The sequence below is a fragment of the Altericista sp. CCNU0014 genome (assembly GCF_044923475.1).
Classification (GTDB): Bacteria; Cyanobacteriota; Cyanobacteriia; order Thermosynechococcales; family Thermosynechococcaceae; genus JAAURS01.
Map to the genome: position 1 here is coordinate 2159612 of NZ_CP137338.1, position 57671 is coordinate 2217282.

Consider the following 57671-nt stretch of genomic DNA (forward strand, 5'->3'; position numbering starts at 1 on the left):
CGCCCTAACAGTCGTTTTTAAACGGAATCCGATCGGCTTCAAGAATAACAACCTTTCCATCTTGCCAAACTGCAATCTCTTCCCCCAGCTTGCGATGACGTGCGATTGCCTGAGCTACTGCAATCTTTCCCCCCTCAGCAATCTTTTGATGTAATGTCTTAATCTCCTCATTTGTCATAGCTTTACCCTATAAATTTGATTCCAAATAGTTTGGTCATAAATCATGAATTGTCGATCGGCGATACATTCAGAAACAAGACGAAATTCTTTACCTGAATTGTCAAAAATCATCCAATTATCCGCCATCAGTAGATAAAGTTCAACCAAATTTTTGAGTCCGCGCTCATAACGTCTGCGAACGACCTCCACTGGGATATCATGCCCTCCACTTGCAACCCGTCTTGCCACTCGTTCAACTGCTAAATCAGCACTTGGGAGCCACAGATAAATCAAGTTTATCCTGTAGCCCCTAATTTTACAGCGATTCATAAATGGGACAAACGTCCGAGCCGCCAAAGTCGTTTCAAAAGCAAAATCAACCCCTGCATCTGCCAGTGTTTGCAATCGTTCCAGCATCAACCGCCCAGATTGCATCGCCATCGACTCTGGATTCAGCGGGGATAATCCTGCTGCGATCGCATCCGCATTCACATATTCAAAAATCTGTAAAAAGCGAGGCAACACCGTCAGCGCTACAGTCGTTTTGCCTGACCCATTTGCACCACCGATGACATAAAGATTAGGCATTAGATTACGTAAAAACCTGTCTCATGAGTTAACTTTCGGCGTCCAGTAGATGTAATGATCGTGATTGACCGACACATCCTTGAACACTTTGTCAGATCGCTTGGGGGACAGCAATGGGAGGAAAGCAATGTTTACTATTGTGATAATCCTGCATTGCGCAGACGAGTGAGAAGTCCGGGACGATTACTATATTGTTCTTTCAGTTTTCGAAGGCGATTGCGAAAGGCATCCGCAGTTCCTTGCATGACTGCAACATCTCGTAAATCTTTGAGATGGGCGACGGCTCGATCGTAGGGGCCAGCTTGCTTCAGTTCGACCAATTGAGCAATTTCTTGCCATAGGGTTTCCGCCTTGGGGGCGATCGCCTCTAGTCGTTTTCGTTCCGCCTTTTCCGCAGCTTGACGTTCCTTCTGTTCTCTCACTTTCTGTTTATTTCGAGCAATCTCAATCAACTCTGCTAGCGTTCGCCGAGCGTCCGTGCCAGTCGGAGTCTTTTTCTGGGCGTAGCGCGATCGTAAATGCAGCAGTAATTCGGCACCGATATGGGTTTCGCCGTTAATTGCTCTGAGCAGATAGTGGTTTCGCTCCGCGTCCGAGAGCGCTGCCAGCCATTCTTCAACAGGCTCGCTGGTTGCTTGAGCGCTGGTGCTTTCTGTCGCTGCTGCGGCAATGAGGTCTTCATCGACCAGAAAAAAGTCTGCCAATTCCTTGAGGGCGGGAGACAGCTTTTTGAGATTGGGCGGGATGGGCGGTTCAACCATCTCTTCCGGATCGGCAGCGGTATCTTCAGAAAAACCGGAGCGGAGCCAAGCCAAATATAACGCCCGAAAGTCGCCCTGCAATAAGTCTTCGCGCAATGCAACTAACCCACCCAGAGGTACCCCTTCATCGGCAATCCAGGTATAGTAGTCTTCCGCATTCATTGTGATATCCAGAATGACGGATTTTTCAGTGGTTGAAACGGAAATGCAATGCTCGACGCAGTAGGGTTTGAATATCTCCGGCTTGACCAGCTTTTTGGGAAATCGAAACATTAATTGCCTCGTACCAAAGTTAGCAATGTAAAGCATCATGTCAAAGCAACGATCCAGCACTTTCTCTGGGTCGCCGCGAAAGTCGCTGTAGTTGTAGCCAAAGCTGGCGCGTGTTGCGCTCACAGAGGCCCGACTGGATAATCCCCTGAGATAGGTTTGGTCAGCGCTGCTTAATGGCCGATCTACCGCTTGAAATTCGTAGTACTGGTATTCGCTCATAAGATTGTTGCTGATGCGATGGTGCAAACTACATCTGTCTCATGTTAACTTGCCTGAGTGGGGCGATCGCCATTGACTTCATAGGGAATCGCGTTTGCTTCCAACCAATCAATCGCAATTTGCTCTAGCGATTCTTGCCGATGGCGATACCAATCCTCTGTGATGTTATAGCGATGGATAGCATGTTTGAACCGTTGAAATGCACCTGAACCTTTGATTTGAAACAGCAATTCGTTGCTTAATTCAGCATCTTCAACTTCCTCGCAAAATCGCTGCATAATCGAGTATTCGTGAATATCGAACTTAGTGGGGAGCGGTAAATAGTCATCGGAATCCAAAACCTGCCTTGTTTTTTGGATCAATTCCTTTTGCCAATCCGCATAATCTGCCAGATCGTGCGCTTCTTCAACAGCACTAATCTCCTCATCACCAATGGTCACCAACTCGCCAGTCTGTCTGTTGAGATAAGCGTGACACTTATCGCTCACTGTATCCATTTCATCAATAACATCTTGAACCCTAACAACGAACGTCATTTTGACTCACCTCCAAATTCAGTGCAATGGCGCTCGCTTGAATGAGTTTAGTTCTAACGACCGTCTCTATAGCCCATATTGTAAGCAGATGACAACGGCGATCGCAAAACCCAAACCGAGCCAAAACCCAAGAGAGCTTGACTCTATGTTCCCATTTAGGGAATTTATTGTTATATTAGATTTTGGGAGCGGTGTGTTAAGGTGTGCGGCGTGTATGAGATAGAACGGCAGCATGAGAGCGATCGCACGAAGTACGCTGCGTGAGTTTTGGGAATGTCCTGAGTATGCCGACTCGCAGGGTCAGCTAGAGGCGTGGTATCGGGAGGCAAAGCAGGCGAAATGGTCAGGCCCGATGGAGGTTAAGGCTCAGTATGGAACGGCCAGTATTCTGAAAGGGGGGCGGGTTGTGTTCAATATCGCCGGGAATAAATATCGATTGGTGGTGGGGATTAACTATCCAACGCAGACCGTTGTTATCAAATTTATTGGCACGCACAAGCAGTACGACCAAATTGATGCAGAGACAATATGAACAGCACTGCCATTAGACCGATCCGAACTAGAGCAGATTATGAAGCGGCCTTGCTACGAATTGATTCGCTCATGGATGCAGAAGCAGGGACGCCAGAGGCGGATGAGCTGGAGGTGTTGGCGACGCTGGTGGAACTTTATGAGAAGAAGCATTTCCCGATTGGCTGGCCAGATCCTATTGAAGCGATTCGGTTTCGCATGGAGCAGGCGGGGTTGTCGGCGCGGGATTTGATTCCGTTGTTGGGCAGTCGGGCGAAGGTGTCTGAGGTGTTGTCGGGGAAGCGGTCTTTGACGTTACAGATGATCCGAGCGCTCCACGAGCATTTAGGGATTCCGGCGGAGGTGTTGCTGCGGCAACCGGGGGCATCGTTGCCAGAAATGCCGCTGGATTTGGACTGGTCGCGGTTTCCGTTGACGGCGATGGCGAAGTTGGGTTGGATTGAACCGGGGCGAAATCTAAAGGAGCGGGCTGAAGAGATTATCCGGGATTTGATACAACGTGCGGGTGGGCCAGAGGCGTTACCTGAGGGGCTGTATCGCAAGAATGATGGTGCCCGTCAGAATGCCAAGATGGATGCTTATGCGCTGAAGGCTTGGTGTTATCAGTTGCTGGCTGAGGCAAAGGCGACTGTACTACCGAGTGCTTATCGGCAAGGCTCGATTACGCAAGAGTTTGGCCGGAATTTGGTGCGTTTGAGTTCGTTGCGGGAGGGGCCAAGGCTAGCGAAGGAGTTTTTGGCGAACTATGGAATTCATCTGATTTATTTACCTCATCTACCACGTACTCATTTGGATGGCGCGGCGCTGAAGCTATCGGATGGAACGCCTGCGATCGGGTTGACGCTGCGGTATGACCGTTTGGATAATTTCTGGTTTTGTCTGTGTCATGAGTTAGCCCACGTTGCGTTACACATGCAGAAGGGGATGGATGAGGCGTTTTTTGACGATCTAAGCCTTGGGGATGTGGAGGGGATTGAAACCGATGTTAAGGAGGCTGAAGCAGACCAATGGGCACAGGATGTGTTGATTCCGGCTGAGGTTTGGGCGGCAAGTATGGTGAAGGAGAATGCAACCCCGGCGGCGGTGGTTGAGTTAGCTCATGAGTTGGGGATTCATCCTGCGATCGTGGCTGGGCGTGTGAGGAAGGAGTTACATAATTATCGGTTATTGACGCATTATGTAGGAAATGGCGAGGTTAGAAAGTTTTTTGCCTAGGAATGAATTTATCTATGCCTGAACATGAAAGTTTTAACCTATTCTGTAGTAGCCACTTTTTGCGTTTTCATGGAAAAACTATTGGAGTAGAACAATTAAAGATGATTCAATTGTCTAAGAAATTCATTAAAATTGGGAGAAGTATGCAGTGCATTTTAATTGCAAGCCACAAACAATTTACCAAGATTTAAAAGAGCAAGAATACAAAAGAAAATTGTATTTGTGTCTCATTATTCAAGGCGAATTGATGCTGAGAATACTGTTTCCTAACATCTGTTGATCTTTGTCCAATTTTCGAATTTCAAGAAAATGCCCATTATTGATTTATACTCAAAACGAAAAAAATGTATCGAAAAAGGTGATCAACCTGAGATATATCAATATGATGATTTGCCAATAGCATTCCGAAGACAGATTGTTCACATTTGGGATAGTGCTATAGGTGTTTATCTAGCTAGCAGTTTTGGCGCAAAGATATGGTGTCAAGTTCATAATCTTTTGACTAGGGAACTTGGATTGTTTGAACTAAGTTCTGGCTTTCAAGTGGATCCTTTTGAGCAATGCAAAGAATTTTTACTTCATAAAGGTACTTCAGTTGAAAACCAGCTCGATTTGATTGAGCTGACATTTAAATTTATTAATGTAGTTATTCGCCAAAAGCTAGAGAAACCAATTGACTGGGATGAAATAGATTTTAAGAGAAAATTGTCACAACAACCAGATGAAGCCATCAGTGAGCTGAATTATCGCTTCCGTGAGCATGGAATTGGGTATCAGTTTGAGGGTGGTCAAATCATTCGTGTTGACTCAAAATTTATTCATGCTGAAGTTGTTGTACCTGCGCTTGGCCTTCTGTCTAACTCGAATTTTATTGGCCCTGAGCAAGAATTCCGCAGCGCTCATGAACACTATCGCCGTCAGGAGTATAAGGATGCAATTGTCGATGCCTTAAATTCTTTTGAGAGCACTATCAAGTCAATATGTGATGTGCGTGGATGGGAATACTCAAAAACAGCGACTGCACAAAAACTGATTGAAGTCATATTTGCAAAAGAGCTAATACCAAAATATTTACAAGATTATTTCTCAGGATTAAGAAACGTGCTTGTATCAGGCGTTCCTACCGTACGTAATAAAACATCTGGCCACGGTCAGGGTGCTATACCAGTTGAAGTTCCTGAGCATTTAGCTGCATATGTGCTGCATCTTACCGCTGCAAATATTGTGATGCTTATTGAAGCACATAAGGCCCAACCATAAACTGATAATAAAGATGGAGGTATGGACAAATGGCTGTTACGACGCGGTACAAAAGACCTGAATATGACCATTCCCTCATAGGGTTGTGGCATATCTACGAAATGGAAATGTGGGATGAAGACTACTTCAACGAAGAAACCCAAGCCTACATTGAAATTGCTCCTGAAAATAATGGCGAGTTCCAGTTCGGATTAGTCACAGGTTCAGTCGATGGCTATCTAGAAGATAATAATGGCAAAGAGCGTTTCGTTTTTACCTGGGATGGGGCTGACGAAATGGATGAAGCGAGCGGGAGCGGATGGCTTCAGATCAGCAGCAAAGATGAAGTGGAGGGACTTATCAAATTTCATGGTGGCGATCGCTCTACCTTCAAAGCCCGAAAAGCCGATTGACGATGGGTTATTGGTGAAGAGAAAAAGCGATCGCGCGTTCTTTCTAGGGCAACAACGAATGCAGATATAATAACCCATGAGCTTAACAAAAGAGGCACTATCAGAGGGTAGCCAGAGCAATGCATTTGCAACCTCAGAAGGTTGACCGACTCGCCCCATCGGGTGAAGTATTGCCATGTATGCCTTAGCTTCATCCTGCCACCTGTCGCTTTTTTAAACATGTCTGTGGCGATCGCACCTGGCCCCACCGCATTGATGTGGATTCCTGATTTGGTATATTCGCTGCCGCTTTCGTTAAGCCCATCACGGCATATTTACTCGCCGTGTAGAGCGGGATGCTAGGCATGGCAATCGCTTCTCGCATACTGTTTGACTGTTTGGCGTAACCAGCAGTTAGCACCATCGCGGTCGGCCAATTTGCTCCACATCATTGAGACTGTCCAAGATGTCATCTCCAGCGGTAGCTCAAATACTTCGATCGCGTCTAGTGCAGAAAAATAACTAGCAGCACGAGAAGCGATCGTGGCAACTAAATCGCTGGAAGCAACGATCGACGGAACAACTAATAGATGAGGAATAGTTAGCGCAATCCGGCGTTGCAAATTGCGATCCGCCAGGACTCGATCCACTTCCCCAGTTGTATCTCCGCGAATAGTCACTAGCACGTGCGATAAGCTAGCAAACTTTTCGATCGAGAGTGGCTTTTGCAGTAACGCCGGATGATTTTTACGGGCAATCCCGACAAAGCGTTCCTGAAATAAGGGTAAACAATGGGTTTGTCGAGAGGGCTTTGGAAAAACGCCCAATGCTAGATCGATCGCGCCTTGTTCCAATAGTTCGCCCACCCGATCTTTTTCAAATTCAATCATCCTAAAGTTCAGATGAGGCGAGACTGCTTGGCAATGGTCAAGGAGCTTAGGCATCACGACAAAACTTGTATAGTCTGCGCTCCCAATCGCAAAGTCCCGTCGATCGGAGGCTGGGTTAAAATCTTGACTCGCTTGAATCGTTTGTCGCACTTGATGCAGCGCCGCAAAAATTCCTGGTGCGATCGCAGTTGCTTTGCGGGTCGGCTGCATTTCTCTGCCAACCCGAATAAATAACTCATCTCCAAATAACGTTCTCAAGCGCCCCAATGCAGCGCTCATAGCAGGTTGTCCTAGGTAGAGTCGTGCCGCCGCCATGGTGACACTCCGTTCCTCAAAGATGGCTTCAAAGGCAACCAACAAGTTTAAGTCAATCTGCCCTAGCTCAATTGATTTCATTGATTTTATTTATCAAAACAATCGATTTGATTAATTTATTATGCCTTGATACTCTAAGTTGGGTAGCGAGTGCTAGCGATCGTTCAAGTGGGTAACGATAGAGAAGACTTAGGAGGTAATGATGACAATTTTGGTCGCAGGGGCCACTGGAAATATCGGGGGGGAAGTGATTCGGCAACTTTCCCAGAAAGATATACCCGTCCGAGCGCTCGTGCGCGATCGCGCTAAAGCGAGCCATCTCGCCGCCCAAGGAATCGAATTAGCCATCGGCGATCTCTCCCAACCAGACACCCTCGATGCAGCATTGCAGGGGACAGACGCTGCATTTTTAGTACTACCCAACTTGCCCAATCAAGTTGAATTGGAGTGCGGCTTTATTGATGCAGCAAAACGGGCAGGCGTTCGACGTCTTGTCAAACTATCGGTCATGGGAGCTGGAGAATTGCCGAGTACCCTCCAACGGTGGCACGGTCAAATCGAACAACATTTAGAACAATCGGGAATGACGTGGACGCAGCTTCGTCCCAATATGTTCATGCAAAATATCCGCTGGTTTACTCAGACCATTGCCCAGACGGGAGTCATTTATAACACCATTGGGGATACGCCCATTTCCCATGTCGATGTGCGAGATGTTGCTGCCGTTGCTGCAATCTGTCTCGCAGAGCCCGGTCACGAACACCAACGCTATGTTCTGACGGGGCCGGAAGCGATTACCTTTGCCGCGATTGCCGAGCAATTCAGCCAAGTTTTGGATCGACCGATCGCCGCCGTCCAGATTCCTGCCGCAGATCTCAAGGCCGCACGACTGGCAGGCGGAGAACCGGAATGGTACTTAGATGCCGAACTAGAACTGTTCGACTGCTGGCAAAAAGGAGCCGGATCGACTGTAACCGATTGCATTCAGACTCTCACTGGCAAGCCAGCAAACTCCTATGCTAATTTTGCGCGGGATTATGCTCAAGCCCACCATCAAGATTTTTTGGTTAAACCAGCGGTTTCTTAAGCGGAGACAACCATGATTACCGAATATATTCGCTACAACTTACCCACTGGATTGAATCCTCAATTTGAGGCCGATTACGTCAAAGCCGCAGACTATTTGCAGGCATCCGCTGTCTGTATGGGCTGCGATCTAACCCATTGCGAAGAAGAACCGCAGCGCTATATTTTACGAATTCTTTGGACTTCTACAGCCGATCATCTCCAGATTTTCCGCAGTAGCGAAGAATTCAAGGGCTTTTTTACCTTGGTTCAGCCCTATATTCCCCACATTGAAGAGATGCAGCACTATCAATTTACAGCCGTGCAGTTTAGTAAGTAATTTAAATAGCGAAATAGCTACCTTTTTTTAGATCGTCGTCATAACCTTAGTAAATAAAACCCTCGCAATGATGAAACCGCTTTGTATTATTGTTGGATTTGGCTCAGGCGTTGGATTGGGAATTGCCCGTGCCTTTGGTAATGCGGGTTTTCAGCTTGGATTGATTGCTCGAAACCCATCGAAATATGCCGATGCGATCGCATCTCTGACAGAAGCTGGCATTAATGCAACGAGCGTAGCAGCCGACGTCAGCGACGAGCGAGCATTGGAGCGGGCGATCGCTAATATCCAGCAGCAAGGAACGGTAGAAGTTTTGATCTATAACGCTGTTTCGTCTACCTTCGGCAAACCCACAACCTTAACCGCAACCCAACTTGCCCAAGACTTTGCCGTGAACGCGATCGGTGCGTTAGTCGCAGCAAAAGCCGTCTTACCAGCCATGCGATCGCAAGGACGAGGAAGCCTACTATTGACGGGTGGGGGCTGGGCGCACTATCCCTGGGATGAAGCCTCATCCATTAGTATTGGGAAAGCTGGATTGCGAAGTCTTACCCTCACGCTGGCTCAAGAATTAGCAGGTACGGGAGTTCGGGTTGGTATGCTCAGTATTATGGGTCAAGTCGCGCCCAATACTCCCTTTGCTCCCGATAAAATTGGAGCAGCATTTTTGGATCTCTATCAACAACCGACCGATGAATTTCAGCCAGAAACTTTGTTTCATGGCGTAAGCTGACGTGCGAATGTTGGATAGGATCGTACTATTCCCGATTATCAGAGGCTGTTTGAGAAGTCCCATTCAACCCTGCATTCGCCCCCCTGCCCCCTAACTAAAGCCCTTCGGGCTATAAGAAAGGGGGGTTCTGAGCCTCAAAGTTCCCCAGAATTGGGGGATTTAGGGGGCTAGTGCAATGTCTTTGCAACCTTTCAAACTGCCTCTCAGACTGAGGGCTACGCATTCGGGAGCGGAATCCGCTCGGTTTCTCCGGGCACCGGATCGAAACGACCCGCTTGCCAGTCGCGTTTGGCTTGCTCGATCCGCTCTGGACGGCTGGAGATAAAATTCCACCACTTGTGCCGCTGTCCTACCGATTCTCCACCAACTACAACACAGCGGGCATCGCGATCGGCAGAGATGTGAATGGGTGCTCCTGCGGGCAATATCGCTAGATGATGTTGCTCCAGGGATAGGTCATCTAGCTGCAAGCCTGACGTCACGCTATAAACAGCCCGTTCGCTATATTCTGCGGGGAGGTCGATGCAGGTGCCGACTGGCAAGACTAAATCCAGATAGAGCATTGGCGAGAAGGTTTGAACGGGGGATGTGCGTCCGTAGGCAACCCCGGCAATTAAGGTGAGCGTTGCGCCATTGTCTTGCCACCGGGGGAGGCTATCGGCAGGATGGTGATGGAACGCGGGTTCGGTTTCTTCGCGATCGTCCGGGAGGGCAACCCAAGTTTGGATGGCATGAAGGGTAGAGGCGGTTTCTCGCTCGGGTTGCGGCGATCGCTCGGAATGCACGATCCCGCGTCCCGCTGTCATCCAGTTGACGGCTCCGGGTCGAATTTCCTGAACCGTGCCCAGGCTATCGCGATGCATGAGCGCCCCTTCGAATAAGTAGGTGACGGTAGCGAGGTTGATATGGGGGTGAGGGCGAACATCGACGCCTTGATGGGGCGGGAAGGTGGCAGGGCCAAGGTGATCGAAAAAAATAAATGGCCCTACCATAGGGCGATCGCCATGGGGAAGCAGCCGCCGAGCTGTGAATCCGCCCAGATCTTGCAAATGAGGCGCGAGCTGCTGAATCGTTTTGATAGACATGGTGCGTCCGGCGTAAAGGTCATGGGTGCGCGGCTTCTTGAGCTTGGGATTGCCGCTGCGATCGTTCTACCTCCTCGGATTATATGCCAGGATTTTGCAAGCTTATGTTCCGTCATAGGCTCGCATCAGCATCGTTGCCGCTTGGCACAAATTCACCCGATGGGTTTGATACAACCGCCGCTGCACGAAGGCCCCATCGACCAAAAGCATCAACCCCGCGCTCAGTGCCTCCGCTTGGGCGATGCCGCTGGCCTTGGTGAGTGCTGCGAGGCGATCGCGCAGTTGCGTTTTATGGGCGATCGCTCTTGGGATAAAAGCTGTCTTGCAGCCAACGTTCCGTACCGCAGCCAACCCGATACTATTAGGAGAGCAGCTTGCCCTTTTGTTGCATCGGAGAACAGCGTAGATGACGATTCAAACGGTTGCGTCCCGTCCGTTTCTGGACCAAAAGCCCGGTACTTCTGGCTTGCGCAAACAAGTTTCAGTGTTTAAGCAGCCGCATTATCTCGAAAATTTCGTCCAGTCCATTTTTGATAGTATTGGCCCCCTTTCCGGTCAGACGCTGGTTCTGGGTGGCGATGGACGCTACTTCAATCGCCAAGCCATTCAAATTATCCTCAAAATGGCAGCAGCCAATGGCGTAGGCCGTATCAAAGTCGGCAAGAGCGGCATTCTCTCCACCCCGGCGGTTTCCTGCGTTATTCGCAAATACAATGCCTTAGGCGGCATCGTGCTCTCTGCCAGCCACAACCCCGGCGGGCCGAACGGCGACTTCGGCATTAAATACAACATCAGTAACGGCGGTCCCGCGCCCGAAAAAATCACGGATGCGATTTTTGCCCGCACTCAGGTCATCGACCGCTACTCGATTTTGTCTGCCTTGGATGTGGACCTAGACCGTCTGGGCGAAACCCAACTGGGCGGCATGACCGTTGAGGTGATCGACGCAGTGGCAGATTACCAGGCGCTGATGGAGTCTCTATTCGACTTCGACCGGATTCATACTTTGCTCGCCAGCGGTTCGTTTCGGATGTGTATGGACTCGATGCACGCCGTCACGGGGCCTTACGCCCACGGCATTTTTGAAACGCGCCTGGGGGCAGGGTTGGGCACGGTCCAAAACGGTCAACCCCTGGAAGATTTTGGAGGCGGGCACCCCGACCCCAACTTAGTGTACGCCCACGATCTCGTGGAGCGCATGTTTGGCATTGACCCCCTTGATTTTGGAGCCGCTTCCGACGGGGATGGCGATCGCAATATGATTTTGGGCAGCCGCTTTTTTGTGACGCCCAGCGATAGTTTGGCGGTATTGGCCGCCAATGCCACCCTTGCTCCAGGCTACAAAGACGGCATTGCAGGCATTGCGCGCTCTATGCCCACCAGCGAAGCGCCCGATCGCGTGGCGGCCAAGTTGGGGATTGACTGCTACGAAACCCCCACGGGTTGGAAGTTCTTTGGCAACCTCATGGATGCGGGGAAAGTCACCCTCTGCGGCGAAGAAAGCTTTGGGACGGGGTCCAACCACATCCGCGAAAAAGACGGCCTTTGGGCTGTTCTGTTTTGGCTCAATATTCTGGCCGTCAAACAGCAGTCCGTCGAGCAAATCATGCGGGCGCACTGGCAAACCTACGGGCGCAACTACTACTCCCGCCACGACTATGAAGGCGTAGAGAGCGATCGCGCTAACACCCTCATTACCCAACTTCGAGGGGCCACGTCCAGCCTCAAGGGCAAAAAATTTGGCAGTCGCGAAGTCGCCTACAGCGATGATTTCAGCTACACCGACCCCATTGACGGCAGCGTGAGTACAAAACAGGGCGTCCGCATCGGCTTTACCGACGGGGCGCGGATTGTCTACCGACTCTCCGGCACGGGAACCCAAGGTGCAACCCTGCGGCTGTATGTGGAATCCTACGAAGCCGATGTTGCAAAGCACGCTCAGGACCCGCAGGATGCGCTGGGGGATTTAATTGCGATCGCCGATGAGGTTGCCAAGATTCACGCCCTCACGCAGATGGAAAAACCAACAGTTATTACCTAAGCTAATTGCAGACTGGGAGTGGGACTGGCAGGTAAGCTGAGCGCCATCGTACAAAAGCTTGCCTGCCAGTTCTAATTTTTTATTTGGAAAAATTTTGGCATTCTGCATCCAGACAATGGCGTTAATCTGCTCGCGATCTTCCGCAAACGGTTGGATGAAACGATGATGAATATGTCTAGCGCGATTCGAATGGGGCAATAAAAAGAAGAGTGAACTACTCCCGACGCTGATGCTACGCATACAGCGCGGGCTTCTCTAGACCTTTCGGCTTTCGAGCTTTTTTGAGTGAGGCGAGTCCCAACCCCACTTTTTTAATCAGAATGGCAGCATTGATATCTCTATCCATTTCATTTTGACAATGAGAACAGGAATGCCAGCGCTCCGAGAGTCCTTTTGAAACTTTATTGAGACAGACACTGCAATGCTGAGAGGTTCCGTAGGGGTCAACCTTGATAACTCTCTGACCAGCTTTTTCAGCTTTGAAAGTGAGGATATCAATGAATTGGCTCCATCCTGCATCAACAATGCTTTTATTCAGTCCAGACTTAGCCGATTGACCATTCGGAAGAAACTTGCCTGTCTCGTCTTGTTTAGACTTGACTCGTCTGGACATATTTTTGACCTTGAGATCTTCGACAAACACCACATTAGCTTTGTCCAAAACCTTGCCAGCCGTTTCAAAGTGAAACTGTTTGCGTTGGCGCGCAATCTTTTGATGTAGTCTAGCAACCTTGCGAACCAACAACTTACGGGCAAGGCTCCCCTTTTGGGATGCTGACACCTTCCGCTGTAAACGAGCAAGCCTCTCTTCCGATTTTCGGAAATGCTGAGGAATTGGCTCAAAGCTGCCATCTGAATCAGAAGCAAACTTTTCCAATCCAACATCAATCCCAATCGAGTTTTCCCAAGCTGGCTCTACCTGTGAGGTCAACTCAGGAACCTGTGCATCCTCCAGGGTGAGGGTGAGGTACCATCCATCAGCCTTTTTACTGATAATGGCGGTTTTCACAATAAATCCATCCGGCAAAGAACGATGCCATATTACCTTCACCGCCCCAAGCTTCGGCAATTCGATTTTGTTGCCGTCAATCCAGAAGAGCGAAGCTTGAGGGTAGGTAAATGAATGATATCTGCCTTGACCTTTGAACCGGGGCTTACCACTGCGCCTACCATTGCTGTCACCCATCAAGTAACGGTCAAATGAGAGTTTGACTCGCTTGACCATGTCTTGAAGCACCTGAGAATGAATCTCTTTGTACCAAGGTCTATCTTGCTTGAGCAAAACCAAATCGCGTTTCTGACTGTAGTAGTCAGGCTGATCCTTGAGTTCGGGGAGATGACAAACTATAGGGCAGGCATTAACCGGACTCCGGTTCTCTTCCCACCACCCAAAGCGCTCTGACAGCATCCAGTTATACTGACACCGCAACATTTCAAGCCACCGATTCAGATCGGCAGATTGTTGGGCGGTAGGCAGTAGTCGATACTGGTAGGCAATTCTCATGTCTCTATTATAATTGCTGTACCTTAAAATAGGCACACTGACAAAAGTAATCATTGTAAACTGTTGATGAAAGACGATTTTGTATCCAGTGGTAGATCCGTGTCCGACATGAAAGCTCATTTGGTGCTGACGACCAAGTATCGCCGCAAGGTGCTCACAGGCGAGATGATTCAACGACTAGGTGAAGTGATGAGCGATTTATGTCAGAAATGGAACTGCAAAATCGTCGAGTTTAATGGCGAAGACAATCACGTTCATTTGCTGTTTCAGTATTTGCCGCAGATGGAATTACCCAAATTCATCGGAAACTTGAAGTCTGTCTCCAGTCGAAGGCTCAGGGAGGAGTTTCCGGCTGAAGTCGATAAAGTTTACTGGAAAAAGGTTCTGTGGAACGAGTCTTACTTCATCGCCTCCTGTGGTGGGGTCACAATCTCGGTTTTGAAGAAATACATTGAGGAGCAAAACACCCCTGAGTAGTCGCATAGATAATTTGTTCATTTCGGCACTGTTGCCTTCCCTATTGCTTCGCAAGGCGGTCAGGTAACGTACCTCAACTCACGCACCTTTCATCCCGGCGCTCATCCGAAACGGATAGAGCGCGGGGCTTCCCGTCTAAAAGCTAAACAGGAGAACTCATATGTCGTTCGAGACCCTTCTTGTCGCTGGTGCAAGCCGTGGCATCGGACTGGCCGTTGCCGAACATTTGGCACCCCAGTGCGATCGATTGCTAGCGGTTTCTCGCACCAAGGCTCCGGTTGGGGACTGGATTCAGGCAGATTTGTCCGAGCTAGCAGGGGTGGAAACGGTGGCAAACGTAATTGGAGGCGATCGCTTAGATGCTTTGCTCTACATGGGAGGAACTTGGGAAACCCATGCGTTTACTAGCCAGTATCGTTTTGAAGATTGCTCCGATGCAGACATTTCTCAAGTGATTGCGGTAAATTTAGTGGCTCCGATTCGGTTGGTTAAAGCCTTACTGCCTGCCTTACGGCGATCGGATAATCCAAAAATCATTTTTATGGGTGCCCTCTCTGGTCGGGATAATTTTTCTGGACGCGAAGTTGCCAATAGTGCATCTAAGTTTGGATTGCGAGGAGTTGTCCATTCATTGCGCGAAGAATTGGTTAGTGTCCCTAGTTTTTCGCCACAGATTTGAGACGGTCATGCTTGGTATGGTCACGCTGTAAGACCAAGAAGAAAATGGTCAAACAACTGTCTTCATTGGGGAACGCACCAATTTCATCGGACTTGTTCCTAAACTCTCGAAACAATCGTTCGAGCGCATTAGTGGTTCGGACGAGTGGATATAAGGATGGGTTCAAATCATAGAAATTAAAGGTCAAAACAATATCTCTCAAAAAGGAGCGGATGGCATTAGGTTCAACAGACTGCCAAGTCTCGACAAAGACCACCAATCGCTCAATGGCTTCCATCCAATCATCGGTTTTATAGATGTCATAGGCGTCAGTCTTAATCTGGGTATAGCGAAGCTTCTTTGCTTCTGGAAGGTCTAGGGTCTGACCTTGCGCATCTTGGATGGATAAATTCTCATAGCCCAGATGACGCAGCATTGCCCTGATTTTATGAGTGATGCACAGTTGATGCTGGGCCTGAGGTACCCAGGCTTTGAGCACAGCGGGCAATCCATTGGTCCCATCACTGACGACAACCTCAACCCCATCAAGCTTCAATCCACGCTCCTGTAAACCCTTGAAAAAAGACTCCCAGGCGAATTGAGATTCACTCTCGGCAATCTCATAGTGCAAGATTTCACGAGTGCCATCTGGATAAATGGCCATTGCCACTAAAACAACCCGTTCTTCGGCTTGACGCAAGGCGCGCACATGTCCAGCTTGGTCTTCAAAGGTTTCCCCGCTTGCATATTGAATTCTCACCCAAACACCATCGACAAGCAAAATGGGTACAGCAGTGGTAATTTTTGCCGTGCGCCGTTGATTCATCTGCTGTTGAGCGGCTTCTGTGATTCGGTTGATGGCATTGACCGATAATACAGCCCCGAGTAATGGATAGAGCGCTTCTTGCAAGTCTCGCAAGGACAGGCCCATGACATACAGACTTAGACAAAAGTTTAATAGACTGCCAAGGCCCCGTTGATAGCGCCCCAAGATTTGCCAGTCTCGGTCTCTGTTCCCATGGCGCAGCTTGGGTACCGACAAGGATTCGATGCGCCCGTATTCGCTATCAAGGACTCGCTTGAAGTAGCCAGACCGACGAGGTCGTTCTCCCGCAAGCTGATTGAGATGCTCTTGTAATTCTTCGCACAGAGCTGCTTCTAAGACGCTTTGCGTAACCCCCAGAACCTCTGTATTCAGTTTTTCCTGTAGGACTTCGTTCAACTCTGGATATGGATTTTGGGTTTGAACCCGCAGTATTTGGGCTTTGCGTGTGACGATATCCATTCTCTGTTGGCCTGAATCTCTTATCCTCAGACCTTTTCACGCTTTGGCCTCTATGGCGAAAAACTCAGGACACTAACAAGAATTGAGATCCCAGCAAATTGGCGTAACGGTGATTAACCCTGGTAACGTGGGCACACCCGAAGTTTTAGCGGATCTTGCCGCAAATCATCTATCCGGCGGCGAGGCCATTCCTCTAACGGATCTTCTCAGGATTATTGATTGCATTCTCTCATTGTCGCGAGCTACCTGTATTAAAGAGATCGATGTGCCTGCCATGCTGGGTGAGGGGGCTTAATGCGGCTTGCCACCTATGCTTTTTCCTGACTGGGTTTATTTGTATTTTGCCAAGGGGGCATCATTAGGGGGCATCATTTTAGCCAACACGTTGAGGCTGACTGCGGGGAAGCCTATTTGCTGCTATTCGTTCCGCTCGATCGTTGGTCGCTCTGCCGAATATGCTCGATCGCAACAATTAGCGCATCCAGCATGACTTCATAGCTTCGATCGGTCGAACGGCTTAGGGTCATCAGTTCTAGCCGTTCTCTGGCAATAAAACCGTAAATGGCGGCATTGACCATCCGCATCACATCAATCAAAGCATCATTGCTCAATTCGTATAGTTGCAGCGATCGCTGGAAAAACTGAAGCGCGGTTTGGATGATTTCAGCTTCTTCCGGATCGGTAGGTCGCATTTGATATTGCATCATCACGGCATAGCGGGCAGGATGCCGTCGAGCAAAGTTTCGGGTTATCTGTGCGCCGAGCCGAAGTAGAGCATGGGGTTCTGTAAGGTCAATCGTTTGGTTTTGGCAGTCCGTTAAATAGCTGCGCCAAATTTCCAGCGCTACAGCGCGTCGTAGCCCTGAATTGCCGTCCAGATGCTTGTAAATGGCAGGCGGTTTGATCCCTAATTCTCTGGCGACCCGATTCACGCCCAGCGCAGCCTCTCCTTCTTTGTCGAGACAGGCAATCGCCGCATTGACCACATCCTGCGGGGTTAGCGAGTTTTCTTTCAGTGGACGGCCCATAGATAAATTAGTTAACTAAATTAACTAAAAGTGAATATAATTAACTTTATCAAACCCTAGCGATGAAATGCCCATGACTGACCTCACGTTTGTCCCTGCGCATCAGCTTGCGCGGATGATTCGCGATCGCCAAGTTTCGGCGGCGGAAGCGCTGGATGCGTATCTGACTCAAATCGCCAAGCACAACGCGAAGATCAATGCGATCTGTACCCTGGATGCCGAAAATGCCCGTGCCAGAGCCAAGCAAGCGGATGAAGCGCTAGCAAGCGGAGAAAACTGGGGCGCTTTACATGGGGTGCCCGTCACCATCAAGGATATTTTTGAAACAGCAGGACTCCGCACGACAGCAGGGTATATTCCCCTTAAAGATTACATTCCTCAGCAGGATGCCACGGCAGTTGCCAGACTGCGCTCAGCCGGAGCCGTCATTCTGGGGAAAACAAACGTGCCGGAACTGGCTGGAGATTTTCAAAGCGCAAATTCTTTGTTTCCTCGGGTGAATAATCCTTGGAACTTAGGCTATACGCCGGGCGGCAGTTCCGGCGGCAGTGCGGCGGCGATCGCATCTGGGCTATCAGCGCTGGATATTGGCAATGATTTTGGGGGGGCTGTGCGTCAACCTGCCCATTTTTGCGGGGTATATGGCCTGAAACCCACCGATCGGCGGATTTCTACAGCGGGCATGATTCCTGAAGTGCCGGGATATCCCTACTGTTTGCGGCAAATGATGACGGTCGGCTGCTTGGCGCGATCGCTTGAGGATATTCGCCTTTGTTTTTCTCTGATTGCTGGAGCCGATCCGCGTCGGCCCGATGTTCCTCCAATTCCTTTAGATACGCCCTCGCAGAAGAGATTGACCGATCTGAAAATTGCCTGGATGGATGAATGGCCAACGGTACCCGTTGAGCCTGAAATTCGATCTACCTTGCGAACAGTTATCCAAAAACTCGTTGACACAGGGGTGCGAGTCGAACAATGGCTGCCTCAAAATTTTGATCTATCGCAGATCTGGACGTTGTATGGTCGGATGGCTGCCTACGTAAACATTTATGCCCAACCCAAAGATCGCTACACGATCCAACGGAGTTTGACTCTCCTCTTTCGGACTGCAACACAAGGGGATAAGGCGCTGCGAGAACTCGGTAATCTTAGCCGCTTTTTACCCGAATTTTTGCGTCCCACCTTAAAAGGATATTTCCAAACCCTGACTGAGCGCGATCGCTTTACGGCTCAGATGGATGAAGCTCTAGAGCCTTGGGATGTCTGGCTTTTGCCTGTTGCCGCAACGCCTGCTTTTACCCATCGTCCATCTTGGAGTGCAGTGGAGGTTGCAGGTCAGTCTTACCCGCATGGGGTTGCAAATGGGACGTACACGCTGCCGTTTAATTTAAGCGGACATCCTGCGATCGTCATTCCGATTGGGCAAACTCAGGCAGGGCTACCGATTGGCATGCAGATTGTGGGTAAGCGGTGGCGGGAAATGGAATTGCTGGCGATCGCGCAAGAACTTGACAAAGTGGTTGGCAATTTCCGAAAACCACTAGGCTATTGAATCTTTACGACCTTGTGGAAGTTAATGATGTTAAATGATTCAGTATAATTGGTAGCTACGCTTTACAACTCGTTCATCTAAAAACGAATGGAAAATCAGAAGATCGCAGCACTCAAAAATATCTTCAGTTCCAGGCTCGATACGTTGAGCCATCTCTTAGATATAGCAGAGAGTCATTTTGCGGAAGATGTAGAATCTCTATTGCAAAGTCGCATAGCGTCCGATATGCTGCCGTTCAGCACGCAAATAGCATTTGCATGCAACCAGCCCCGTAACTTCGCATTGTGGTGCTCGGGGCAGTCGGCAAACAACTTGAACCCCGATGTAGCATCTCTAGTTGAGGCGCGCGGTCATATTTCATCGACTCAGGAGTTATTGGCCAGTATCAATGTTGCCGATTCTAAACTTTTAGAACTCAATCGGATCGAGTTTGGGCAAGGGCTATACGTCGAATTATCTGGACTTGCATATGTCGATGATTTTTTGATGCCAAACTTTTATTTCCATATCGCAACGGCTTACAATATCCTGCGTATGGCAGGAGCACCAATCGGTAAGCGCGATTTTATGATGCATCTAGTACCTTCTATAAAGCATCAAAGCGATGCATAGCCCTACAAGGTCACTTCCATTGGTGATTTTTGGGAGCTTTTTGTTGAAAAGCGGGGTGCGACTGCTGCGATCGCCTCATCACCAAACAGCCTGTAGCATTGACGCAGAAAGTCGTCCCGTCAGACTATCTGATTGTTCCGGGCACGCTGTCGTAATTTGAGCTCTCGCGCCGCAAAGGCATAGCCCCCACCAGCCCCATCAACCAAATGTAGATGGCGGTTCCGTCGGTCCAGAATGAGACAGGTCAAAAGGGCGCGATCCGAAATATGAATGCCATAGACAAGATGGCCAGCTTGAAAACGACTTTCTAGGTATTGGGTCAGTTGCTCCGTTTGCTCGGGCGTTCCGGCAAGAACCATGCGGAGAGCATCATCAATTTTTTGGCAATCAGAAGCGGCTCGAAGTTCGCGCTTGTAACGCCCCCAATCCACGCCCCCTAAGCGCAGGTCGAACTGTATTGCAATCAGTCCAATCCCGTTTTCCAGCAAGACTTGGAGCAGGTATCGAGCGCGACTGCAAAGCCGAGTAGAGCTAGCTCTCGCTTTAACTTCAGCGCTGAGTTTGACGGGATTAAACGTAAGCTTTAGCGCGGCAAGGTCGATGGGGTGATAGTTTTCGATCGTTCCATAGATCTGCTCAACGGCCTCTAGGATGTCCTGGTAAATCCTGTCGTTAACCGTTTTATCGCGAGGCGTTGCAGCAACAATTAGACTTAGAGTATGAGTAAATCGGCTCGGTACTTCCTGCCAGCGGCACTCCATTCCAGTGAGGTCTGCGGTTACAGGCTGCTGGACTCCCTCAAGTCGGTAGATTGCCTTAGTTTTAATTAAATCCGTGGCGTAGGTCATGCCGCCGCCTATAAAGCTGGCCTGACAGTAATGAGATGTCAACCGACATTTGGCCACTTTCAACGGGTATTTCAGGTTCACTGTGGCGACAGGGACAATCCCCACTCGTAGCTCCATCGCAAAGGAGGTGCGCGCTAGTTGGCGGACGCCTATAAGCGCATCGCGGGCGAGAGACAGACAGGCGGGGGGGATCGATAAAGAGGCCCCATCTCCGCCAAAAACAAAGGGAATCTCTACTGGTCGAATGGCATTCAACACGGCAATAATAGAGCTGGCACCCAGTAAGTTGACTTCTTTGTAATAGCCTTGCGCGATTTTTTGGGTAGACCCTACAACATCGGTTATGAGAATATACCAGTCATCCGGGACTTCTGCGTAGCGCTCTGGATTGGCAAGGTCTAGAAAACAAGTTAGTTCGGGTAAGGTGGCATAGAAATCTTGAGTAGACATAATCGAACTTTAAAGATAATTACTTAACTGAGGTAAATTGACAAAAGAGGCAAAAGGGTTCAAAGTGATGGGATGAAAGGCCTTCCTGACCTAAAGTAACATCTGGGCAAGAAGCCGTTGTACAACCCCTCTAACCTGGAATTAGCGGAATCGCTAGGGCTGGTAGAAACCCTGCCCATTGGTGCAGTTCTCAATACGCAATGGCTGCAAGGGTGTTTGATATTGGATGAAAAGGGCTTTATTTGTACGGGCATTGGGTTAATTGATAGTGAAAGCTGGCCGCTACAGTGACATCCGATGCTTTTAGAGACGAGCGTTCCGGGGAGCTTTGCGGCTCTGGCGACGTGTGATCGGGGTCTGTGAAATGGGTAGCTTCGGCAGGGGGTGAGAGGAGCCATCATTATCAGTCAGGTGCATCAGTTTTTGAGCGAGCAGACCGCATAAATCGTTTTGAGAAGAAGGTCAACCCGCCTTCTCAGTGCTGGATATCAGTATCATTCTGATGGATCAATCTCTGGATTTCGCGATCGATGTCTTTCACTGTCGTTTACTTGAATGTCATCCTTACGGTAGAGTCCTTCAGTTCAGCCCGCAAGTTATTTTTGTGTCTGTTGCTACTTGCTCCCGCCGATCGAAAGAGAAGCGCGCAGAATACTAGTCCTGACAATTATTAAGCTCCCGAATAGTTACTTTACCAATCGCTAAAAAACTATGACTGATTATACACAGCAAGAATTAGAAAAGATTTCTGAGGCACCCATGTCCGTTGGGATGGCCGTTGCGTTAGTTGACATGGGAATTATCTCTACGGCTATTGAGGCCGTTGCATTATCTAAACAATTAACAACTGTAGCCAAGAAATATCCCGGCAACTCTATCATTCAATCTGTCTTTTCGGAAGAGGTTCTAAAGAGCGGACAAATCAAACTACAAAAACCAAATTTTAAGCCAGAAGATGTAGAGTCTGGTGCCATTGTCGATCGGGCGATCGTCTCCGCCCAAAATGCTTTAAGTGTAGTGGAGGGCAAAGCTACCCCTGAAGAAATTAGCCAATATAAAGAATTTCTTTACGATTGCGCCGATGCAGTCGCGAATGCTGCTGGCAGCGGATTATTTGGTACGGGTAGCAACAAGGTAAGCGATAAGGAGGCCGTCGCTCTAGCTAAAATCAAAGCTGAATTGATGGTTTGATACCCTTGTCTCAAGCTTTCACAACCAGCAGTTCATCCCACGCCGTCGTCCGCTGCTGCGATCTCCTCTCCTGCTTCATGCTCTACAACTGATTTGGAAAAACAAATGGTTTTGCGAGCTAATCGCTTAATCTGAGTGCGGAAGGTTAAATGTTTGCGCTCAATCCTTTGGATATTGCGCTTACCTACCGTATGCTCGGCAGGGTGTAGCAAGCGTTCGTAGGCTCCCCAGTCATCCGTATAAAACTGAGTAATACCAAAGGGTTCTAATAAGCCTTTGAGCCTCGCAAACGCCTTATCTTGATGAGTGTCCAGGACATAGGCCAAGACTTCTGCTGAGTGATGGTCAATGGCGTGCCATAACCATCGTTGTTGTGCTTTATCTCCGACAAAGCTCCACATTTAATCGGCTTCTGCTTCTATGTCCTCCCATTGACAGAGGTTCGAGATGGTTTGATGGGGTTCCAGCTCAGACAGTCGGGCTTCATTGACTGCCTTTAGGTCTGACCCTTTTTTTAACTCCTCAATCACCGTGGATGGACTAATCTTAAGCACGCGCGCTGTATCCCGTATGCCACTGCCGTTAAGAGCCATCTCGGCGATCTGTTGTTTGACTTCAGGCAAGCGACCTTGGTAAGAGTAGTTCAAGATGAAGGTGTTGCGCTGACAATCTGGGTTCAGGCATCTATAGCGAGACTTTCCTTCGGCGGACTTTCCCTGTCTGAACACATGAATACTTTGGCAAGTTGGACAGAGCAGAGGTTCTGAACATGACCGGAATTGCTGAGGCTGTAGCAGTTGGTGCAACTGAGGAGTGAGCAAGATCGCGATCCAATTCATATAAGAATCACAGACCAAATTAGACGAGTCAGCGAGGATAAATCTATCGATACAGAGCACCCCAATATGAAAAGCATACGATTATTCTCATTGATTCCTTTATGCCTTGGTGGAATGAGCCTTAGCATGATGGCAATCCCGCAGAGTGCCAGTGCCGGAGGAGCCTATGGACCTGATACTTGTCGTCAAGGCTATGTTTGGCGAGAAGCTAATGCAGATGACCATGTTTGTGTAAGACCCAGTGTCCGTTCTCAGACTGCTCGGGATAATCAACAGGCCCGCTATCGAGTTGAACCTTACGGAGGAGCCTACGGACCCAATACCTGTCGTCAAGGTTATGTGTGGCGTGAAGCATTCTCAGGTGATGTCGTCTGTGTCACCCCAGAGACTCGTTCTCAGGCAGCATACGACAATCAGCAGGCTCCCTATCGCTATCAACCTTGAAAATTCTTAAGGAAAGCCTTAGGAAGAGGCAACCCTAGATTTAATGATGTGCTAGGGGATGCGATCGCTCCTCACCGCTGTACTGCATAAACTTTTAGACCCAACTCTCATCATCGTGCGCAAAACGCGTTACGCTATCGGGCACGCTTAATGCATGCAAAGCCTCTGCTAAAACTAGTGAACGACCCATACTTTCTCCACTATCTCACGCAAAACCTGGGCTTATCTGAAGCAGCCCTTGCTATAGCGACTCGCCAACAGCAGCCCACCGCCACCGAGCTGCCGATAGTGCTTTGGAACTATGGGCTGATTACTCTGGAGCAGTTGGAGGAAATCTTTGATTGGAGATCGAAGGCTTCTCCTATTGAATGACTAAACAAAAATATGAGAGACAATGAAGAGTACGATCCATATCTACCCCCTAAGAGATCGGATAAAGATCGATTTATTGTTGAAATTCCTCTAGAGTCAAAAACACCAAACCCAGACAGGCTGCCCTCTGGATTTGACCTTATTCAGTCAATCGGCTTGGAGGGTAGAGCTTTTAGAGGCATAGCCGGAGGAAGAATCCCGTGGTGGATCTTAATTACGGGGTGGGTAATCTTTGGAGGCTTTGCTTTATTAACTTTAAGTCTATCTATTACATCAGGAGTCCTTTCAAGCCTTCCATTCCTTTTGATAAACGGTATTCCAATAGTCATTCTATGGCGAGGGACTGCTGCAAAATTTACAGTCGATCGCCACAAAAGCAAGAGAAAGTAGTCACACCGCCAAAGCCAACTGCGCCTGCTTCAACTTCCGCCCACCCTCCGGCAACGGCTCAGGCCGATCGCAGACCGCCCCGCAGTGCTTCTGATAGGTGCATCGCTTGCAATGCTCCTGTGCTTAGCTCCCATTCGCTATCGTTGCGCAGTCGAAGGGCTAACCCGGAGATCAGCTCCTGTACCTGTCCTGGTGGGCTGCCGTTACCTCGAACCCAGGCTTATGTTCGCTGTAGTCCCAATCTCGATAGGCCATTGCCAGCGCCAGATGTAAGGCATTACCCAAGTCTGGCGAACCGAATGCACTAGGCGCGTTAAGCTCCCGCTTGTAGCGAAGTTTATAGGCTTGGGGACATTTTTGGTATGTGACCAACTTTGTGGCGGAGAGGGAGTAAGTCATCGAAGTAAGTAAGATCCGTGTGGTATTGCACCACCGAGAGTTACCAATTGTCGATAAGTACCTTTATCGAATTCGCTCATTGCAGCCTTAAGCGCAAAATCCGGTAGCCATCCCTCGACAACTAGAATGTCTGCCGCAATAGGAGCATTCTTGGCGAGAAAGGGATGCACCTTGGCGATCGCAATTGCCCCAACAGCCACTCCCAGCAATGTCGTCAGGAGCTACATGGGAATCCCTTGTCTGGGTTGAGATTGAGCCATTTTTAATCCTGCCGCCTGTCAAACGAATAAGACTAAGGTCGTTTTGGTTTGATTGATGGAGTGGCAAGTATGTGACATCCTCTCGACGTTCATCTGAGTACAGATAGAACGCGGAGGTTCCCGCGAGGAAGCTAAAGGCTTTCAGACAAATTCACCCCACTGGGAAAACCCATAATCATCTGGTAGCTTACAGTGCCATTTTAGTTTAGGACGTGCAACCGAGGGTTAACGCATCGCGATCGCCATCACCGATTAAACGCTGAAAAGATCGCCCTCCAATGCCGGTAGATATCACTGTCTGTCCCGGCTATTAACGCGAAGATACACATATCGGAACAGAAAGCCAAGCGCGCTCGACCGAACCTCAACCCAATCAGCTTACAGAAGGAAACCTACCATGAAAAAGATTATCGTGACCCTGCTGGCTCTTTCAACCCTCGGTGCAATCGCCTTCCCCTCCCACGCTCAAGACACGGGGAACTCCCAAACGAGCACCAACGTGAGCACCGTTGACGGCAACGGCAACCGAGTGCGTCAAACCAACCGCCAAAGCATCGATACCGGACGGGGTCGGGGCCGCGGCGACGAAGTCAACCTCCAAGACGCGCTCAACGACAGCGATATCAAAGGGACCCGCAACAACGTCGACCAACGTAACGACCAACGCATCCGCAGCCGTCGCTAATTCGAACGGGCCGTCGATTCTCTGGGTTGTTCGCTGAGTTCAAAGAGAGAGTTAGGATTTCTGAAGTGCCTACTGATGGAAAAACCTTGACTCTCTCCCGCGCAATTGATAGGAGACATACCCTTGCGAAGCTCATCCACCTATCCTCAATCGCGATCGGTTAGACGGGCATCGCCTTACATCTAAAGACAGCATCCTTGATTTTGAGAGCCTTTAGCTCGCTCAGATACTGAGTCAACATCCAGGCGAAATGTTGCACTACGACACGATTATTCAAACGCTCTACGGCGATCTCAGTCCTGAAGAGCTCAAAGAGGAGGGAATCAGAATTAAGTCGGTCTTATTTGCCGGAGTGAAAGATGGGAAATGGCAAAAGGCTTCCGCACCATCCAGCTATTTTCTAGGAGAAACAGCAGGCGCTGAACCGAAGCGTCCGGGGCGAAAACCGAAGGAGCCAATACCCCAGTCCGAGCCTGTGGCTGAAGTGGCGAAAGCTCCAGTCTCTGCGAAAGCTAAGGCTGCAAAGCTGAAGCCAGGACGGAAACCTGCGATCGCCAAAGCGAAGGCATCGCAGAAGACCGCACGATCTAAGAAAACTGAACCGGAGTTAGTCGCACTGTTGCGGAAGGCAGATATTCAGGTTTAAAGGAGTGTAGGAGCAAGTGTGATAGCTTGAAGCTGAGGGATGAGAGGAACGATCGCCTGTTGAGTTATGGCGCCTGTGCAGAAGCAAGTGAAACATCAATAACTTAACAGAAAATCTTCCTGCAGTATCCGTCAGAACCAGGGAGGGTATAGATGCGAACTTTGTAGTAAAGACAATAAAGATTTATTCCAATCGAGAATACCCCATTCTATTTGCAGTTTCTTTGAGAAAGGGCAAGCCTTCATAAGCGATCGCCTCTGGAGAAGGTGCCAAATCACGCCAAACGCATGCAGCTCCTGATAAGTGGGCATCATAAAAATTGAAGCTTTCGATGACAACCCAGTCGTCGTAACGGATTTCTTGAAGTGCCTTCAATAGAGCTGACCAATTTAGGTGACCTGTTCCAGGAATGCCACGATCGTTTTCGCAGACGTGCAGATGTTTTAGGTAAGAACCAGCAGCGCGAATTGCAGCCGGAATACATTTTTCTTCGATGTTAGCGTGGAACACATCAAATAAAATGCCGATTTGCGGATGATTCACCTGTCACCTGCTTGCACAGCTCAACTGCATCTGCTGCTGTGTTTAGGTTTGATAACGATTCATTGGCTCGATCGCCAGTGTAATGTTGTCAGCCGTTAGCGTGTCGCCTACCTCTCCTTTTTGTGCCAGAATTCGTATTTTCCTCTGCCTAGAGTGATAAAAGAGAGGTATAGATCTTCACTACTAAGTTATAAAAGCGAATACTTGACACTCTTAAGCTAAGACTTTCAAGAATCGCTCTGCTTAATGGAAGAGATCTTTAGAATACATACATTTTTAGATCGAGATGATATCTTGAACTAATTCAACAGATTTTGCCTTAGTGTCCAATATCTATATTCTTATCAAGAAGAAAGCTATGTATCGATTTCAGATCAATGCATATACTCAAATTGGTGAATCCATTGGTATTGTAGGCTCAACACCTGAACTGGGTCATTGGCAAGTTACAAAGTGTATTCTACTACGAACAAATTCTGAAAGATATCCTTTATGGTGGACAGAAGAAAACATTGATATTCAGCCTTGTTTGAATACAGTGGATTCTCAAAGAATTGAATATAAGTATGTCCGTCTATCCTCAGATGGCACTCGGCAGTTTGAAGCGCTGGGTCTCAACCGTTGGATTCCAGTACAGCATGAGGATGCCTCGGCTGTAATTGTTATAGATGACGGTGAGTTTAATTATGCTCAATCACATCCGTTTGGATATCTGGAAGAAACTTCTACTAAACAGAATCTGAGCCAGGGCAGTGAAAATCTCAAAATCCTAGTCCTTGGGAGTTCAGTAGCGCTTGGATACAAAGCTTGGATGTTTAGAGGCTGGAGCTGGCTCTTAGGACAGTCCCTTCGGCTAAAATTTGGACATCAAGTTGTAAATGCCTCCGAAGTCGGTGCGAATGCTAGTCGAACAATCGCTAGATTTCCTTCAGTTGTTGCACGGGAACAACCTGATATCGTGATCGTTTCTCTTTCTCTGGGTAATGAGGGGTTGGCACACTGCGCTCCTCATCAAAGAAAATCAGTTCAGAGGCGCTTCGAAGCAGGGTTGCAGCAACTTGTGAAAATGACACGAGACTTGGGAGCACTCCCCATACTAGGCAGTGTTTATCCTCATAACGACTATTGTGCCGAGCATTACTCGTTATTGCTAGATACCCACAACCGGATGTTAAATTCGAATGAAATGGTCTTGGATTGGTTATCAGCTGTAGATGACGGGCAAGGGCGATGGAGAGAAGGCACCTCTTTCGATCCATCTCATCCTAACCTGATCGGTCACCAGCTTATGTATCAAGCGATTGACCTAAACTTTTTCGAGATTAATAATATCGAGTTCAAAAAAGATACGTATTGTTCTCTTAAAACCAAAGAAGTGTTAGTCTATGCCGACAAGGTTGGTTTCCAAGTAACGGCTAAACCTGAAGAAAATAAATTAATAATCAGCAATCTCTCTTCCTATAGCTACACGATCTCTCCTTACTGGCAAGAACTGCAAACGGCTTTACAAAGAAAAGCAGGGTTAAAGCCTGGTATCTATCTTACGAGTCAGACGCAGCAGAGCAATGTCGCCTTCTTTGCTGTGAATGAGGATAGCCATATTGAAACCAATGTTAATATTCCTCCTAATTCCAGGTTTGAATTTGCATCAACCTTAAATCACATTGCGCTCAACAATCCGCAACTAATCTTTTATGATGGACATTTAGGAATTCTTAAAGAGAACGGTTCTTGTCTCTGTATTTTTAACGAATCGGACAATGAGTACAATATTCAACCCATGTGGCAAGAGGTTCGTTGTGCATTAAAAACAATGCAATCTGGAGTCTATGAAGATCTGCTCAATCCTGATACCCCCTTCCGAACCTTGATGATAAGTACAGATGGTTTAGAAAGTCGGGTAAAAGTCCCCTCTAGGTCTGCTGTATGGTTGCAATACAAATGTGCTTTGCAGGATCTACAACGCATTGCAATTGTACCCTTAGGCGATCGCTGCGCTGTCCGTATGCTGCTGTACAAAATGGGATTTGATGGCCCTGCTTACCCTTTCGATTTAACGCGAACTACTAAAATTGGTGATGTCGCAGATATTATTGAAGAGCAGTTTTTCGATATGTGGAACCCTACGTATCTTCACTACGATTCGGATGCGGGAAGACTCTACCACCGTAAGTGGACGGGTCTATCCTTCGCTCACGAGGTTGAAGAGACAGACGATACTTATTGCAATATGTCCGCTGTGTATGAGCGGATGCGCGTTCGTTATTCGGCTCGTTCCGAAAGATTTTTGTATACTCTTCAATATTGCGATCGGGCGATTTTTATTAGAACAGGTATTGCAGATTTTGAAGGGGTAAAGGATTTGGCACATAAGTTGCACAAGAAATTTCAAGGAAAGCCGTTTATTCTATTACTTCTTTCTCCCCAACTCTCAGACGAGTTTTTAAAACTTCCTAATGTGGTGCATTACAATCTAGATTTTAACCCCGATCTCATGTATCAAGATTTAGAATATTGGATGAGCTGTACTGAACGGCTGCGCGGGATTCTGGAATCGCTTGGAGTATCTACCAAAAATTTGTTTTGGTGTCCTCCCAACCCACCAAAACGAGAAGCGATTGCTTCAATCAACTTCGAAAATACTGAATTACAGTTGGCTTTGTAACCTTTCCTATTGCGTTGCGAGGTAATTCTTCTACGATTATTATTTGTGTCGGAATCTTATAAACAGCCAATTGTGTTTTTGCCCAAATTCGGAAGGATTCGACTGTTAAAGTTTGCGATCCTCTTAATACTAAAGCGGCACAAACCCTTTCTCCCCACTCAGGATCTTCGACTCCCACGACTGTACAGTCTCGAATGTTGGGATGGGTTCTCAGTACCTCTTCAATTTCTAAAGCTGAGACTTTGTAGCCCCCAGTTTTGATGATGTCGACACTGATGCGACCCAAAATCCGGTAGCTACTATCCTCGACGACTGCATAATCTCCTGTGCAAAACCAGCCTTCGCAAAACGCTTTTCCAGTTTCTTCTGGGTTTTGCCAGTACTCTAAAAATACTCCAGGACTTTTGACTTGAATTTCTCCTGGCATCCCTGGGGGAACGACTTGTCCTGACTCATCGACCAGTCGAACTTCAACTTGCGGCAGTGGAAAACCTACTGAGCCATGTTTTCGTTCTCCCCTTAAAGGGTTCGATAATGCCATGCCTATTTCAGTCATACCATATCGCTCAAGCAGTACGTGTGCGCTTAAATCCTTCCATTGGTTTAACACTTGAATGGGTAATGCTGCCGAGCCAGAAACCATGAGACGCATTTTGGCACAGCCTTGGGACATAGCGATCTGGCGATCCTGCGATGCTGACTTCCATGCGGCAATCAGCTTTACATAAATTGTCGGCACTGCCATAAATAGAGTCAAGTCACCGTTACAAATTCGACTCCAAACAATATCAGCATTAAATTTTTCAATGAGATGGCACTCGGCCCCAGCCCCTAATGCGCAAGTCAGGACGTTAATAATTCCATGAATATGGTGTAAGGGCAGTACATGTAGAATCCGATCGTTCGAACTCCATTCCCATGCTGCGATGAGGCTACTAACTTGAGCTTGGATGTTTCCATGAGTGATGACCACACCCTTTGGCTTTCCCGTTGTTCCACTTGTATACAGAATTAACGCTCGCCTTCCAATATCTACCGCTGGCAGGCTACTGGCTTGACCGGATAATGTGGCCGATGTCAGTATAAATTTAATATTGAGTGTTTCAGAAATTGGGCGAAGCAGTTTCTCAAAAATGGGGTTGGCGATTACAATCGATGCACCTGAATTAGAAATGACATATTCTAATTCAGGTCGCGGGTGCACGGTACATAACGGTACGGCTATTCCTCCAGCTCGCCAAATCCCCCACTGGACTGCCACATACTCAAAACTTGGTGGAATGAGAAACGCGATACGCTGTTCTTTTAAATCATCTTCTCCCAACAGGAGAAATTTCGCGAACCCACTAGAAGCATTCAGTAAATCTTGGTAGGTAAATGTTCCTTCATTTGAAACAATCGCTACTTTTGAACTATATTCTTGAGCGCAAGCAAAGAGTTGAATATTCATCACATTAGCTCATCATCTGACAAAACTCGCTTTGAATCATAAATTTCTTTTTTGGGAAGCTCTAATACCTCTATATTAACTCCATTCTTATGCGGTACTGCACAGATAAAATTGACCTTACCCCAAAAGAGTGGACAGGTAAGTTAAGCTGCCATTGGGTAATCTAGAGTGCTCCAGTAATTTTCTTCAAATTGAATAGGTGTGAGATATCCAATCGTTGAATGGCTCCGTTGTTGGTTGTAGAACACCTCGATCCATTCTGCGACGATCGTTCGGGCGGTTGCTCTTGTGGAGAAGATTCTAGGATAAATCAACTCGATTTTGAGCGTACCAAAAAAGCTTTCAGCTACTACATTATCCCAGCAATTAGCCCTACGACTCATACTACAGGTTATATCAGCTTTAAGCAGAGCATCTCGGTAGTCTCCACTGGCAATTGGTTAGTGTCCTGAGTTTTTCGCCATAGAGGCCAAAGCGTGAAAAGGTCTGAGGATAAGAGATTCAGGCCAACAGAGAATGGATATCGTCACACGCAAAGCCCAAATACTGCGGGTTCAAACCCAAAATCCATATCCAGAGTTGAACGAAGTCCTACAGGAAAAACTGAATACAGAGGTTCTGGGGGTTACACAAAGCGCTTAGTGGTGCAGAAAACTTTTTGAGCTTCGATTGAGTCGAGCATTTGGCTCTAAATCAAGCCCTGAAACCTTGATTTTGCGTTGTCGATCAGCCATGTTCTCAACAACGGCAATCTTTTGACAATCATTGCCCTATAAGGGTTTCACGAGTTTTCTGCACCACCAAGCACAAAGCGTCTTAGAAGCAGCTCTGTGCGAAGAATTACAAGAGCATCTCAATCAGCTTGCGGGAGAACGACCTCGTCGGTCTGGCTACTTCAAGCGAGTCCTTGATAGCGAATACGGGCGCATCGAATCCTTGTCGGTACCCAAGCTGCGCCATGGGAACAGAGACCGAGACTGGCAAATCTTGGGGCGCTATCAACGGGGCCTTGGCAGTCTATTAAACTTTTGTCTAAGTCTGTATGTCATGGGCCTGTCCTTGCGAGACTTGCAAGAAGCGCTCTATCCATTACTCGGGGCTGTATTATCGGTCAATGCCATCAACCGAATCACAGAAGCCGCTCAACAGCAGATGAATCAACGGCGCACGGCAAAAATTACCACTGCTGTACCCATTTTGCTTGTCGATGGTGTTTGGGTGAGAATTCAATATGCAAGCGGGGAAACCTTTGAAGACCAAGCTGGACATGTGCGCGCCTTGCGTCAAGCCGAAGAACGGGTTGTTTTAGTGGCAATGGCCATTTATCCAGATGGCACTCGTGAAATCTTGCACTATGAGATTGCCGAGAGTGAATCTCAATTCGCCTGGGAGTCTTTTTTCAAGGGTTTACAGGAGCGTGGATTGAAGCTTGATGGGGTTGAGGTTGTCGTCAGTGATGGGACCAATGGATTGCCCGCTGTGCTCAAAGCCTGGGTACCTCAGGCCCAGCATCAACTGTGCATCACTCATAAAATCAGGGCAATGCTGCGTCATCTGGGCTATGAGAATTTATCCATCCAAGATGCGCAAGGTCAGACCCTAGACCTTCCAGAAGCAAAGAAGCTTCGCTATACCCAGATTAAGACTGACGCCTATGACATCTATAAAACCGATGATTGGATGGAAGCCATTGAGCGATTGGTGGTCTTTGTCGAGACTTGGCAGTCTGTTGAACCTAATGCCATCCGCTCCTTTTTGAGAGATATTGTTTTGACCTTTAATTTCTATGATTTGAACCCATCCTTATATCCACTCGTCCGAACCACTAATGCGCTCGAACGATTGTTTCGAGAGTTTAGGAACAAGTCCGATGAAATTGGTGCGTTCCCCAATGAAGACAGTTGTTTGACCATTTTCTTCTTGGTCTTACAGCGTGACCATACCAAGCATGACCGTCTCAAATCTGTGGCGAAAAACTAGGGACACTAACGGCAATTGACTAGCTTTGCCATTAACCGAACCCCCGCTGGCGACCGACCTGCCATCCTAAGGGCGCTAGAGCAGTGTGAATTCAAGGCGAGCCATAGCTTTAATTATTTGTTTTTTAGCTTCGCGTTTTGATGACTCGAATAAAGGATGAATCTGTTATGTAAGGCTGGCCATTAATCATCTCCACCACATAGGTTCGCTCTTCCAGTTGGGTGCTTCCATTTGGATAAAAGTATGTGTTCTGGCCGATTAAGCTTATATTCTCAGCCGATCGATCGATAATCTTTAAGTTTTTTACAGTCACCTGCTGAAACTGCTGATAGAAGCTCGGTTCAAATTGTTGTGCTAATTTAGCACCGAATAAAGAATGTGCCGCATCCCAATTCTTATTAGATATATAACGATAAAAGCTTTCTACCGTATTTTGGGCCGCTTCGGGAGTGAAGATAGGTGCCGATCTAGTCTCTTCAGCATTCGGATATTTGTTTGACGTTACTGAAGTTTGGGGTTGTGAGAGCTTTGGTTCCGGCGGGCTTATTGTTTCAGCTAAAGGGCTGGAATGCGTGGTTTTCTGGGAAGGTGGGGTTGTCGGTTCGGCCACTAAATCGGGACGTGCAGCTCCTATTTTTGCGGGAGCGGAAGATTTTAAGGATGGCTTGTCTGAGATTGCAGGAACGGTTTCTGTTATAGGAGCAGGAGCGCAGGCTCGCCAAGTGAATAAACCAACCCCTAGCGAAAGTGCAATTCCTATGCCCGTAGGTAAATCTAGCTTTCGAGATCTCTGGGATTGAACTATGGCTTTATTAGTACTTTCCATCGACTGCGTTGCAGACAAATGAAGGTTTACAGGAACAGTGTGAGCAATTAAGGAGGATGAGTCTTGATAAACCAAATCACTGCTTCCTTGTGGATGGAGAGGCGCTTTAGGTTGCTCATCACTCAAATCGGGATTAACACTACTTATAGGAGATCTGGAAGGGCTCAGCTCAGCAGACATAGACCGGAGAGCTGCCAGCGCTTCTCCAGCATTGGCATAACGGCTTCGGAAGTCGTATCGCAACATGTAATCCAGAAATAAGACCAGTTTCGGATCGCTATCAGGTACCAGTGCGTGCCAGTCAAGTTCACCAATTTGAGGATGGGGATGGATTGTGGATGGGTGTTGGCCAGTCAGGGCTTCCAGTGCAATCATGCCGACTGCATAAACATCGCTACTAAAACAAGGGCGACCCGCTATTTGCTCGTTAGGCATATAGCCTTGAGTCCCAATGGAAATCGTGTGATTCATTTTTGATGGCGAGGCCGATGACTGTGTGCTTACCTGCTTCACGGCACCAAAATCAATAACGACAATACGGTTGTCGCTTTGTCTGCGAATGAGATTTGAAGGTTTCAGGTCGCGATGAATAACGTGATGCTCATGGATAAAAGCCAGTGTCTCGAGGATGTCTTCCAGAAAAGCGATGACTTGACTATCATCCCAAAGATTCTTTGTAGCAAATTCGGCATCCAACGAGTGGCCTTCAATTAGCTCTTGAACTAGATAAAATTCTTTATTTTCCTCGAAGTGAGCCATTAGTCGAGGAATCTGTGGGTGAGAGCCTAGCCGATACAGAGTTTGCGCCTCCGTCTCAAAGAGTCGTTTAGCCACTTGTAGATCTTGATAACTCTTAACCTGGGGATTCAGTTGTTTTACAACGCAAAATGGATGACCTGGGAGATGAAGATCCTGAGCTGTAAAAGTTTGACCAAAACCACCAGAGCGAAGCTGTTCGACGAGTTTATAGCGCCCGCCTAACAATTGAGTAGATTCTGGATGAGAATGACGAAGGATGTTAGGTTTCATGCCTGTCCAGATCGACCACTCTAAATTACACTTGTCATCTATTTAAAAAGATTGCTGGATGGAGTTGCAAAATGGCTTTCTAATCAGTAATGCTGTATTTTAACCATCACACAGTTTATTCCCATCTACCTATGGGATAGACGTTGTTATACAAATAGAGGTTTCCTACAGTTTTCCATCTTAGGCTAGAGTGGTTGCATATACTGTAACTGTAGTGCGAAATCATTATGCATCGCGATCCGCTTTCCGTCTGGATTACTGGCTCAGGCAAAAGCCTTAAAGGTTGACGAGGAATCCTTCAACGATTTGGCGGTGGAAGCCCTCAACCACGAGGCCCACCGTCGCCCAGCGATCGCCGCGCACGAATGCATTCGATCGAGGCGGCAAGCCATTCTCCAACGCACTGGCGTTCAAACGGGGTCTATGGATGAAATTCGAGAACTCCGCTCTGGCGAGGGTCGTCATTTTCCACAGCTTCCGATAGGTTTTGAGAGTCTGCCAAATTGTCTGATGATAATTCCGTTTATTACCGCCTTGTAGCCTAAACCCGTTAAAGTAGGCATCGTTTCATTGAGTATAGAAAACTGTTCAAAACTATTGAACTGAACGATTGCACACCTATCTAACAGAGAAAGCACGATCCCAACTGGCAGTGATTGGATCTAACAAAAAGCTCATCACCGTTTTCTGACGGGTGACAATTTCTGCGGTTGCTGCCATACCAGGAGACAAAAAGACCTCCCGATCGTGGGTTCTCACTGATCGCTGCTTAAGTTGAACCTGAACTGGAAACACTAATCCACCATTTTGTTCGTTTACGGCATTGGGGCTGACTTTACTAACCGTTCCTGCGACCATGCCAAATTCTTGATAGGGAAAGGTTGCCAGTTTGACTTTGACTCTCATCCCCGATCGTACAAATCCAATGTTTTGGTTTTGCACTTTGGCTTCAAGGATTAACGTTTCACCATCAGGTACGATCGATAGGACTTCATCGCCTGGTTGTACTGTAGATCCAGTTTTGCTGATTTTGATATTGTAGACAGTACCTGTTACCCCAGCGCGAACCGTACTGTGCTTGTATTGGGCTTGGGCTTGAGTTAGTTTTCCGTTGAGGTCGGTAAGTTCTTGCTGTTGTTTGTCAATTTGAGTCAAAATTTCGCTTTGCCGTTCAGATTCTAATCGAGTGGTGTTCTTGAGCGCGGTTTGGTATGACTGCTTTGCTTGCTCGATCTCCTGCCCTTGAGCGATGATTTCTTTCTGCAAAGAATTTGCTTTGTTCTGAGTATCGAGATAGTCAAACCGGGGCACGGCTCCCTGAACGGATAAGGAGCGGATCGCGATCGCTTTGGTCTTCGTATGTAAAAATTCTGACTGCAATTGCCTGAGTTTCACTCGTGCGGTTTCGATCGCGCTCATCTGACGCTTGGCTTCGGCATTGGCAGCCGCACGACGATCTCGAAACTCTCGCAGTCGGGCAGCTAATAGTTGGTTTTGCAGCAGGCTTCCGGCTTGGGTGTTGCCTGTGCGTTCGGCTTGCAATCGGGCTAGGGTATTGCGGCTTTGGTGGGATAGCTTTTCAAGTCGATCGACTTCAGACTCGGAAATCGTTGGGTCAAGCTGCACTAAGACCTCGCCTTTTTGCACGTGTTTGCCTTCGGTAACGTTGATTTCGCGCAAGAGACCACTGGCGAGCGATCGCATTGGCTGCACTTGCGAAGCTGGAATCACCTGTGCGGGAGCCGTTGCTACTTCATCGACTTTGCTGAAGGTGGCCCAGACGATCGTGCCGCCTACGAGAGCGCAGATGCTAAATCCGAGCAATCGAATATACAACGGTGGCAAACGACGTTGAGCATTGCCTAATTCATAGTTGAGGTAGTCTTGAGTGTTGGCAAATTGAACCTTGGTCTGCTGTCGTTGTACATCGATTGGCGGTGTTTTCATCGTGTCTTTCTCCTAGAGTGGCTCGATCGAGAGCTTGAACTTGCTCGTTTGAGATCTGAGCCTGGAAGCTGAGGTTATAGATGCGATCGTTGTAGTTTTTGAACTTAAAGAGATGGAGTTCTGAACTCGCAAATTGTTGCTTTGAACCTAAACAATGGAGTTCCAATCTTGAAAGTTGCAGCTTACAACTCGAAACTCCGACAAATTTGCTCAAAGCGTTGAGTTTTAATCTCGGTTGTACAATGTGCATTTCCACCCTACTGCTGTTCACTATGGGCGAGTCCATCCGGAGTGTGGGCGTGCATTTGCAACAGTCCCTTTTGGAATTAAACCAATCTTCTCCCACATTTCTGCGGTTTCCTTTTCGACAGGGAGACCGCCAATCTCAATGGCACTCTTTTCATGTATTGCTCCGCCCCCTTCTGCCTTAGAGTCCATCCAGTTAAACAAAGCATCTTCCAAAGCAAATCTTTCTGGTGCTTCATTGTGGTAATTTCCTGTCGCTAAACTGTGATTACTCGTGAGATGACCTGCTTGTATACCTAACTCTTCCGACTGAGAATCTGAAGTGCGCCATTTTCCATGTTCGTCAACAAGGAACTGTAATGGATGAGATCCACGCGCTCTGTTGATAGTGTTGAGCGCTTCTCTTCTAAAGCTTTCTCGACGGGTCTTTGAAGCATGTGCTCTTGCTTTACGATCGAGATCGTCTTTGGGTTTACTTGGATCTTTTCCAAAACGACCTTGGGGGTCACGCAGTCTACCTTGCGCATCAGGAATAAGCCCTTGGGTTCTCTGGGTAGTAGTATCGTCACTTCTGTTAATACTCGCTGGATCTCTTTCGAGAGAGCAATAAGGTGAAGTTAAAATTTCATTACCTCTAGATTGGTCAGGGGAGAATAGTCGATCGGGGAGCAACCCACCGCTAGAACCTTTGCCGCCACCTGCTGGCGATTTATTGTTGTCCCGCATCCTGGTTCTTATCCGTTTAGCAAACTCTGATAAGCTCTCTCCCTGGCGAATTTCGTCTAAGCGCGACAGTACTACAGGGTCTAGGGCATATTTACGATCATCGGTAGTATGAATGTAAGGCGTCAGATCGGGTGTCTTTCGCGGAGGAGGCGACCAAGGCGACTGCGTAGGTGTTTGGCGAGGCTGAGGGTCAGGAAGCCGCACTGATTCTCCAGGTTGCAAACGACGGGCATCCCGTTCTGTAAAAGAACTGCCATCAGGTTTGCGTAGTTCGCGCCAGCGAGTGCCACTACCCAGATTCCTCTCAGCAATTTCCCAAAGCGTATCGCCTCGACGGATCGTAATCTGACCCGTTGGTTGCGTCGATCGACTGGGTGACGATCCGGGATTGCTTTCGGGGCGTTGCGATCGTGGCCTTCTCGCAGTGCCCAGTCCGGGTTGATGGTCTGCTTGTCGTCTGGTGGCAGGTCGGCTACCCGTTCCTACGACTGGTTTGCGTTCCTGCGGTTTGACGGACGGTCTTCCACTCGATACGGCGACAGGTTGTCTTTCCCGTCTGACTGAACTAGGTCTTCTCAGTGTTCCGGATGAACCAGGACGATCGGGTGCAGGTCGCCGCCGTCCGGAAGCAGTGGGACGCGCCGCAGGAACAGGCGATCGGTCAGGACTTCTCCGACTAGGGATCGCTCTAGCGGTAGCACTTCGTGTGGTGCGTGTCCCTCGATTGGCAGCCTGTACTGCCTGCACGCCGCGATTGGCCAGCTTTACGGCTGCGGCAGCATCACCGACACCGGGAACGGCAGCAGCAGCAGATAGTGCGGCATTCGCATAATCACCTTCGGCAGCGTATAAGCCAGCATTGGCAACATCGGCTACCGCTCCTACGACTGGAATAAATCCGGCTACATCCAAAATGCCGTGGGCGTTGTCCTTCAACCAAGTGCCAAAGCCAGTTGTTCGTTCCCTTGCTACAGCGCCATCCCGACTTTCCCAGGTTGCGCTACCCAAAGATCCAGACACTCGCTGCATTAGTCGATCTCCAGAAAATACGGTTAGCGCAGGAGTGGTGCTTCTTGCCAGCTCGATCGCACCTGTTGAATTTAGCAACCCCGCACCCGTTTCAGCATCCCAGCCAGAAGTCTTTAAATCGATGGCTGTGGCGGTAAGAATTTGATTCACTTGTTGACCGCTCAACTCTGGATTGGCGCTCCAAATATTGGCGATCGTGCCCGTTACGGTTGCCGCCGCCGATGAGGTTCCCGCAGCACCCACGTCTGCAACCAGATCTAAGCCATTGCCATAGCTGGAGTAGGAAGCGCGATCGCTCTCATTTGCCGCACCGACTACAATCAAATTGTCAGATGCTTGAGAAGCTTGCCCCAAAGCAGACATTGCCCCACCTTGATTGCCGGATGATGCGACCACTAACACCCCACTGTCACGGGCATAGGCTAGGGCAGATTGTTCTTCAGCTGTCAGTTGAGTGCGAGTCGAGCTGCTGCCGTCTGGGTGCACTTCGGTTAGGTCGAAGCTGAGGTTTGCTACTGCACGTTGTCCTGTTGCCTTAGCCACATTAACAAACTCAGTGAGCGACGCTAAAGCGCCCCCTGTCCCAACACCGCCCCCCTGCCAAATTTTTGCCTGCGGATTCTCTTTCTGAATCGCTGCAACCATTTTGCTACCATGCTCATCGGTGCCAAACCCTGCATCAATCACACCGACAAGCGGTTGATTTGCTCGATCGACCTGAGATAGTTCTGGTTTTACAGTTGCTTTCAAAGCGGGAAGAATCCGATCGGGTGCGTTAGCGTAGCCTCTCTTTTGGAGAATCGCATCTCCCGAACCATTCATAAAAGTCTGTACGATTTGAAATTTGTCAGCAACCCAGCTACTTGCTTTATTCAACCATTTAGAACTCAAATCGCTGCTCGAACTACTGTGATGGACAGGCTGACCAAGCTGAGTTGACTCGATCGCACGTTGCGGAGATCGAGGTTGAAAACTGGCATGAGCTTGTTGTTCAGAGTAAGCATTGCGGTTCATGGTGGTTCTCCAATGTAAGATGTTGGTTATTAACGGTAAAAAATAGAACGTAACGTTAAACTGCTGCTTGCTGCTGTTGATGTAACGCCCAATAGGCGCCCTGTTGCTGCAATAATTCCTGATGCGAACCCTGCTCGATCAGCACCCCTTTTTCTAGCACTAGAATCCGATCCGCGTATTTGAGCGGCGCAAAGCGGTGGGTAATCATCAACACGGTGCGCCCATTGCGAACTCGCTGCAAATTCTGTACGATCTGGCGTTCAGTTTCGCTGTCCAAGGCACTGGTCGCTTCATCAAGAATTAAAAGTGGTGCCTTCGAGAGGAAGACTCGTGCTAGGGCTAAGCGTTGCCGTTGTCCACCTGACAGCCCAGTGCCGCGTTCTCCGATCGACGTTTCATAGCCTTGAGGCAGTTCCGAAATGAAGTCATGGGCTACCGCCATCTTTGCAGCCTCAACAACTTGTTCGAGTGGGATGTCAGAATTGTTAAATGTGATGTTGTCGAAAACCGTGTCATTGAAGAGAAAATCGTCCTGTAATACAACTCCAATTTGTTGACGTAAAGACCCTAGATGGGCACCTTTAATGTCAAAACCATCGAGTAGGATTCGTCCCGATCGAGGTTGATACAAGCGTTGAATTAGCTTTGACAATGTGCTTTTGCCAGAGCCACTACGGCCCACAATGCCCACAAACATACCCGGCTTCAGATCGATCGAAATGCCTTTTAGCACATCTTCCAGGTCTGGCTGATAGCGGAAAAATAGTTGGTCGAAACTGATTTGGCCCTGAATGGGTGGTAGCACTAACCCGGTGTCTGTTACTGCTTCTGGTGCCTCATTGAGAATGTCCCCAATGCGATCGACTGACAGCAACACTTGCTGAAAACTTTGCCACAGTTGAGCTAGATGGAGAAGAGGCGCGATCGCTTTGCCTGACAGCATTTGAAACGCGACTAACTGCCCGATCGTCAGATGATGTTCTATCACCAACATGGCTCCGAACCAGAGGATGAGAAGTTCGGAGAGATGGATGAGGAACTCACCCATGTGACCATCGACATTTGACAAGGTAGAGGCGCGAAAACTAGTCCGCACGTAGCGAGCAAACAAGCCCTCCCAGCGTTCTCGCGTTGCCAACTGAGCCGCGTGCGCTTTGATCGCATGAATGCCTGAAACTGTCTCGACTAGAAAGGACTGGCTATCAGCGTGGCGATTAAATGACTCATTCAGCCAGGTTCGCAAAAGGGGAGTGGTGAACAACATTAGTCCGACTAGGGCTGGAATTACTGCCAAACTGACCAAGGTTAATTTGGGACTGTAAAACAGCATTAAGCCTAAGTAGACAAAGATGAAAACAGCATCAATCACTACTGTCAAAGCGGTTCCCGTGAGAAACTGGCGAATATTCTCTAATTCCTGCGCCCGCGCTACCGTATCTCCAACGCGACGCGCCTCAAAGTAAGCTAAGGGTAGCTCTAACAAATGGCGAAAGAGCTGCGATGACAAACTTAAATCGAGCCGACGTGCCGTATGTGTAAAGACGAACAAGCGAATCACACCTAGAATGGCTTCAAAAATGCCCACACCGAGGAGCGCGATCGCGACCACATGCAGTGTGGATAAACTTTCATGTACGATCACCTTGTCAATGATTACCTGCGTCAACATTGGGGTTGCCAGCCCCAACACTTGCAGCACCAGCGAAGCTAACAGCACTTCTCCTAAAAGTTTGCGATGGTGCCACACGGCGGGGACGAACCAACGCAGATTAAACGATTCAGCTTTGGGTATGGGTTCCATCAGCCACAGTTGCCCATCCCAAACGGCTTCAATTATTTCGCGCGGCATACTCTCACATTGCTGGTGGCGATTGAGCGGGTCAGCAATCACCATCCGATCGCCATTCACCTCATACACTACAATCCAGTGTTCTTGCCGCCAATGCAGCAACGCTGGAAACGAAAGTAGATCGAGTCCAGCCCAACTGACTTGCTGAATGTGATGCAGCTGAAGCCCGATCGTTTCAGCCGCTGCTGCCAAATTTTGAGTCGTTTGTCCTTGGATCTGCCGTTGCAGTTGCTTGAGCGGCGTGGGAGTTTGCAAGTGTTGTGTCACCATTGTTAGGCAAGCAGCAGCACTGTTGAGGCTAAACACATAGGGATAGGTGTAAATTTCTGTTTGGGCAACCATGTAGTTTACCTATGATTTGACAGCCCAGGGTGCTTGCAACGGACTGAGGACGATACAGAAGTTTGAGGTCTTTTGCAGAAGTTTGAGGTTTTTGAGTCGTGTTTACAGCGAGGAAGAATTCTTGCAATTGCTCAGTTGCGATCGCCCTCTACTGAGTGCTGATTAACGCGATCCGATCGAGGGCAGCCCGATAGCGGTCTGAATTACCAATCTGTTGGTAAAACTGAGCGGCTTTCTTGAAATCTGAAATTGCAGACTTGTTGTTACCCAGTTGAGCCTGAAGCTTACCGCGACTGTAGAACGCTGCTCCAATATTGCTTCCGCCCCAACCTTGATTGATTCTGATGGCTTCAGTGAAATCTTGAAGGGCTTGCTGCTGCTGCTTTAAAGCGGCATAAACCTTGGCTCGGTTACTATACGCTACTGAGGTCGGGCTAAGCTGGATGGAGCGGGTGTAGTCGCTTTGCGCGCCCTGGTAGTCTCATAAAAGGGTTTTAGCGGCACCTCGATTTGAGTAGAGAAGCGCATTGTTTGGATAGCGACGAATTCCTTCGTTCAATATCTCTATTCCTTTCTGATAGTTACCTTGTCTGATCTGGAGATTGCTTGCCAAGGTGTAGTGTCCAATTTGTTGGCGTTGTAGAGCTGCATTACCTCGCTTTCCTGGTAGGCTATTGATGGCGGCAGCGGGGATGGCAAAATTGAGATTTGTGCCAGGATTCCCTCCCGCAACAATTCCAATAACCCAACCGTCCTCATCTAGCAGCGGCCCACCAGAACTCCCAAAGCTGCCGGTTGCGGTATATTGAATCAGTCCCCTACCATCAATGCGGCTGACAATGCCATCGCTGAGGCTTCTCTCTAAGCCCTTTGGATCGCCGATTGCGTAGGCTTTTTGCCCAATATTGGGTGGCACGGCTTGCATTCTCAAACTTGGAAGCGTCTTTTTAGGGCGAATTTGGATGAGTGCTAAGTCAACCTCAGCACTGCGAGACACTACAATGCCTGCGTAAATGGAGCCGTCAGCTAGCTTGACTGCGACCTGCTGATTCTTGCCGACTACAGGGTTATTGGTTAGAATGAAACCTTTAGGATTGGTGATAAATCCACTGCCATAATTAAAAGCTTTGCCATTTTGAGCGGCGATCGAAACCACGGCAGGACTCGATCGCTGATAGAGAGTAACTGGATCGAGAGCAAAGGCTGAATGAGTGAAACCAACTGCGATCGCAAGGGTGTTTAATGCCGTAAAAGTCTTGGATACCAGTTTCATTGATGGTTCTCCTATGTAATTGTGAAATGATTTAGCTTAAACTTGAGATGAGGTTGTTCAATGTATTCAAGAGCCTTGAGTTCTTGATTCAAAGCTTAAGCAAGATGGGCTGAGAAGACACTCGTTCTACTCACAAACTGTATGGTAGGAAGCACGTAAGCGTGGTTGCGGGAAAGTGCAATTTGAAGAAGCACAAGGTACTACCCCTACAGTCAGAATCATACCTACATTCAGCAATGCAGTTTTTCTGGACAGCAGAGAGGAATTATACTATTTAGCCAAAAAAACTTTAATCCGATCGGCTAGATATTGCGCTAACTTCTCACTACATCCTTCATCGAAGTCATTTTCTATTTCAACGTGTAGCGCACCTAACAATATAATCTTGCAATGCTCAGAAACAATTCCATAGCTACCAACTGTTCTTGAGCATTGAATTTTTACGTCATTGATATGGCACAACCAATACTCGCTAACCTTAACTTTAGATGCAAAAAGATATTGCTGCCTGATTAACTTTATTATTAGTCTGTTAAACAATCGGTTGAATAACCCAAACACAAGTAAAGTCGTAGAGCCTAACATTAGGAGAGCAAAAAAAGGAATATAGACAACATTAACAAAATTTATATATTTTATTTTGCTTAAGTAGCTTAGTGTAAAAAATATAATCAGGAATATTCCCAGCAGGCACGTTAATTTAAATGTAAAACTATTTTGTCGCTCCACTACCAATTTTTTGAGTGACCGATCGAAAGTGAAGAACTTATTTTGTCTGCCCAGCCAAAAATGATTTATCACGAAAATGGGACTACTGCCATATGAGGCCATCGATAGAGCAGTTAAAACATCTCCCTCATTTATGTTGAATGAGTATAAAAAGATGACCACAAATATTACGAGGAGAGCGATGTTGACTGTTTTTCCAGGTTTTGAATATTCAACGTCCCAGATCTGTATAACTAATTTGGTTGGTGCATCTACTAAGATTTGCATGGTCTTTCCATCGCTACTTATTCAAGAATAATGTAAAACTTTGAGTTGATTTTTCACTATCTACTAACTGCGATCGCCTAGTTCTACTGCAACGCGCAAGCCAACCCTAATCAATCGCGATCGTCATTCTTAGCAGTTTTACTCTGCTTCCCCAATCAGCGTGAAGGCCGCCCAATCTCGCGGTTGAGGATGAGTTTTCAGCGTTGTCAACATTGCCTGTCGAAGTGCCTGCGCTTTATTTGGATTCTCTTGCAAGTTTTTATAAAACGTCTGCATCAAAGCGGCGGTCGGTGCATCGGGAACTGCCCAGAGGGACACAATCACACTGGGTACGCCTGCTGCAATCAGCGATCGCGACAAGCCAATCACGCCATCCCCGGTAATCCTGCCTTCTCCCGTGTTGCAGGCACTCAATACGACTAGGTTGGCTTGTAGTTTCATGTCAAAAATCTCTTCTGCGGTCAATAAGCCGTCATCTTTGCCAGAAGGAGCCAGGGCGATCGCACTGTCCAACCCGCGTACATCATCCAGTAATCCATGCGTTGCCAAGTGAATCATCGAGGCTTGAGGCATTTTTTGAACGATTGCAGCTTTGGTGCCTTGAGCGCCTGTAATAGCTTGAGTGTTAAGGAAAGGGGCGATCGCTCTGGCTTCGGCTTCGGCTCCAGGCAGGGGCGATAAGGCTCGTTTCGGTTCTCCAAGGGACAAAGAGACCTGGGGCATAGTGGGATTGCCCAGCACCAGAGCTTTACCGCGATGGTTAGCTGGCTGATTGGCTAACTTCTGTCGTTGTTGTCGGGTTAATGCTAGGACTTGAATCGAGGGGGCGGTGAGAATGGTGTGTTTTTGGATTAAGTAAGTGCCGTTGGCATCTTGCAGGGCTGGGAAAGGCACCTGGAAGAGGGAACCTTGGGGAATGAAGATGACATGAGCGTTGGGGTCTTTGGGGAGCAGATTGGCGATCGGATCGATCAGCAGTTGATGCAGCCTCTGTAAGTTGAAGTTGACTTGAGGTTTTATGGAGCTATCATTACTGCGACTACGAACAGGAAAGGATTCTAGAGTGTCAAGGATTGAGCTGGCTATAGAGGCGTTGTGTTTCCGCCAGAGGGGTTTGAGGTCAACTTGGCGGAAAGTGATTTTGCCCGTGGATTGAATCACCCAGATGTAGAGCGCAGATTCCCGCCTTACTTGTTTGTCCTGGATCTCGAAAGTGTCGTAGATAATGGAATATTGCACCAAAGTCGCGTTCTGTGCTTTGGCAATTTGGCGGATTTGCTCCTGGTTCGGAGCAGGGACGATCTCCGGACTAGCATCACCAGAAGATAGGCGCTGGGTCAGCAGATCGACAAAGGCGCGGGCACGTCCTCGTTCGGCAATTTCTAAGGCGGCAATGGGGTTATTCTGAGCTACCCGAACTTGTTGTAGCGTCCGATAGGTGCGGGATTGTCCTTCAAAGATGGAGATTTTATTCGCGTCGTTTGAACCGAGCAGTTGCCGTTGTGATTCCCACACTTGAATTGCCCGCATAAGCATTTTTTCTGCCTCTGTGGGGTTGCCAGCTTTTAAGAACGTTACTCCAAGGTTATTGAGCGCCAGACCCTCTCCCTCACGATCTTTAATTTCGCGGGTGATCGCTAACTGTTGCTGGATATATGTGATCGCTTTGGCGTTATTGCCTGAATAGCCGTAAGCAAGTCCCAAATTGCCCAGTGCTGCACCCTCCCCCTGGCGGTTTATTTGGCGGGCGATCGCTAGAAACTGTTGTGTATACTCAATGGCTTTGGCATAGTTGCCCATTTCGAGGTAAACGATTCCCAAATGGCCTAGTGCCTCGCCCTCTGCGTAGTGATTTTTAATAGCGCGAGCAATGGCTAAACTCTGCTCTCCATAATCAATGGCTTTGGCATCGTCCCCGAAATAGTGGTAAGCAGCTCCCAAATTGACCAGTGCCAGCCCCTCTACTTCGGGATCTTTAATCTCGCGGGCGACGGCTAAACTCTGCTCCCCATATTCAATCGCTTTGGCATAGTTGCCCAGAGCGCGGTAAGTTGTTCCTAGATTGCCCAGTGCCACAGCTTCCCCTCGACGGTATTTAATGGTGCGGGCGATCGCTAACTGTTGCTGCTCATACTCAATCGCTTTGGCATAGTTGCCTAGATAAAGATAAGCGCCTGCCAAATTGCCGAGTGCCACACTCTCTCCATAGCGGTTTTTGATTTCGCGAGTAATGACTAAATACTGCTCCCCATACTCAATTGCTTTGGTATAGTTGCCCAGAGAGAGATGAACGTTTCCCAAAATGTTTAGTGCTTCAATTTCCCCTTGGCGGTCTTGAATGGCGCGGGTGATGGCTAATTTCTGCTGCCCATACTCAATCGCTTTGGCATCGTTGCCCAGATAGTGGTAAGCGCCACCCAAACTGCCCAGTGCCACAGCTTCCCCTCGACGGTTTTGAATGGCGCGGGCGATCGCTAAACTCTGCTGCCCATACTCAATTGTCTTCTCATAGTCGCCCTTGAAGAGGTAGGCAAGTCCCAAATTGACCAAGGCTTCACTTTCCCCTGGACGGTTTTGAATGGCGCGAGCGATCGCTAAACTCTGCTGCCCATACTCAATCGCTTTGTCATAATTGCCCAGAACGCGGTAAATGTTGCCCAAGCTACTTAGGGTTGTACTCTCCCTTTGGCGGTTTTTGATAGCACGATAAATTTGGAGTGCCTGTTGCCAGGAATTCAGCGCTGCTGGGTATTGGCTAGTCAGATACTGTTGGGTGCCTTGCCGAAATAGTCGATCGCCCTCTGCTTTACGGGCATCGATCGTCTGAGCGATCGCTAAATGTGGGGCGTGGGGAGGCAGGCAAAAGGTAACAGGCAAAAGACAAAAGGCGAGGGTGAAGAGGAAATGCGATCGCACCTTGTGTTTGCTTGATTTGATCCGTCTAGGCGAAGGTTTCATGGGTTCTAGAGTTTGGGTTACGGCTCTTGGTGCTGGCGTTTGATCGCCTGAGACAGATCGAGGCGATCGTCCTGCATCTCGCAATCCGAATTTGGAGGAATTATCCTCTCTGTCATGATAATGCCCCCTCAATATCTCGTAACGTTTGCTCAACCTGCTTTGTCAGATTCACCTTGCCTTGTGCTTTAGAGAGTTCTTCTGCTCGCTTCAGATGCTCCAGCCCCTCCGGCTCCTGCCGATCGGCAGACAAAGCAACTCCCAAGAGAAAGTGAGCCTCAGCATCGTGATAGCTCAGTGCAACGGCTTGCTTCAGTGCTGAGATTGCACTAGGTAGCTTATTTTGAGCTAATAGCACTGCTCCTAGAGCATAGTGAGACTTGGACAATTTTGCATCGAGTTTTACTGCCTTCTCAGCCGCAGCCAAAGCCTCAGTTTGCTTGCCTTGTCTAGATAAGGCCATTCCCAGATTACCGTGGGCGATCGCCAACTTCGGGTCTAGCTCAATTGCTTTCTGATATTCAGCAATCTCTTTGTCTGCTTGCTTCTGCTGCCCCAAGGCTGACCCTAAGTTGTTGTGAGCCGTCGCCTCATTTGGCTTAAGCTCGATCGCCCGCTTTAGCCTGGTGCTAGCTTGTTCCACATGTCCTCGATCCAATAAAGCCGCTCCCAGAGTAATCAGCGCCTCTGCGTTATTGGGTTTCAATTCAATAGCTTTGCGAGCGGCTGTAATTGCTCCGTTAACATCGCCTCGCTGATAGAGCAGAGCGGCTAAATTGGTGTGGGTATTGGCACTGCGCGGATTTAGTTCAATCACTTCTTGATAAGCCGCGATCGCTTCATCGTATCTGCCGCGGTTCTGCAAGGCATTAGCGAGGTTGAGATGAATGTCTTCTGGGTTCTTAGGAGTCAATTCAAGGGATTTTCGATAAGCGTCGATCGCTCGATCGAGTTCCCCTGCCTGGTTGAGCGCCAGCCCTAAATTGTAATACGCATCTGCATTATCTGAATCGTGCTTAATTACCTGACGAAAGGCTAACGCAGACTTTTGATAATCTCCTTCGTCATAGGAGGTAAGTCCTTTTTGAAACTGATACGAAGAAATTAAACGAGGAGCTTGAAGGAAACCAGCAAGTGCTAACACCAAGAGAATGAGTACACCTGGAATAGATTGACTTGATAAATATCGCATACTAGAGCCTCCTGATACTTCTACTTGTGGATTTCAACAGTGAAACAAAACTCCGTGACGATTTTGGGTTGAGAGGATGTGTTTTAGGTGCACAGGTTTAGCGCGATCGCTCTGCCGGCTGTCGTCGCTTAACTGTCTCGGGCTGTCTGAACGATCGCCATTCATCAAGCTTCTACTTTGCCTCCCCAATGAGTGTGAATGCTGCCCAGTTTTTGGGTTCGGGATGGGTTGTCATTGTGGTTAACATTGTTTGCCGCAATGCCTGAGCTTTATCGGGTTGTTTCTGCAAGTTTAAGTAAAACGTCTGCATTAGTTCCGCAGTGGGGGCATCGGGAACTGCCCAGAGGGACACAATCACGCTGGGTACACCTGCTGCAATCAGCGATCGCGACAAGCCAATCACGCCATCCCCGGTAATCCTGCCTTCTCCCGTGTTGCAGGCACTCAAAACGACTAGGTTGGCTTGTAGTTTCATGTCAAAAATCTCTTCTGCGGTCAATAAGCCGTCATCTTTGCCAGAAGGAGCCAGGGCGATCGCACTTCCCAATCCCCGCAAATCATCCAGCAATCCATGCGTCGCTAGGTGAATAATCGATGCTTGGGGCATTTTTTGAACGATTGCAGCTTTGGTGCCTTGTTCGCCAAGGATGGGTTGGGTGTTAAGGAGGGGGGCGATCGCTTTGGCTTCGGCTTCAGCTCCGGGGAGGGGTGATAAAGCTTGTTTTGGTTCTCCGAGGGACAAAGAAACCTGGGGCATAGTGGGATTGCCCAGCACTAGAGCTTTACTGCGACGGTTAGCTGACTGATTGGCTAACTTCTGTCGTTGTTGTCGAGTGAGTGCTAGGACTTGAATCGAGGGTGCGGTGCGAATAGTGTGTTTTTGAATTAAGTAAGTGCCGTTAGCATCTTGTAGGGCAGGAAAAGGCACTTGGAATAAGGAACCTTGAGGAATGAAGATGACATGGGCATTGGGGTCTTTGGGTAGGAGAGAGGCGATCGGATCGATCAGCAGTTGATGCAGGGTGGGTAAGTCGGGTGGGCATTTGGTCAAGCCCTTGCTGCTGCGACTGCGGATAGCCAAGAATTCTTGCGTGCAAATAACTGGGTTGGCTAGGGAGACTTTGTGCTGTTGCCAGAGGGGTTTGAGATCAACTTGGCGGAAGGTAATTTCGCCCGTAGGTTGAATCACCCAGATGTAGAGCGCAGATTCCCGCCTTACTTGTTTGTCCTGGATCTCGAAAGTGTCGTAGATAATGGAATATTGCACCAAAGTCGCGTTCTGTGCTTGGGCGATTTGGCGGATTTGATCCTGGTTGGGAGCAGTGGCGATGACCGCATTGGCATCACCTGACGATAAGCGCTCTGTCAAGAGATCGACAAAGGCGCGAGCACGTCCCCGTTCGGCAATTTCTAGAGCGGCATTTGGGTTGTTCTGAGCTACTCGGATTTGTTGTAAAGTCCGATAGGTGTGAGCTTGTCCTTCAAAAATGGAGACTTTATTCGCGTCGTTAGAGCCGAGCATTTGCCGCATTGATTCCCAAACTTGAATTCCCTGCACGAGCATTTTTTCAGCTTCCATTGAGTTTCCAGACTTTAAGAACGCAACTCCGAGGTTGGTGAGCGCCCAACCTTCCCCTTGGCGGTCATTAATTTCACGGGCAATGTCTAACCATTGTTGTGAATACTCAATGGCCTTGGCATAGTTGCCCAGTCTGAGGTAAGCAGCTCCCAGATTGCCCAGTGCCCCACCTTCCCCTCGGCGGTCTTTAATTTCACGGGCAATGTCTAAACTCTGTTGTGAATACTCAATGTCCTTGTCATAGTTGCCCAGAGAGCCGTAAGCAGCTCCCAGATTGCCCAGTGCCCCACCTTCCCCTCGGCGGTTTTTGATAGCACGATAAATTTGGAGTGCCTGTTGCCAAGAATTTAGCGCGGCTGGAAATTGACTAGTTTGATACTGTTTCTTGCCTTGTTGAAACAGTTTATTAGCTTCTGCTTCACGAGAATCGGTCGTTTGAGCGATCGCTAAACGTGGGGCGAAGGGAGGAATGTAAAGAGGAACAGACAAAAGGCAAAAGGCGAGGGGAAAGAGGAAACACGATCGCACCTTACGATTAGTAGATTTAAACAGTGTTAGCGAGAAAAGCTTCATGGGATTCTTAGGGTTTGGGTTGCGGGAGTTGGCGCTCTCGTTTGATCGCCCTAATTTGTCGCAATCGATCGCTCCAGTCTTTCAACGGTTGGGCTTCCGAACTAGCAAGAGAATCGAGTAACTCTAATACAGCAGATTGACTTTGAGGACTTTTGTGGGCTTCTGCGATCGCGTCATACCATAGCCCAGCCTCCGCATACAAATCGATGCGCTGTTGGGGTGTTTGTGCGGCAGCGAGTTGAGTTTGTAATGCAGAACTTGGTTTGACCACTGCGATTTCTGCCACCGCTACGACATTCATTGATGAAATATTCGGATTACAAACCAACACCACCTGCCACCGATAAGACTGCCCGATCGCTAATCCCGGCCGATCTTGAGGTAATGAAAACTGCATCATCCCTGGTTGACTTTGCATCTGAGTTCTGTAGAGCGGTTGTCCAGTTGAGGTAAACAAGCGTAATTGCAACGGATGAGGAGAGCGATCGGGTACGAACCAAGTGAAGGTCGGATGCTGAGTACTCGTCTGTCCCACATGGCTAAACGGCACCAAGGGACTCAATCCCACCGATGCATTCGATTCGCAGCCGCCGCGACTTGCACCCGGCATGGTGTCTTTTGGCGCAGAAGGGGTTTTAGGCGGACGATACTTTGCCAATGCCACGGGAGCAATCCAGAGCGCCACACTCAGCAGTAAATTTGCAATGCCTATAAAGTAGATGGTTCGACGCTTCAATCGGTGAGTCATCATCTGAATCCTCCCTATACCTATCTCCTACACTAATCAGCAATACAGGATCGCACTAGCGGACTCCCCACAAGCTTCGTTTGCGGGAAGGTGCAAAAATAGCAAGCGTAGGGAACCGCTTACCAGAGCCACCGCCGCTTCGCTGACCACATTAACTCGCATACTGTCCCCCTCGGTTGATTTGGGTAGCGTCGAAACGTTCCACCTAACTGTTTGGCTAAATTCTTCGCCAACTGCGTCCCTAACCCTGAAGATTGAATTTTAGCGTTTAGATCTTGGACTGCCTCCCTGTCTCGATCCGGTTCAGCCGAGCGAAGCGTTTTTGTATCAGACAGTTTTCCCGTACCATTATCCATCACTCGAATCACCTGTTGATTTTCTTCCTGAGTGCAAATGACGGTGAGGCGAGTGGCTCCAATCGCATGTTTTCCCACATTGCAGAGCGCTTCTTCAAGAAAGCGGCAGAGTCCTCGCTTGTGCTCTAACCGCAAGTGCGAAGTGTTCAACGGATCGAACTGCACAATTTTGTGTTCGATCGTTTTGAGATAAGGTAGTTCTTGTTCAAGCGTGTTGCAATAAACTGTGTAAAGCAATTCATGTAAGGGAGCTTGTAACGCCAACTCGATCGCGCTGCCCATTTGTAAATGCGTCTCATCGGCGATCGCCTCTCGTTGAACAGACCCATAAATTGCCCGCAGTTCCAGACTCAGGCGTTGTAGATCGGGCAAAAATGGCGGCGGGGTTTGCTCTCCCTGAGCCTTTCTAAGTACACCAACCAGAGTTTGCAACGGACCACTGTGAATTGCGTTGAAGGTCTGCTCGATCGCAAACTGACGCTCCTCTAAGCGCAGCCGTAGTTCTTGCTCATGTCGGTAAAAGAGTGCTGCCGTCAACCCAATCCCATTTAGGGAGAGGACGAGCAAGGCAGGCACGACTGGCACCCACCCACCGATCAGCATGAATCCATAACAGAGTCCAATCAAGCTGGCAACGGCAACTCCCAACCCGAACAACATTTTCCAGGGTGACTGCAAAAAAACTCCCAGGCTGATGCCCAAGAGTCCCCATGCTACAATCCACCCATACTCCCACCCTTCATGCCAAACCCACAGCAGCGGGCGCCGATCCAACACCGCGCTAAGGATTTGGCTGATGGCATGTGCCTGCATTTCGACTCCATACACCCGTCCCGGATTAATGCCTGCGATCGCGCCCGAACTTGCCAGATCTTTCGCGCTAAAAGACATTACCCCAATCAGCACAATGCGTCCTCGCAGCCAAGCAGGATTCACCTGCCCCGCTTGAATCTGGTCGAGCGAAAGGACTCGAAACGGCGTTGCCCCACTGCGAACATTGAGCAAAATCTGATTGCCGCCAGCATCTGCTCTAACATAGCCGCCAAAGTTAGGCTGCACTCTGGTCAGCTCGGTGTTGCCAAAGCGCATTGCATCGGCATCGCGAATCCCATTCTCTAACTCGATGCCTTGCTTTGCCAAATAACGTTCTGCCAACCGAATCGTGAACGACAACCGATACTCTTGCTGAGGATTGTGAGTACCTAGTAAGCTGCGACGCTGATAACCATCCATATCAAGGACGGTATCCGCGAAGCCAACCTGTTCTGGCGACAGTGCAGGAGGAGGCGCGACGATAAAGTCACTGCGATCGGGCAGGGCAATCTCCACTCCAATGACATTCTGACTAGCGCGAAATAGCGATGTTAGTTCAGCATGACCTGGCTCCACCGGAATATCGCGCACAATATCCAGTCCGATCGCAGCGGGTCGGTAGGTCTGCAACCGCTTCAGCAAATTGGCAATTTCCCTATCCGGAATAGGATAGGCTTTGGTTCGTTGAATATCTGCCTCGGTGATGCCCACAATCACAATCCGGTCATCCATTGGCTCAGGGGGACGCAGCTGCAGAAATCGATCGAACGTCACCAGTTCCAAAAACTGAAGCGAACCTGTCAAACGAGCAATCATCACGCCGATGATCACAATTAACCCTGGCAGCGCTCCTCGCCGCCAAGTCGCGATCTCTGTTTTGATGGCACTGAATGCTCCCATCGCTGGTCCTACTGCTAATTTAAGCTGTTTATTAAGATCAAAATCGTCAATCTAGCAGTCCTGCTTCCCTCGCTCGCACCTCCGTTTGAATCCGTAGATTCTTGTCATCTTCAGGATAAACTTCCAGCACATCTCGAATTTTGGTCCAGTAATACTGCACAGTGCGTTCAGAAACATTCATCCGTTTTGCGATCGCCGTGTCCTGTAAGCTCTCTTGAAAGGCGAGTTGCAGCACCTTCATCCAAGCAGGTTTGAATTGCAGCCCATTGCGAATTTCTGGCGGCGTGTAAGTCCGCTCTCGCAACGCCCAATCCACCATTGTCAGCAGATCCCTTACAGGCTGGCTCTTATCTACAACAGTGAAGCCACCCAAGTGGTTGTCGATCGTCGGTTTGAGCCAAACCAACGTACGGACATGGGCACTCTGCACCACAAGATTTAGCTTAGGATAATGCTCCATTAGCGTTTTGAGTAATTGCAGTCCGGATTTAGCCTGAGCCGTTTCGCCGATCGCGTCTGGCATCACCAGATCCACCATCACCAGATCGGGGTTAGTCTGCGCCATTTGGTTTAGTGCTTCCTGAGACGTCTGAGCCGTCACAATGTCCGCATCTGGATACGCCTGCTGCAAAATACCGAGGGTGCCATCTAAAACTAATGTGTGGTCATCCACGACTAAAAAGGTTTGTTTTTGTGGTTGAGGGATTTGAGACATGGCAACTCGCTACAGCAAACATCGGCTAGTGTCACTAACTATCTTCTTACAATAGAAGCATTCCCTCGATCGAACACTATGTCTGTTGACTAACCTCGATTGTGGGCATCGGTAACCAGCACTGTGTCAAGGCGCAATCATCTCAATGATTGGTTAAGTTGACTCGCCCGCACACCACGAATAGAGTCGCGAACAAGGTGAGCAAGAATTTCCGTTGCGGTTTGTGAAAAAGCCTGCTGAGTCGAGCAGACCCGTTACAATATTTTTCAGGCTACTGGTGCAGTTTGGTTTGGTTACCTTTGTACTCTATAACGATGGGTAGCTTTCTTGCCCCCTTACCCAAAACTGTCCGGGCTCTTGTGAATATTTTGTCAGTAAAACATCAATGAAATCCTCAGAGTCGCTAAAATCCAACCAGAACGCAATCTGTTCTAAGTTGAGGGAAAGGAATGAAACGTTCTCCGCACACCATTGCTCGAACAGCGAATTTGAATCCGTTCTGCGGATAGCTGGAGCATTCGACGGAACGAGCGGTTGAGTGCAGGCCTTCAAGAGCGTGTAAAACCCTGACATTCTGAGCGCATCGGGTAAGAAACAAAGGGTCGGATCGATCGGCCTGGCAATTCGCGTCCACCATCGATACTGATGGACCATCCCTTCCAAATGAATCAATTCCATCGTGGGGTCAGTCAAGGCAAGCGAATCGTTTTGATACTGGTGAAGCCATTGTTTCCAAGCGGCGCCATCGCTGAACCCATATTTCTCCAACAGGTGTCGTTCCATCTTTTGCAAAATATTGGGCTGGAGGGAGATTTCTGTCTGGGCAGTGCATTGGGCTGCGAGGGACCAGAGAAAAGTAACCTGACGTAAGAGTTTGATTTTTTCTGTATTGCATTGAATTCTGAGATTTCCATGCAGTTGAGCGGCAGATGTATTGCAGGCTTCAGGGTGCATCTCTTTGCCTGCAGATAGCTGTAGGAGGAGTTTTTCATACGCTGCAATTCTTTTCGGTAAACTGTAACGTCCCACAGCGGTTCGCCGCAGTGCTTGAATTTGTCCCAAACGGTACACGAATCCTTGTTGCGCGGAGGGGGTCAGATCCTGGGCGATCGCCCAATCTGTCTGACGGACGAGCGAAGCAATTCCAATGTCTTCAGACTCGAGAATATCCGTCAAATCTTCTGGTGTGGGTTCGAGCTGCAAGCGATCTGCAAGGAAACAGCACCAGCGCAGTAATCCCGCTAAATTGCGAAGCTGCCAGTAAGTCGCTCCTAATAGACGCGCCTCTTGAGCGACCCGTTCTGGAACGGGCAACCACTCGTATCGAGTCCGCAGGGGACGAAGGGCAACCCGCGCCTGTAACTCCACGATAAACATCGACTTATTGAGCGCGATCGGAGAACTTGGGGATAAAGCAATCTTGCCCCTGACCGCCTCATTCAAGTGCTGGAGCAAGCAGATCGCATCTCTGCGCTTGAGATTGACGAATCCGCCACGATCGAGAAAATCCGCGAAGCGCTTTAGTTCAAGGGCATTCGCACCTTCTTTTACGAGTTCGGCAATCGTATGTCGAAGCAACCGCTGAGGATAAAACGTCTGTTTTGCCCGTTGAACGATCCGTTCCCCCAGTTCGGGGTCGATCGCCTGCCGATCGATGGCATGGGCAACTGTCGCCCGGATATTGACCATCGCGTCGCTAAAACATCGAAACTGTTCAGCCGCATTCCCGTGCGCGACAGCTACCTCATCGTCATCGGTATACTGTCCGCTCTGATATGCCGCGAAAATTTCTCCTACTCCCTTCATGCCAAAGTGATGCAATTCAGCCGCCCTCAGCGCGCCCATACTGCTAGCCCCAAAGACCTGGATTCCCCGCTCCATCGCCCACAGGATTTCCTTATGCCAGACCGAGGCATTTCGATCGAAAACACCATCGACGATCGCAATAACCTTGGGGTCGAGCCGCAGATAAGCAAGAACATCGCCGCATCGCGCTGGCTCTAGATAGCGTGCGGGTAAAAGCTCGGTTGCTTCATCCAGGGGTAAAGTAGGTCCGAGAAAGACAAAAATCTCATCGGCGCGCAGAGAACCTAACGACATTGCAATCGGTTTTATCCTAGTGAGTGGGAAGTTGCATTCCCGGAACGATAGTGTGGATGACAGGAATTCCGAATTCAGGTCGGGTGTGATCGACCACCACAGCTCGTTCAAACCCATTCGCGTGCAGGCAATCTAAAATTTGCTGTAGATTCTCCTCAAAGGTCGAGGTCGGCGGTAGTTCCGGTTGTCCCTCAAAGTCGAGGAGGGGAACCGGAGATAACGTCGTCGGGCTGGGATTCGGTTGGTGCCTTTCTGGTTGCCTTCGTCCTCCCCCATAGCATTCGGGTAAAATATCGTCGCGGCTCCCCGCGATCGCCGTCAAGCGACTCTGAGCGGCCTCGGTAATGGCACGGGCCAGCGCAATTTCTTTAGAGGTGTGGCAACCCCAACCCATTGCTGTATTGGCATGCTGCCAACTGCTGAATTCGCTAATGGCACAGCAGTAAGTCGGTATTCCCAGACGACTGGTGATATCGGCGATCGTGGCAGTTGCACCTGCCCGAGCAATTCGATCTAAAAAGCCGCGAAGTAATGGCGCAGTAATAGAATTGGGATCGACCAAGCAGCGGATGCGGCGCTGAAGCAGCGATCGCTCCCAGCGCCAATGCGAGTCTCGCTCGATCGTTTCTAGCAACCCATGGGCGATCGCTTCTAGGAGGTGATTGCCAGACGCCAATCCATTGCTGCTGGCACTAAACAGATGCGTATTCGGGGTTTCGACGGTCGTGTTGAGATTTAAGTAAGCCTGGGGCACGCAAACCGCTTGTTTGGTAAATAAATCCCACCCCACCACCCAACCCATGGGGAGATCGGGGTGGTAGCGACTCCAATGCCGTCCTGGTTTTAGGGTTTGGGGATCGAGACAGCAACGGTCGCGGCTTAAAGCGCTGTAAGAGGCAACGATTTCCGGCTCCGGCAGGTTTTCAGCATGGTACAGCTCGATCGACTCCATCGCCGCAGAAACCTTGGCCAATAGAAACGAAACCCCCTTACCTTGAGACCCCGTCAGCGCGCAGCCATTAGGACGAATCGCCTGAGCGACGGGAATACCCAAGCAGTCAAGACCGGTGAGATTTGCAATACGAGTAATTTCAAAAACAGAAAGCAAAGGTTCTAAGCGCTGCCAGGTACTTTCTGCCCGCTCCGCTCTGATGGTTCCCTGCAGATCTAGCTTGGGAAGCGAGTTTGAGAATTGCCGCATTGAAAACCGCTCTTCACGAGAAAGAGGAAGGAGTGACTGCTTGGGTGTAGGGGTCAAGTGGGATCTTTACCAACAGCACATAATGGTTGACATGTTCTTGCCTAAGTCAAACTGCGGCACTGCCGATCCTAAGTTTACGGTTTGTACATTGCCTAGGTTGATATTAGACCCTAAATTACTGGCAAAAGATGCCATCCCACCCGTCACCAAGGCCAGTTGCTCGTCGGACAGCTCCCCAGCAGCCTCCATTGCTTTACGCTCGGAAGCATACATGACTAGGTTGATATCTTCTAGATCGAAGTCGAAACCATTGGCTTCGCCTTGAGATAAAGCGATTTCATTAAACTCTTCTCGGCTTGCGGCCGATTCAAGTGCCTCTCGATGGGCTTGGTTTTCGGGTTTAGCTAAAAACTGTTCGTAGTACTCGACAAAGCTAGCCTGAGACATAAGTCTTTCTCGCTGGTTAACAATAAATTAAAACACCTAAAAGCGATACGCAGTTTCAATAACTGCTACCAAACACGTTGGCTTTAAACTTCTCCTCTGAGATTGCGTCTCTAAGGTATTTCTGAAGTCAAGCTAAGTAGAACCTGAAATGAGGT

57 protein-coding genes and 2 pseudogenes are annotated in these 57671 nt (G+C 48.7%); 24 read left to right on the plus strand and 35 right to left on the minus strand.

Going from position 1 to position 57671, the window contains the following annotated elements; translation table 11 throughout:
• Positions 1–4: 4 nt before the first annotated feature.
• From R6H26_RS10545 to R6H26_RS10560, 4 genes are all read right to left on the minus strand, one after another.
• Positions 5–178: a hypothetical protein gene (locus tag R6H26_RS10545; protein WP_404790414.1), complete on the minus strand. Its 174-nt coding sequence runs from the start codon at positions 176–178 to the stop codon at positions 5–7.
• On the minus strand, positions 175–747 hold the full coding sequence (locus tag R6H26_RS10550) for a zeta toxin family protein (protein ID WP_404790415.1): 573 nt from the start codon (positions 745–747) through the stop codon (positions 175–177). Before R6H26_RS10550 ends, R6H26_RS10545 begins: the two co-directional genes overlap by 4 nt.
• 134 nt (positions 748–881) lie before the next feature.
• Complete coding sequence (locus R6H26_RS10555; protein ID WP_404790416.1) at positions 882–2000, minus strand: hypothetical protein; 1119 nt, start codon at positions 1998–2000, stop codon at positions 882–884.
• 44 nt (positions 2001–2044) lie between these two features.
• Positions 2045–2536: a UPF0158 family protein gene (locus R6H26_RS10560; protein WP_404790417.1), complete on the minus strand. Its 492-nt coding sequence runs from the start codon at positions 2534–2536 to the stop codon at positions 2045–2047.
• A 232-nt stretch (positions 2537–2768) separates the two neighbouring features.
• On the opposite strand from R6H26_RS10560, the gene R6H26_RS10565 reads away from it, so the two are divergent.
• The 4 genes from R6H26_RS10565 to R6H26_RS10580 all read left to right on the plus strand — a co-directional run bounded on the left by R6H26_RS10565 (position 2769) and on the right by R6H26_RS10580 (position 5934).
• Entirely contained in the window at positions 2769–3068 is a 300-nt protein-coding gene (locus R6H26_RS10565; protein WP_404790418.1) for a type II toxin-antitoxin system HigB family toxin, read from the plus strand.
• Positions 3065–4282, plus strand: coding sequence for an ImmA/IrrE family metallo-endopeptidase (locus R6H26_RS10570; RefSeq protein ID WP_404790419.1), 1218 nt, complete (start codon positions 3065–3067; stop codon positions 4280–4282). The genes R6H26_RS10565 and R6H26_RS10570 overlap by 4 nt, the downstream gene beginning before the upstream one ends.
• Positions 4283–4591: 309 nt before the next feature.
• On the plus strand, positions 4592–5542 hold the full coding sequence (locus tag R6H26_RS10575; protein WP_404790420.1) for an STM4504/CBY_0614 family protein: 951 nt from the start codon (positions 4592–4594) through the stop codon (positions 5540–5542).
• 29 nt (positions 5543–5571) lie between these two features.
• A complete protein-coding gene (locus R6H26_RS10580; protein WP_404790421.1) occupies positions 5572–5934 on the plus strand; it encodes a hypothetical protein in 363 nt (120 codons plus the stop codon).
• Between the two features lie 338 nt (positions 5935–6272).
• Here R6H26_RS10580 and R6H26_RS10585 read toward each other — a convergent pair whose 3' ends face one another.
• A complete protein-coding gene (locus R6H26_RS10585; protein ID WP_404790422.1) occupies positions 6273–7199 on the minus strand; it encodes a LysR family transcriptional regulator in 927 nt (308 codons plus the stop codon).
• 118 nt (positions 7200–7317) lie between these two features.
• Between R6H26_RS10585 and R6H26_RS10590 the strand changes: the two genes are divergently transcribed.
• The 3 genes from R6H26_RS10590 to R6H26_RS10600 all read left to right on the plus strand — a co-directional run bounded on the left by R6H26_RS10590 (position 7318) and on the right by R6H26_RS10600 (position 9256).
• Positions 7318–8205, plus strand: coding sequence for an SDR family oxidoreductase (locus R6H26_RS10590; protein ID WP_404790423.1), 888 nt, complete (start codon positions 7318–7320; stop codon positions 8203–8205).
• A gap of 12 nt (positions 8206–8217) precedes the next feature.
• Positions 8218–8523 (plus strand): putative quinol monooxygenase, encoded by a 306-nt coding sequence (locus tag R6H26_RS10595; protein ID WP_404790424.1) that lies wholly within the window; start codon positions 8218–8220, stop codon positions 8521–8523.
• 67 nt (positions 8524–8590) lie between these two features.
• On the plus strand, positions 8591–9256 hold the full coding sequence (locus R6H26_RS10600; RefSeq protein ID WP_404790425.1) for an SDR family NAD(P)-dependent oxidoreductase: 666 nt from the start codon (positions 8591–8593) through the stop codon (positions 9254–9256).
• A 215-nt stretch (positions 9257–9471) separates the two neighbouring features.
• On the opposite strand, the gene R6H26_RS10605 is transcribed toward R6H26_RS10600, so the two are convergent.
• Both R6H26_RS10605 and R6H26_RS10610 read right to left on the minus strand, forming a co-directional pair.
• Positions 9472–10341, minus strand: coding sequence for a pirin family protein (locus R6H26_RS10605; RefSeq protein ID WP_404790426.1), 870 nt, complete (start codon positions 10339–10341; stop codon positions 9472–9474).
• Positions 10342–10443: 102 nt separating this feature from the next.
• Positions 10444–10692: a hypothetical protein gene (locus R6H26_RS10610; RefSeq protein WP_404790427.1), complete on the minus strand. Its 249-nt coding sequence runs from the start codon at positions 10690–10692 to the stop codon at positions 10444–10446.
• A gap of 55 nt (positions 10693–10747) precedes the next feature.
• On the opposite strand from R6H26_RS10610, the gene R6H26_RS10615 reads away from it, so the two are divergent.
• Positions 10748–12382, plus strand: coding sequence for an alpha-D-glucose phosphate-specific phosphoglucomutase (locus tag R6H26_RS10615; protein WP_404790428.1), 1635 nt, complete (start codon positions 10748–10750; stop codon positions 12380–12382).
• 232 nt (positions 12383–12614) lie between these two features.
• On the opposite strand, the gene R6H26_RS10620 is transcribed toward R6H26_RS10615, so the two are convergent.
• Positions 12615–14060, minus strand: a complete 1446-nt coding sequence (locus R6H26_RS10620) for an RNA-guided endonuclease InsQ/TnpB family protein (RefSeq protein ID WP_404786729.1) — start codon at positions 14058–14060, stop codon at positions 12615–12617.
• On the opposite strand from R6H26_RS10620, the gene tnpA reads away from it, so the two are divergent.
• Both tnpA and R6H26_RS10630 read left to right on the plus strand, forming a co-directional pair.
• Positions 13953–14363, plus strand: coding sequence for an IS200/IS605 family transposase (gene tnpA, locus R6H26_RS10625; protein ID WP_404786727.1), 411 nt, complete (start codon positions 13953–13955; stop codon positions 14361–14363). The two genes, R6H26_RS10620 and tnpA, sit on opposite strands and share 108 nt — an antisense overlap.
• A 160-nt stretch (positions 14364–14523) precedes the next feature.
• On the plus strand, positions 14524–15042 hold the full coding sequence (locus R6H26_RS10630; protein WP_404790429.1) for an SDR family NAD(P)-dependent oxidoreductase: 519 nt from the start codon (positions 14524–14526) through the stop codon (positions 15040–15042).
• Here the strand turns inward: R6H26_RS10630 and R6H26_RS10635 are convergent.
• Positions 15020–16306 carry a transposase gene (locus R6H26_RS10635; RefSeq protein WP_404783412.1) on the minus strand — a complete coding sequence of 429 codons (1287 nt, stop codon included), beginning with the start codon at positions 16304–16306 and terminating at the stop codon, positions 15020–15022. The two genes, R6H26_RS10630 and R6H26_RS10635, sit on opposite strands and share 23 nt — an antisense overlap.
• A gap of 82 nt (positions 16307–16388) precedes the next feature.
• Here R6H26_RS10635 and R6H26_RS10640 point away from each other — a divergent pair, with 82 nt between their 5' ends.
• Positions 16389–16601, plus strand: coding sequence for a hypothetical protein (locus R6H26_RS10640; protein WP_404790430.1), 213 nt, complete (start codon positions 16389–16391; stop codon positions 16599–16601).
• Between the two features lie 112 nt (positions 16602–16713).
• Here R6H26_RS10640 and R6H26_RS10645 read toward each other — a convergent pair whose 3' ends face one another.
• Positions 16714–17334: a TetR/AcrR family transcriptional regulator gene (locus R6H26_RS10645; protein WP_404790431.1), complete on the minus strand. Its 621-nt coding sequence runs from the start codon at positions 17332–17334 to the stop codon at positions 16714–16716.
• Positions 17335–17407: 73 nt separating this feature from the next.
• Here R6H26_RS10645 and R6H26_RS10650 point away from each other — a divergent pair, with 73 nt between their 5' ends.
• Together R6H26_RS10650 and R6H26_RS10655 are read left to right on the plus strand one after the other, a co-directional pair.
• Positions 17408–18886, plus strand: coding sequence for an amidase (locus R6H26_RS10650; protein WP_404790432.1), 1479 nt, complete (start codon positions 17408–17410; stop codon positions 18884–18886).
• Between the two features lie 87 nt (positions 18887–18973).
• Positions 18974–19498 (plus strand): DUF1993 domain-containing protein, encoded by a 525-nt coding sequence (locus R6H26_RS10655; RefSeq protein WP_404790433.1) that lies wholly within the window; start codon positions 18974–18976, stop codon positions 19496–19498.
• Positions 19499–19617: 119 nt separating this feature from the next.
• Here R6H26_RS10655 and R6H26_RS10660 read toward each other — a convergent pair whose 3' ends face one another.
• Entirely contained in the window at positions 19618–20796 is a 1179-nt protein-coding gene (locus R6H26_RS10660; RefSeq protein ID WP_404790434.1) for a DUF3095 domain-containing protein, read from the minus strand.
• 117 nt (positions 20797–20913) lie between these two features.
• On the opposite strand from R6H26_RS10660, the gene R6H26_RS10665 reads away from it, so the two are divergent.
• On the plus strand, positions 20914–21087 hold the full coding sequence (locus tag R6H26_RS10665; protein ID WP_404790435.1) for a hypothetical protein: 174 nt from the start codon (positions 20914–20916) through the stop codon (positions 21085–21087).
• A gap of 420 nt (positions 21088–21507) precedes the next feature.
• On the plus strand, positions 21508–21987 hold the full coding sequence (locus R6H26_RS10670) for a hypothetical protein (RefSeq protein WP_404790436.1): 480 nt from the start codon (positions 21508–21510) through the stop codon (positions 21985–21987).
• Positions 21988–21997: 10 nt separating this feature from the next.
• Here R6H26_RS10670 and R6H26_RS10675 read toward each other — a convergent pair whose 3' ends face one another.
• The 4 genes and pseudogenes from R6H26_RS10675 to R6H26_RS10690 all read right to left on the minus strand — a co-directional run.
• Positions 21998–22066 (minus strand): DUF4113 domain-containing protein, encoded by a 69-nt coding sequence (locus R6H26_RS10675; protein WP_404791276.1) that lies wholly within the window; start codon positions 22064–22066, stop codon positions 21998–22000.
• 7 nt (positions 22067–22073) lie between these two features.
• Positions 22074–22388 (minus strand): annotated as a pseudogene (locus R6H26_RS10680) (IS1 family transposase); the annotation flags it as partial.
• Positions 22389–22634: an IS1-like element transposase gene (locus tag R6H26_RS10685; protein ID WP_404791278.1), complete on the minus strand. Its 246-nt coding sequence runs from the start codon at positions 22632–22634 to the stop codon at positions 22389–22391.
• A 39-nt stretch (positions 22635–22673) separates the two neighbouring features.
• Positions 22674–22826 (minus strand): annotated as a pseudogene (locus R6H26_RS10690) (IS1 family transposase); the annotation flags it as partial.
• Between the two features lie 126 nt (positions 22827–22952).
• Here R6H26_RS10690 and R6H26_RS10695 point away from each other — a divergent pair.
• The 3 genes from R6H26_RS10695 (at position 22953) to R6H26_RS10705 (ending at position 24032) form a co-directional block, all read left to right on the plus strand.
• On the plus strand, positions 22953–23270 hold the full coding sequence (locus R6H26_RS10695) for a hypothetical protein (protein WP_404790437.1): 318 nt from the start codon (positions 22953–22955) through the stop codon (positions 23268–23270).
• A gap of 177 nt (positions 23271–23447) precedes the next feature.
• Complete coding sequence (locus R6H26_RS10700; protein ID WP_404790438.1) at positions 23448–23642, plus strand: DUF2949 domain-containing protein; 195 nt, start codon at positions 23448–23450, stop codon at positions 23640–23642.
• Between the two features lie 12 nt (positions 23643–23654).
• Entirely contained in the window at positions 23655–24032 is a 378-nt protein-coding gene (locus R6H26_RS10705; RefSeq protein WP_404790439.1) for a hypothetical protein, read from the plus strand.
• 171 nt (positions 24033–24203) lie between these two features.
• Here the strand turns inward: R6H26_RS10705 and R6H26_RS10710 are convergent, their stop codons facing one another.
• Positions 24204–24431, minus strand: coding sequence for a PD-(D/E)XK nuclease family protein (locus tag R6H26_RS10710; protein ID WP_404790440.1), 228 nt, complete (start codon positions 24429–24431; stop codon positions 24204–24206).
• Between the two features lie 657 nt (positions 24432–25088).
• Between R6H26_RS10710 and R6H26_RS10715 the strand changes: the two genes are divergently transcribed.
• Positions 25089–25376, plus strand: a complete 288-nt coding sequence (locus R6H26_RS10715; protein ID WP_404790441.1) for a hypothetical protein — start codon at positions 25089–25091, stop codon at positions 25374–25376.
• 250 nt (positions 25377–25626) lie between these two features.
• A complete protein-coding gene (locus R6H26_RS10720) occupies positions 25627–26022 on the plus strand; it encodes a hypothetical protein (protein WP_404790442.1) in 396 nt (131 codons plus the stop codon).
• 183 nt (positions 26023–26205) lie between these two features.
• Here the strand turns inward: R6H26_RS10720 and R6H26_RS10725 are convergent, their stop codons facing one another.
• Complete coding sequence (locus R6H26_RS10725; protein ID WP_404790443.1) at positions 26206–26565, minus strand: sugar phosphate isomerase/epimerase family protein; 360 nt, start codon at positions 26563–26565, stop codon at positions 26206–26208.
• A 358-nt stretch (positions 26566–26923) separates the two neighbouring features.
• Between R6H26_RS10725 and R6H26_RS10730 the strand changes: the two genes are divergently transcribed.
• Positions 26924–29230 carry a DUF1796 family putative cysteine peptidase gene (locus R6H26_RS10730; RefSeq protein WP_404790444.1) on the plus strand — a complete coding sequence of 769 codons (2307 nt, stop codon included), beginning with the start codon at positions 26924–26926 and terminating at the stop codon, positions 29228–29230.
• Here the strand turns inward: R6H26_RS10730 and R6H26_RS10735 are convergent.
• Together R6H26_RS10735 and R6H26_RS10740 are read right to left on the minus strand one after the other, a co-directional pair.
• The gene (locus R6H26_RS10735; RefSeq protein ID WP_404790445.1) at positions 29193–30680 is read right to left on the minus strand and encodes an acyl-CoA synthetase; all 1488 of its coding nucleotides are present in this window, start codon (positions 30678–30680) and stop codon (positions 29193–29195) included. The genes R6H26_RS10730 and R6H26_RS10735 overlap by 38 nt on opposite strands.
• A gap of 143 nt (positions 30681–30823) precedes the next feature.
• Positions 30824–31117 (minus strand): integrase core domain-containing protein, encoded by a 294-nt coding sequence (locus tag R6H26_RS10740; protein ID WP_404791280.1) that lies wholly within the window; start codon positions 31115–31117, stop codon positions 30824–30826.
• Between the two features lie 79 nt (positions 31118–31196).
• On the opposite strand from R6H26_RS10740, the gene R6H26_RS10745 reads away from it, so the two are divergent.
• Positions 31197–31322 carry a hypothetical protein gene (locus R6H26_RS10745; protein ID WP_404790446.1) on the plus strand — a complete coding sequence of 42 codons (126 nt, stop codon included), beginning with the start codon at positions 31197–31199 and terminating at the stop codon, positions 31320–31322.
• A gap of 123 nt (positions 31323–31445) precedes the next feature.
• Positions 31446–32660 (plus strand): transposase, encoded by a 1215-nt coding sequence (locus tag R6H26_RS10750; RefSeq protein ID WP_404790447.1) that lies wholly within the window; start codon positions 31446–31448, stop codon positions 32658–32660.
• Between the two features lie 124 nt (positions 32661–32784).
• Here the strand turns inward: R6H26_RS10750 and R6H26_RS10755 are convergent, their stop codons facing one another.
• Entirely contained in the window at positions 32785–34515 is a 1731-nt protein-coding gene (locus tag R6H26_RS10755; RefSeq protein WP_404790448.1) for a protein kinase, read from the minus strand.
• A gap of 258 nt (positions 34516–34773) precedes the next feature.
• On the opposite strand from R6H26_RS10755, the gene R6H26_RS10760 reads away from it, so the two are divergent.
• A complete protein-coding gene (locus R6H26_RS10760; RefSeq protein WP_404791282.1) occupies positions 34774–35055 on the plus strand; it encodes a hypothetical protein in 282 nt (93 codons plus the stop codon).
• Between the two features lie 78 nt (positions 35056–35133).
• Here R6H26_RS10760 and R6H26_RS10765 read toward each other — a convergent pair whose 3' ends face one another.
• The 15 genes from R6H26_RS10765 to R6H26_RS10835 all read right to left on the minus strand — a co-directional run bounded on the left by R6H26_RS10765 (position 35134) and on the right by R6H26_RS10835 (position 57516).
• The gene (locus R6H26_RS10765; protein WP_404790449.1) at positions 35134–36462 is read right to left on the minus strand and encodes an HlyD family type I secretion periplasmic adaptor subunit; all 1329 of its coding nucleotides are present in this window, start codon (positions 36460–36462) and stop codon (positions 35134–35136) included.
• Positions 36463–36732: 270 nt separating this feature from the next.
• Positions 36733–39477 (minus strand): S8 family serine peptidase, encoded by a 2745-nt coding sequence (locus R6H26_RS10770; RefSeq protein ID WP_404790450.1) that lies wholly within the window; start codon positions 39475–39477, stop codon positions 36733–36735.
• A 55-nt stretch (positions 39478–39532) separates the two neighbouring features.
• Positions 39533–41668, minus strand: a complete 2136-nt coding sequence (locus tag R6H26_RS10775; RefSeq protein WP_404790451.1) for a peptidase domain-containing ABC transporter — start codon at positions 41666–41668, stop codon at positions 39533–39535.
• A 148-nt stretch (positions 41669–41816) separates the two neighbouring features.
• Positions 41817–42113 (minus strand): tetratricopeptide repeat protein, encoded by a 297-nt coding sequence (locus tag R6H26_RS10780; protein ID WP_404791284.1) that lies wholly within the window; start codon positions 42111–42113, stop codon positions 41817–41819.
• A 36-nt stretch (positions 42114–42149) separates the two neighbouring features.
• A complete protein-coding gene (locus R6H26_RS10785) occupies positions 42150–42941 on the minus strand; it encodes a trypsin-like peptidase domain-containing protein (RefSeq protein ID WP_404790452.1) in 792 nt (263 codons plus the stop codon).
• A 270-nt stretch (positions 42942–43211) separates the two neighbouring features.
• The gene (locus R6H26_RS10790; RefSeq protein WP_404790453.1) at positions 43212–43937 is read right to left on the minus strand and encodes a hypothetical protein; all 726 of its coding nucleotides are present in this window, start codon (positions 43935–43937) and stop codon (positions 43212–43214) included.
• Between the two features lie 138 nt (positions 43938–44075).
• Positions 44076–46895 (minus strand): CHAT domain-containing protein, encoded by a 2820-nt coding sequence (locus R6H26_RS10795; RefSeq protein WP_404790454.1) that lies wholly within the window; start codon positions 46893–46895, stop codon positions 44076–44078.
• 112 nt (positions 46896–47007) lie between these two features.
• Positions 47008–48084, minus strand: coding sequence for a tetratricopeptide repeat protein (locus R6H26_RS10800; protein ID WP_404790455.1), 1077 nt, complete (start codon positions 48082–48084; stop codon positions 47008–47010).
• Positions 48085–48256: 172 nt separating this feature from the next.
• Positions 48257–50152: a CHAT domain-containing protein gene (locus tag R6H26_RS10805; protein ID WP_404790456.1), complete on the minus strand. Its 1896-nt coding sequence runs from the start codon at positions 50150–50152 to the stop codon at positions 48257–48259.
• Between the two features lie 91 nt (positions 50153–50243).
• Positions 50244–50987, minus strand: a complete 744-nt coding sequence (locus R6H26_RS10810; protein ID WP_404790457.1) for a DUF928 domain-containing protein — start codon at positions 50985–50987, stop codon at positions 50244–50246.
• A 116-nt stretch (positions 50988–51103) separates the two neighbouring features.
• Positions 51104–53053 carry a CHASE2 domain-containing protein gene (locus tag R6H26_RS10815; protein ID WP_404790458.1) on the minus strand — a complete coding sequence of 650 codons (1950 nt, stop codon included), beginning with the start codon at positions 53051–53053 and terminating at the stop codon, positions 51104–51106.
• 46 nt (positions 53054–53099) lie between these two features.
• Complete coding sequence (locus R6H26_RS10820) at positions 53100–53768, minus strand: response regulator (RefSeq protein WP_404790459.1); 669 nt, start codon at positions 53766–53768, stop codon at positions 53100–53102.
• A gap of 306 nt (positions 53769–54074) precedes the next feature.
• A complete protein-coding gene (locus R6H26_RS10825) occupies positions 54075–55868 on the minus strand; it encodes a TfuA-like protein (protein WP_404790460.1) in 1794 nt (597 codons plus the stop codon).
• Positions 55869–55884: 16 nt separating this feature from the next.
• On the minus strand, positions 55885–57069 hold the full coding sequence (locus tag R6H26_RS10830; RefSeq protein WP_404790461.1) for a YcaO-like family protein: 1185 nt from the start codon (positions 57067–57069) through the stop codon (positions 55885–55887).
• A 66-nt stretch (positions 57070–57135) separates the two neighbouring features.
• Positions 57136–57516 carry a hypothetical protein gene (locus tag R6H26_RS10835; protein WP_404790462.1) on the minus strand — a complete coding sequence of 127 codons (381 nt, stop codon included), beginning with the start codon at positions 57514–57516 and terminating at the stop codon, positions 57136–57138.
• Between the last annotated feature and the right edge of the window lie 155 nt (positions 57517–57671).

Excerpts from the sequence above, each read along its gene's own strand:
- R6H26_RS10545 (WP_404790414.1), bottom strand. The coding sequence starts at position 178 with ATGACAAATGAGGAGATTAAGACATTACATCAAAAGATTGCTGAGGGG.
- R6H26_RS10550 (WP_404790415.1), bottom strand. The coding sequence starts at position 747 with ATGCCTAATCTTTATGTCATCGGTGGTGCAAATGGGTCAGGCAAAACG.
- R6H26_RS10555 (WP_404790416.1), bottom strand. The coding sequence starts at position 2,000 with ATGAGCGAATACCAGTACTACGAATTTCAAGCGGTAGATCGGCCATTA.
- R6H26_RS10560 (WP_404790417.1), bottom strand. The coding sequence starts at position 2,536 with ATGACGTTCGTTGTTAGGGTTCAAGATGTTATTGATGAAATGGATACA.
- R6H26_RS10565 (WP_404790418.1), top strand. The coding sequence starts at position 2,769 with ATGAGAGCGATCGCACGAAGTACGCTGCGTGAGTTTTGGGAATGTCCT.
- R6H26_RS10570 (WP_404790419.1), top strand. The coding sequence starts at position 3,065 with ATGAACAGCACTGCCATTAGACCGATCCGAACTAGAGCAGATTATGAA.
- R6H26_RS10575 (WP_404790420.1), top strand. The coding sequence starts at position 4,592 with ATGCCCATTATTGATTTATACTCAAAACGAAAAAAATGTATCGAAAAA.
- R6H26_RS10580 (WP_404790421.1), top strand. The coding sequence starts at position 5,572 with ATGGCTGTTACGACGCGGTACAAAAGACCTGAATATGACCATTCCCTC.
- R6H26_RS10585 (WP_404790422.1), bottom strand. The coding sequence starts at position 7,199 with ATGAAATCAATTGAGCTAGGGCAGATTGACTTAAACTTGTTGGTTGCC.
- R6H26_RS10590 (WP_404790423.1), top strand. The coding sequence starts at position 7,318 with ATGATGACAATTTTGGTCGCAGGGGCCACTGGAAATATCGGGGGGGAA.
- R6H26_RS10595 (WP_404790424.1), top strand. The coding sequence starts at position 8,218 with ATGATTACCGAATATATTCGCTACAACTTACCCACTGGATTGAATCCT.
- R6H26_RS10600 (WP_404790425.1), top strand. The coding sequence starts at position 8,591 with ATGATGAAACCGCTTTGTATTATTGTTGGATTTGGCTCAGGCGTTGGA.
- R6H26_RS10605 (WP_404790426.1), bottom strand. The coding sequence starts at position 10,341 with ATGTCTATCAAAACGATTCAGCAGCTCGCGCCTCATTTGCAAGATCTG.
- R6H26_RS10615 (WP_404790428.1), top strand. The coding sequence starts at position 10,748 with ATGACGATTCAAACGGTTGCGTCCCGTCCGTTTCTGGACCAAAAGCCC.
- tnpA (WP_404786727.1), top strand. The coding sequence starts at position 13,953 with ATGAAAGACGATTTTGTATCCAGTGGTAGATCCGTGTCCGACATGAAA.
- R6H26_RS10630 (WP_404790429.1), top strand. The coding sequence starts at position 14,524 with ATGTCGTTCGAGACCCTTCTTGTCGCTGGTGCAAGCCGTGGCATCGGA.
- R6H26_RS10635 (WP_404783412.1), bottom strand. The coding sequence starts at position 16,306 with ATGGATATCGTCACACGCAAAGCCCAAATACTGCGGGTTCAAACCCAA.
- R6H26_RS10645 (WP_404790431.1), bottom strand. The coding sequence starts at position 17,334 with ATGGGCCGTCCACTGAAAGAAAACTCGCTAACCCCGCAGGATGTGGTC.
- R6H26_RS10650 (WP_404790432.1), top strand. The coding sequence starts at position 17,408 with ATGACTGACCTCACGTTTGTCCCTGCGCATCAGCTTGCGCGGATGATT.
- R6H26_RS10655 (WP_404790433.1), top strand. The coding sequence starts at position 18,974 with ATGGAAAATCAGAAGATCGCAGCACTCAAAAATATCTTCAGTTCCAGG.
- R6H26_RS10660 (WP_404790434.1), bottom strand. The coding sequence starts at position 20,796 with ATGTCTACTCAAGATTTCTATGCCACCTTACCCGAACTAACTTGTTTT.
- R6H26_RS10670 (WP_404790436.1), top strand. The coding sequence starts at position 21,508 with ATGACTGATTATACACAGCAAGAATTAGAAAAGATTTCTGAGGCACCC.
- R6H26_RS10695 (WP_404790437.1), top strand. The coding sequence starts at position 22,953 with ATGATGGCAATCCCGCAGAGTGCCAGTGCCGGAGGAGCCTATGGACCT.
- R6H26_RS10705 (WP_404790439.1), top strand. The coding sequence starts at position 23,655 with ATGAGAGACAATGAAGAGTACGATCCATATCTACCCCCTAAGAGATCG.
- R6H26_RS10710 (WP_404790440.1), bottom strand. The coding sequence starts at position 24,431 with ATGACTTACTCCCTCTCCGCCACAAAGTTGGTCACATACCAAAAATGT.
- R6H26_RS10715 (WP_404790441.1), top strand. The coding sequence starts at position 25,089 with ATGAAAAAGATTATCGTGACCCTGCTGGCTCTTTCAACCCTCGGTGCA.
- R6H26_RS10720 (WP_404790442.1), top strand. The coding sequence starts at position 25,627 with ATGTTGCACTACGACACGATTATTCAAACGCTCTACGGCGATCTCAGT.
- R6H26_RS10730 (WP_404790444.1), top strand. The coding sequence starts at position 26,924 with ATGTATCGATTTCAGATCAATGCATATACTCAAATTGGTGAATCCATT.
- R6H26_RS10735 (WP_404790445.1), bottom strand. The coding sequence starts at position 30,680 with ATGAATATTCAACTCTTTGCTTGCGCTCAAGAATATAGTTCAAAAGTA.
- R6H26_RS10745 (WP_404790446.1), top strand. The coding sequence starts at position 31,197 with ATGGATATCGTCACACGCAAAGCCCAAATACTGCGGGTTCAAACCCAA.
- R6H26_RS10755 (WP_404790448.1), bottom strand. The coding sequence starts at position 34,515 with ATGAAACCTAACATCCTTCGTCATTCTCATCCAGAATCTACTCAATTG.
- R6H26_RS10765 (WP_404790449.1), bottom strand. The coding sequence starts at position 36,462 with ATGAAAACACCGCCAATCGATGTACAACGACAGCAGACCAAGGTTCAA.
- R6H26_RS10770 (WP_404790450.1), bottom strand. The coding sequence starts at position 39,477 with ATGAACCGCAATGCTTACTCTGAACAACAAGCTCATGCCAGTTTTCAA.
- R6H26_RS10775 (WP_404790451.1), bottom strand. The coding sequence starts at position 41,668 with ATGGTTGCCCAAACAGAAATTTACACCTATCCCTATGTGTTTAGCCTC.
- R6H26_RS10785 (WP_404790452.1), bottom strand. The coding sequence starts at position 42,941 with ATGAAACTGGTATCCAAGACTTTTACGGCATTAAACACCCTTGCGATC.
- R6H26_RS10790 (WP_404790453.1), bottom strand. The coding sequence starts at position 43,937 with ATGCAAATCTTAGTAGATGCACCAACCAAATTAGTTATACAGATCTGG.
- R6H26_RS10795 (WP_404790454.1), bottom strand. The coding sequence starts at position 46,895 with ATGAAACCTTCGCCTAGACGGATCAAATCAAGCAAACACAAGGTGCGA.
- R6H26_RS10800 (WP_404790455.1), bottom strand. The coding sequence starts at position 48,084 with ATGCGATATTTATCAAGTCAATCTATTCCAGGTGTACTCATTCTCTTG.
- R6H26_RS10810 (WP_404790457.1), bottom strand. The coding sequence starts at position 50,987 with ATGATGACTCACCGATTGAAGCGTCGAACCATCTACTTTATAGGCATT.
- R6H26_RS10815 (WP_404790458.1), bottom strand. The coding sequence starts at position 53,053 with ATGGGAGCATTCAGTGCCATCAAAACAGAGATCGCGACTTGGCGGCGA.
- R6H26_RS10820 (WP_404790459.1), bottom strand. The coding sequence starts at position 53,768 with ATGTCTCAAATCCCTCAACCACAAAAACAAACCTTTTTAGTCGTGGAT.
- R6H26_RS10825 (WP_404790460.1), bottom strand. The coding sequence starts at position 55,868 with ATGTCGTTAGGTTCTCTGCGCGCCGATGAGATTTTTGTCTTTCTCGGA.
- R6H26_RS10830 (WP_404790461.1), bottom strand. The coding sequence starts at position 57,069 with ATGCGGCAATTCTCAAACTCGCTTCCCAAGCTAGATCTGCAGGGAACC.
- R6H26_RS10835 (WP_404790462.1), bottom strand. The coding sequence starts at position 57,516 with ATGTCTCAGGCTAGCTTTGTCGAGTACTACGAACAGTTTTTAGCTAAA.